Raw genomic sequence first — 55,855 nt, forward strand, 5'->3', positions numbered from 1 at the left:
CAGAGCAAAGCGCGTGGGGGATGGTGGGAGGGGGCGAATCGGCGTCACGGTCAGTGATGACCGAAAGGGAGGCGGCACGGGGAGCACGTCGGGTGGCGGGCTCCGGCGACGGCGGGGTCCCAGCGCGAAGGCCGGACGCCTGCCGTTTCGCGTCGTCGGGCAGGCCCGTTCGGGTAGCCGATTCTGCCGTTACGATCTTGTATCCGCACTGGTCAACGCCGGTTCACATCCGACAGACTCGCGTACATCCAGCGGGGGTGGGTCGAGGAGGGTGTCGGTTGCGGGTGCTCCTGGTGGAAGACGATCTGCGCGTGTCGGCGGGGCTCGCCTCGGCGCTGCGACGGCGGGGGCACGAGGTGGTGCAGGCGGTCACGGCCGCCGAGGCGGTCGAGGCCGAGCCAGTCGACCTCATTCTGCTCGACATGAACCTGCCCGACCGCGACGGCCTGGAGGTGTGCCGGCGGATCCGCCAGCACAACGAGGTGGTCGCCATCATCGCGGTGACCGCCCGCGCCGAGGAACACGACCGGGTGGCGGGGTTGCGGGCCGGCGCCGACGACTACGTGGTGAAGCCGTTCTCGATGGTGGAGTTGCAGGCACGCATCGAGGCGGTGATGCGGCGGACCACCCGTACCGTCCGGACCGTGACCGCCCTGCAGGTCGGCCCGCTGCGCATCGACGTGGACGCCCGGCGGGTCTGGGTCGCCGACCGGGAGGTCGCCCTGTCCCGTAAGGAGTTCGACCTGCTGGTGGCGCTGGCCCGGCAGGCGGGCACGGTGGTGCCCCGGGACCGCCTTCAGCTGGAGGTGTGGCAGACCACCTGGGCGACCCGACACAACCTGGACGTACACGTCGCGGCGCTGCGCGGCAAGCTGGACGACGCCGGACTGGTGGAAACCGTACGCGGTGTCGGTTATCGGTTGCGAGCCGCCTGAGCCGGCGACCGCGCAGCGGCCCGCGAACCTCAGATGATCCTCAAGATTCCCAGCTCGCAGCCCCGTGACCGGCGCGATCCGGGTGTGCTGGTCGATACCCAGCCATCCCTCCTGTTTGGAGATCCCCCTTGAGATACAGACGGACAACGGCCGGTGTCTTCTCCAGTCTGCTCGCCGCCATCCTCGCGGCTACCGCGTTGCCCGCCCAGGCCCACGGCCAGTTGGCGGGAACCGCCCTGCAGATGCAGGCGGAGCCGAACCAGGTGCAGGGCCTGACGGTCGTCCAGAGCGACGGGTACGCGACGCTGGCCTGGACCCACGTCGACGGGGCCACCGACTACCAGATCGAGCGCACCCCGGTCGCCGCCGACGACACCACCACCGGCAACTCCGTGATCGTCGGAGTCTGGCGCCCGAACCGTCAGATCAATAACTCCGAGCCCACCTTCGCCGACGCCGGCTTCGCCCCCGGCAACCGGTTCCAGTGGCGCGTCCGGGCCCGCTTCGGCACCACCGCGCAGCCGTACTCGGCTCCGGTCACCGGCACCACCAAGGCGCACTGGGGCGACCTGAACACCCCCGGGCAGAACCTGCGTACGCAGTGGGAGACCACGCTGGGCGCGCAGTACACCAGCGACGTCAACGAGTACGCGTACACCGCGGCGATCGACGAGCTGAGCGACCGGGTCCGCGTGGTGGAGCTCGGCCGGACCATCAACAACCGGCCGATCAACATGTTCGTGATCGGCTACCCCACCCCGCCGGCGACCCCGGACGCGGTGGCCGCGACGAACCCGCTGCTGGTCAACTGCAACGTGCACGGCAACGAGCCGGGTGACCGCGAGGCGTGCTTCATCATGGCCCGGCAGCTGGCCTTCACCGAGGACCCCACCACCCTCGACCTGCTGTCGAAGACCACCATGCTGATCCTGCCGACCATCAACGGTGACGGCCGGGCGGCCAACAGCCGGGGCAACTCCACCGGTCAGGACCTGAACCGGGACTACTCGCTGATCCGTCAGCCGGAGACCCAGACCTTCGTCGAGATGGTCCGCGACTACCGGCCGATCGCCAGCTACGACGGGCACGAGTACGGCAACACCAACACCGGTGACCTGCCGATGCTGCCGCCGCGCCACCAGAACGTGGCCCAGGGGATCTTTGACGAGTCGCAGAACATGATCGAAGGCCACATGTACACCGAGGGCGCCAAGGACGGCTGGTGGGCCTGCCCGTACGGCTGCACCGGGGCCAGCGTCGGCCTGGGCGAGGAGACCATCCTGCGCAACACCCTCGGCCTGAAGAACGTGGTCAACTCGCTGCTGGAGCTGCGCAGCTCCGGTGGACCGACCCGGCCGGACGAGAGCAACACCGCCAACAACCGCCGGCGTAAGACCTACTCGGCGCTGTGGACGTTCAACCAGTTCCTGGCGTACCACGGGGCGAACGTCGGCAACATCACCGCGGCCCGGGCCGAGGCGATCAAGTTCCAGTCGGCGAACGACGGCCGGATCGTCTTCCGGGGTTCCCGCCCGATCGAGGCGTACCCGGCCCCGCACCCGGGCGACACCCCGCCGCCGGTGGACGCGCCGCGTGAGGACCAGATCCTGGAGCAGGTGCCGTGTGCCTACAAGCTCACCGAGGAGCAGTACAACGGGGCGCGTACCGACGGCCCGAGCGGCCGGCAGACCACGGTGGCGCAGCGCCTCGCCGCCCACGGCTGGAAGGTGATCAAGGTTGCCGACGGCTACCTGGTCCCGCTGTCGCAGCCGGAGCGGGGTCTGGTGCCGCTGCTGCTCGACGAGCGGGCCGCTGAGGGCCTGGTCGTCGGTGAGCGGATCGCCCCGACCCTGACCGGTACGCACAACGGTCCGCTGACCGTCTCCGGGGTGGCCTGCCTGGACGGCGCCACCGTTCGGGGCCCGGTCCGGGTCCAGCCGGGTGCCACGCTGATCGTCAACGGCGGCTCGATCAACGGGCCGGTGGACGCCAGCGGTGCGGCCGGGTTCGTCCTGACCGACAGCACGGTCAACGGCCCGGTGAACGTCACCGGCACCCGGGGCCCGGTGGTCCTGGTCGGCAACAAGGTGAGCGGCCCGGTCAACGTGGTCAACAGCACCGGCAGCGCACCGCTGGTCGCCGGTAACACCGTCAACGGCCCCCTCGGCTGCACCGGCAACAGCCCGGCGCCGGCCAACCTGGAGGTCGCCAACTCGGTCAGCGGTCCGAAGTTCAACCAGTGCGCCAGCCTGTGACACCTTCGTACCGATGACCGTCGTACCGGCAGGCCGGTTCCGCGCCCGGCCTGCCGGTACCCCTCACCAGCCACAGTGGAGAGATCGTGACCGACACCTTTGCTCGGCTCGCGCGGCCGGGCGCCCGCCGCGCGCGGGTGACGCTCGCCGGTACGGCCGTAGCCCTGCTCGTCGCGGCGGCCGGATGCACCAGCGGATCCGACCCGACGCCGGCCAGCCCGCCGATCGCGGTCGCGGTGACCGGTTCGCTGTGCGACCAGTTGCCGGCCGGTGACGAGCCGGGCAATCCCAACTCCCTGGTCGGCCAGCCCGCAGACCAGGCCCTGCAATGGATTCCGGTGCTCACCACGTTCGAGGCGGCCGTCCGGGCCACCGGCCTGGCCAGCGAGCTGACCGGATCGCCGGGGGTGACCATCCTCGCCCCGACCGACGACGCGTTCACCGCCAAGTTCTCCCGGACCAACCTGGACGAGTTGCTCCTGCAGGACACCGACAAGCTGCGCGAACTGCTGCGCGACCACGTGGTCACCGGGCCGATGCCGGTGGCCGAACTGGTCGACGCCGGCAGCGCGACCACCCTCGCCGGTACCCGATTGACCGTCACCGGCCAGGACCAGGGCGCCCGCATCGCCGACCGGGCCGACACGGTGTGCGCGGACTACCAGGCGGCCAACGCCCGGATCCACGTGATCAACCAGGTGCTCGGCTCGCTGCCCACCACGGCGGGCACCGAAGACGACCACGACCACACGATTCACTGACCGCCGCGGGGCACAAACCCCCTCCCCGCGGACCACGACGGCCGCCGACCCCCGATCCAGGGGCGGCGGCCGTCGTCGTGTCGCGGCAGGGGCGAGATGTTAAGAAGGGCACCTTCCTCTACCGGAGGCGTTAGGAAGGTGCCCTTCCTTACCGGTCAGCGCTTTTCGAGCGGGAGGTAGTCGCGTTCGGCGGCGCCGGTGTAGATCTGCCGCGGGCGGCCGATCTTGGTCTCCGGGTCGTTGATCATCTCGCGCCACTGGGCGATCCAGCCGGGCAGTCGACCGAGCGCGAACAGCACGGTGAACATCTTCGTCGGGAAGCCCATGGCCTTGTAGATCAGGCCGGTGTAGAAGTCCACGTTCGGGTAGAGCCGCCGGGAGACGAAGAAGTCGTCGGCGAGGGCGATCTCCTCCAGCTCCATGGCGATGTCGAGCAGCGGGTCGGGCGTGGCCATCCGGCCGAGCACGTCCTGGGCCGCCTTCTTCACGATCGCGGCACGCGGGTCGTAGTTCTTGTAGACCCGGTGGCCGAAGCCCATCAGCTTGACGCCGTCCTGCTTGTCCTTCACCTTGCGGACGAAGGACTGCACGTCACCGCCGTCGGCCTGGATCCGCTCCAGCATCTCCAGCACCGCCTGGTTGGCGCCGCCGTGCAGCGGGCCGAACAGCGCGTTCACGCCGGCGGAGACCGAGGCGAACAGGTTGGCGTTGCTGGAGCCCACCAGGCGCACGGTCGAGGTGGAGCAGTTCTGCTCGTGGTCGGCGTGCAACACGAACAGCATGTCCAGCACCCGGGCCACCACCGGGTCGACCTCGTACGGCTCCGCCGGCACGCCGAACGTCATCCGCAGGAAGTTCTCCACGTAGCCCAGCGAGTTGTCCGGGTAGAGCAGCGGCTGCCCGATGGACTTCTTGTAGGCGTACGAGGCGATGGTCGGGACCTTCGCCATCAGCCGGACCGTGGACATCTCCACGTGCTGGGCGTCGAACGGGTCCAGGCTGTCCTGGTAGAACGTGGAGATGGCGCTGACCGCCGAGGAGAGCACCGCCATCGGGTGCGCGTCCCGGGGGAAGCCGTCGAAGAACCGGCGCATCTCCTCGTGCAGCAGCGAGTGCCGGCGGATCCGCTCGCTGAACTCGGTCAGCTGCTCGCTGGTCGGCAGCTCACCGTAGATCAGCAGGTAGGAGACCTCCAGGAAGGAGCTCTTCTCGGCCAGCTGCTCGATCGGGTAACCCCGGTAACGCAGGATGCCCGCGTCCCCGTCGATGTAGGTGATCGCGGACGAGCAGGCGGCGGTGTTGACGAAACCCGGGTCGTACGTCGTCAGCCCGGTTTCCTTCAGCAGCTTGCCCACACCGACACCGGCGGGGCCCTCGACCGCGGAATGTACCGGCATCGACAGCTGCCCGCCGGGGTGGTCGAGCTTGACTTCCGTCATGTGTTTCCTCGCTTCGCCGGCAGATCTACGTTGAATTGCCTTCGCTTCTACCGTAATTGCGGTTGCGGCGACACCGCCCGCCGTGGTTCGGCGGTGAGGTATGCGTCACCCGATTCCCGACCACGGGGCTGGGAAACCCCGACGAGCAGGACGGACAGGAACGGAGAGCGCACGGAGCGTGGAAGCACGCGAGCGAAACGGAACTGTGCGACGGGTCAGTCAGGCCGGCGCCCGCCGCCGCCGCCGCGACTCAGGAAATGGTGAGGTGTCGGAGGGTGCCCGCCGGCTCGACCAGGTACAGGTCGAGCCGGTTCGCGCCGGCCCGGAAGACCCGGTCGTCGGCGACCAACGCGGCGAACCGCCGGCCCCCCGGGTCCGGGGCGACCACCGGCACCACCGAGGCGATGGTGCCGTTCACGGCCACCGCCAGCAGCGTGCCGTCGGGGACCTGGTCGGGCAGGGTGCCCCAGATCAGCGCCGGTAGTTGGCCGCTGTCCGGGTCGACGGCGCGCAGGCCGTCCTGGCCGCCGACGCGGACGGTCCCGCCGGGCGGCGCGTCCCCCACGGCGGTACCGACGAGCGGATGCGGGGCCGGCGGTGGCAGCGGGGCCGGCACGCCGCCGCTGATCGGCGTCGGTTCGGCCGGGCGGTCGTAGAACACCTTCCCCGGCTCGGTACGCGGGGTCTGGCGGGCGGACCGGCCGTCGACCGGCCAGGGCAGCCGGATGGCGGCCTCGTCGGCGATGGTGGGCAGCAGGTCGACGTGTTCCCAGTTACGGTCGTCGACCCGGCCGGCGCGCTGTCCCGGCGTCCTGACGAACATCGGCACCCAGGCCACCTCGTCGGCGGCGGCCCGGATGGCGTCCATCCCGCGCCCCTGCGCCCCCTTGGTGAAACTGACCCCGTGGTCGGCGGTGACCACCACCAACGCCTGGTCCCACAGCCCGGTCTCGCGCAGCTTGCGCAGCGTCTCGCCGATCAGGCGGTCGGTGTAGCCGAGCTGCGCCAGGTGGCGGGCGCGGGCCAGGTCCACCCACCCGTCGCCCTCGTTGGGGAACTCCTCCGGCGCCTCGTAGCGGGCACCGGAGGGCAGGTACGCCCACGGCGAGTGCGGCATCAGCAGGTGCAGGAAGTGCAGCGTGGGGCGGGGCGACGGGGTCAGGCCGTTGAGGAAGCTGGTGAACCGCGCCGGCTGGTTGACGTTCAAGCTGTCCCAGCGGAACTTCGGGTCGTCCGGTACCGGCTCGGCGGCGTCGATGCCCGCCTCCTCGGCGGTGCGTTCCCGGTAGGAGTTCTCCGGGTCGATCCGGCTGTCCTGCGGCGCGGTCACCTGGCGCAGCAGCCGGCCGGTCTCGCGGACCAGCACGCCGAGCCCCTGTTCCGGCATGACCGGCTGCTCGCAGCGGCTGGGTGGGCAGAGGCGGGTGATGCTCTCCTCGGCGCGGATGTCGTACAGCCCGCCGAAGGCGGTGAAGAGGTTGTCCGGGTAGTGCGAGTAGTGCGGGGCGTACGGCTGGGCCGGGTAGCGGCCGGTCAACATCGCCGGCAGCGCGTACGGTGTCCAGCCACTCACGCCGGTGGCGTTGCGGTACCAGGTGGAGCCGGCGGCCAGTTCGGCGAAGTTCGGGAACCGTTGCGCGTCGATGCCGCCGTCCGGGCCGAGCAGGGAGACCAGCGGCAGTTCGTCGAGGACCAGCATGACCACCGGCGGGTGCAGGCTGCCGGTGGCGGTGCCGGCCGCACCGCCGTCGCCGCGCGGCAGCACCACCGGCGCGGTCGACGAGGCGAACAGGAACAGCCCGACGAAGATCAGCGGCCCCAGGCTGGCCACCCGCAGCATCCGGCCCGGGGCCCGCCACCGCCGGTGGGCGAGCGCCCCGGCGGCACCGGCCACGACGGCCGCCAGCAGCAGCGGTACGCCCCGCAGCGGGGTGAGGTGCCGGCCGACCTGCACCGCCAACGCGGCGACCAGCAGGCCCACCAGCAGGGCATGGGTGCCCGCGCGGACGGCCGGCCCGAGCAGTCCGCAGATCAGGCCGAGCAGCCCGATCGCCGCCGTCGGCAGCACCGCGATCAGGGCCACCAGCAGCAGGATCTCCCGGCGGTCGGCCCGGTGGAACAGGAAGAAGTCCGGGCTGCGGCCGAGCACGTCCAGCAGCGGTTGGGTGATCACCAGGCCGAGCAGTGCCGCGACCTCCAGCAGCCGGCCGACCTCGGCCCGCCAGCCGCCCCACCCCCACTGCCAGCGGCGCACCCGCCGCCCGGTGGTGGGCTGGTCAGCCACCCAGCGCCACCTGGTACAGGGTCCGGCTGCCCGATGGCAGCTCCAGCCGTTGCTCGACCGTGCCGTGCGCGGCGAGCAGCGCCTCGAAGGCGTCCCGCCGGTAGTCGGGGAAGATCCCGTCGGGTTTGTTGGCCAGCAGCCGGCGGGCCATCGGGTCCTCGGGGTGGACGAACTCCACCACCAGCCGGCCGCCGGGGGCGGCCAGGGCGGTGAGGCAGGAGATCACCTCGGGCAGTGGCACGTTACGACCGATCGCCAGGTGATGCACCAGGGCCAGGGCGAGCACGGTGTCCGCGCCGGTGCGGGCGGCGAAGGAGGCCCGTTCCCTCCCGCGCCAACCGCCGCCGGGCGACGGGTCGGCGAGATCCATGACCAGCGGCAGGATCCGCCGCTCACCCTCGCCCCGCAGGGTGCGGTAGAGCCGGTCGACCACCGCCGGATCCTGTTCCACGGCGACGACGTAGCCGGCGTGTCGGGCGGCGAGCCGGGCGTACCGGCCGTCGTTGGCGCCGAGGTCGAGCACGAGGCGCCGTCGCGGGGCGCTGGCCAGGGCGGCGGTGACGAACCGTTCCTTGGTCGCCCGGTCGTCCTCCGAGTAGCCACAGGTGCGCTGGTAGTCCACCCAGTGGCTCTCCGGCGGCTGGTGGTCCAGCCGGCGGACCAGCTTTTCCATCCCGCGTACGGTGGCCAGCGCCAGCTCACGGCTGTAGCCGGCGTCGCGCAACTGCTCGCGTACGACGGCGGTGCTCCGGCCGGCGTTGCGGCGTTGCACGCTGCCGTGCAGGTGAACGTGGGTCAGCACGCCGGGCAGCAGGCGGCGGGTGCCCCGGAAGAGGCGGCCCATCTGGTCCGGTTCGATGCCGTCGATCCGGGCCCGCAGCCACGGCTGGAAGTCCACCCCGATATGTGCGTTGAGCAGCAGCGGGTAGAGCAACGTCTGGCAGAACTGCCGGTAGCCGGCCCAGGGTTCGCCCTCGCGCAGCGGGGCGAACGAACCCACGTCGATGAAGATCGGGTCGGTGCCCCGCCACTGCAGGTTGTACGCCGAGCCGTCCTTGGTGGTGAAGCCCGCCGGCAGGGCCGCCCGGAGGATCTCCAGGTGCAGCAGCGCGGCGTCGCGCAGCATCGCGAAGGACCACTCGTACGGGTGGGAGACGAAGGGGATGCGCTCGTGGCGCAGCATCGCCGCCCACCGCTCGGGCGCCGTGCCCGGCGGCAGTTCCTCGGTGCCGCAGACCTTGCCGGTGGCCAGCAGGGGCGGGAAGAAGTCACTGCCGGCCAGGGCCCGCCAGTGCGCCGCCGCCGTCTCGTCGAGGGCGCGCAGCACGTCCTGGCCGGCGTGGAAGACCTGGTTGGCCGGGTCGCGGAACGAGCCGGGTTCGGGCCGCAGGTCGGTGCCCGTCGGTACGGGCTGCGCGGCGTCGCGCAGGTGCGGGATCGCCATGCCGGCCCCGGTCAGCTCTGGTCGGTGGGCTGGCGGCGGAACCGGCTGACCAGTCTGCGCCAGTAGAGCTTGGCGGCCACCGCGACGCCGGCGATCCCGCCGACCACCGCCTGCACGATCAGGCTGCCGGAACCCGCGTCCAGGTACGCCAAGTGCTTCACCGACCGCTCCTTCCCCTCGCCGTGTCGACCTCCGGCCGCGCCGACAAACATTCGCATTTCGGATTTAGGCGATCTAGCCGGACTTCTGCCACCGTACGTGCTCGTCGGCGTCCTGTCGGGCACAACGCCCACTTCCCCGGTCCGTTTCGTTCAAGACGGTGGCCGCCGGCCGGGCGTAGCCTGCGGCCATGACCCCAGAACTCGACCTCGTCGGCATGGTCACCACGGACATGGCCCGGAGCGTGGCCTTCTACCGCCGGCTCGGGATCGACATCCCGCCCGGCGCGGAACGCGAACCACACGTGGAGGTGCGGCTGCCCAGCGGACTGCGCCTCGCCTGGGACGACGTCGACACCATCCGCTCCTTCGATCCCGACTGGGCCCCACCGGTCGGGAGCGCCCGGACCGCGCTGGCCTTCCGCTGCGCCAGCCCGGCCGAGGTGGACCACTGGTACGCCGAACTCACCGCCGCCGGTGGTCACGGCCACCGGACGCCCTGGGACGCCTTCTGGGGACAGCGTTACGCGGTCGTGCACGACCCGGACGGCAACGCAATCGACCTGTTCGCCCCGCTGCCGACCGTCGACTCGTGAGCCCGGCGGCCGGTCGCGGCACGCAGGGTTCGCCGGTCGCTGCCCATCGGAAAGATCTTGGTACGAATGTGCCCTTTGGGGGGCGTATTCGTACCAAGATCTCGGGTGCTGTGGCGCGTGGCGGCGCCGGACAGCCGAGCACGGCCCTCCGCCGTCCACGATGGCTCGGATTCGCTTGGAGCCCAGCGTCAACTCCAGCACGCTGTTGGACTGCGACCCGCCGATGTACGGCCGGGGCGGCGGCCCTTGGGTCGGCTATGCGTCCGCTGTGGGATTCGGCAGCCGGACGGTGAACACGGTGTGGCCGGGCCGGCTGTCGAGGGCGACGCTGCCGTGGTGGGCCGCCACCACGGCGGCGACGATGGCCAGGCCGAGTCCGGTGCTGCCGTGGGCGCGGGACCGGGAACTGTCGCCCCGGGCGAACCGTTCGAAGACCTCGGCCCGCAGTTCGGGCGGTACGCCGGGGCCGTCGTCGGTGACGCTGAGTTCGGCGGCGTCGGCGGCCAGTCGCAGGCTGGTGGTGACGGTGCTCCCTGGCGGGGTGTGCACCCGCGCGTTGGCCAGCAGGTTCGCCAACACCTGGTGCAGCCGGGCCGGATCGCCGGGTACGCGGACGACCTGTTCGGGCAGGTCGAGCTGCCAGTGGTGCTCCGGGCCGGCGGCGTGCGCGTCGCTGACCGCGTCCACCACCAGCGCGGTGAGGTCGACCGGCTCGACCGCGAGGGGCCGACCGGAGTCCAGCCGGGCCAGCAGCAGCAGGTCGTCGACGAGGCTGGTCATCCGGGTGCTCTCCGACTCGACCCGGCGCAGCGCGTGCGCCACGTCGTCCGGCACCCGGTCACGGCCCCGGCGAGCCACCTCGGCATAGCCACGGATCGCGGCCAGCGGCGTACGCAGTTCGTGGCTGGCGTCGGCGACAAACTGGCGTACCCGGGTCTCGCTGGCCTGGCGGGCGGCGAGCGCGGCGGCGACGTGTCCGAGCATCCGGTTGAGCGCGGCGCCGACCTGGCCGACCTCGGTACGCGGGTCGGTGTCGGCGGCCGGGACCCGTTCGGAGAGCGCCACCTCGCCCCGGTCCAGCCGCAGTTCGCTGACCCGGCCGGCGGTGGCGGCGACCCGGCGCAGCGGGCGCAGGGTGGCCCGGACGATCACCGTGGCGGCGGTGCCGGCGACCAGCAGCCCGGCGGCGGTGACGCCGGCCTGGGCGAGCACCATCCACCCGACGGTCTCCTGCACCCCGGACAGCGGCACTCCGAGCACCCGGATCGTTCCCCCGGTCGACTGCCGGGCGACCAGCCGGTAGCTGCCCCGGTCGCCGAGGTCGCGGCTGTGCGCGTGGCCGTCGGTGGGCACGGTGGCCAGCGCGGGGACCTCGTCGACCGGTACCGCCCGCTCCTGCCGGTCGATAAGCGTCCACGCCTCGATGACCTGCCCGTCGACGATCCGGGCGTTGATCGTGCCGGGTGGGAAGCCGCGGGGCACCCGCACGTCGTTCCAGGGCGGCGCTCCCGGGCCCGGCTCCCAGGGCGCCCCGGTACGGGTCTCGACCATCGGGAGCAGTTGCTCGTCCAGCCGGGAGACCAGGAAGTGCCGCAGCGCCGCCGTGGTGATACCGCCGATGGCCAGGCTGACCACGGCCAGCAGGGCGACCAGGGTGACCACCAGGCGGGTGCGCAGCGACCAGCCCGCCAGCCACCGACCCGGCACGCTCACTCCGCCGGCTTGAGCAGATACCCGGCGCCCCGCAGCGTGTGGATCATCGGCTGCCGGCCGGCGTCGATCTTCTTGCGCAGGTACGAGATGTACAGCTCGACCACGTTGGCCTGGCCGCCGAAGTCGTAGTTCCACACCCGGTCGAGGATCTGCGCCTTGCTCAACACCCGGCGGGGGTTGCGCATCAGGTACCGCAACAGTTCGAACTCGGTGGCGGTCAGGGTGACCAACTGCCCGTCCCGGCGCACCTCGTGGCTGTCCTCGTCCATCGTCAGGTCACCGACGGTCAACACCGCTTCCTGACGGGCGGTGACGGCGAAGCCGGAGCGGCGCAGCAGCGCCCGCAGCCGGGCGATCACCTCCTCCAGGCTGAACGGTTTGGTCACGTAGTCGTCGCCGCCCACGGTCAGCCCGGCGATCCGCTCCTCCACCGCGTCCCGGGCGGTCAGGAAGAGCACCGGTACGCCCTCGCTGTCCTCGCGCAGTCTGCGCAGCACCTGGAAGCCGTCGAGGTCGGGCAGCATCACGTCGAGCACCACGGCGTCCGGCTGGAACTGACGGGCGACGCGGATGGCGGCCATCCCATCGCCGGCCGTACGCACCTGCCAGCCCTCGTAGCGCAGGGCCATCGACAGCAGGTCGGTCAGGGTGGGTTCGTCGTCGACCACCAGCACCCGGACCGGTTCACCATCGGGTCGGCGCAGCTCGACCCGGCCCGGCCCGACCTCACCCTCGGTCATCATGAACCCCATCGTGGTCCGGCACGCTGGGGGTGACTTGTGCGGCCCCTGTGAGCCGGCTGTGCGCGCGGACGGTCTCTCACTCGGTCACGCCGACCGGGTCGGTACGGACGAAACGCATCGTCCAGACCGTCCCGTCGGGCCGTTGGCGGGCGTAGAGATGGTCGGCGGCCGGCGTGGGTGCCGACTCGGGCCGCCGCAGCACCCACAACCGTGGCGGAGCACCGTCCGGGCCGGCCGGTAGCTCCCGGACCAGGTCGTGGGCCGGGCCACCGACAAAGCGTACGGTCACCTCACTCATCACCCGTTCCCCTCCAGACTCCCTGGTATCACCGCTCCCCCGGCTCGCACGCTAACGCACCGGCCGCCGCCCGAGGCCGGTTTGCCCTGATCGGAGGTGGGGTACGGGTGCCGAAGCCACGGGCGAGGCAGGCCCGGCGGGCGCGGCACGAGGGCAAGGGGCGGTCGATGAGAACGCTGGACGGGCGGTACCGGCTCGAACAGCGCATCGGCGTCGGTGGGATGTCCGAGGTCTGGCGGGCCCACGACGCGGTGCTGGACCGGCCGGTGGCGGTGAAGCTGGTCTCCCCCGAGCAGCCGGACGGGGTGGCGTCGGTGGAACGCATCCGGGCCGAGGCCCGCTCCGCCGCCCGGCTGGTGCATCCCAACGTCGCCAACGTGCACGACTTCGGTACCTGCGCCACGGTCACCGGCCGGGAGACGCCGTACATCGTGATGGAGCTGGTGCCGGGCGAGACGCTCGCCGCCCACCTGCGCGGTGGCCCGCTGGACTGGCGGATCGCGGTGCGGGTGTGCGCGGAGGTGAGCGCCGCCCTGGCCGCCGCGCACGCGCACGGCATCGTGCACCGTGACGTCAAGCCGGCCAACGTGATGCTGACGCCGTCCGGGGTGAAGGTGCTCGACTTCGGCATCGCCCTCGCGGCCGGCAGCGCCGACACCACCCCCAAGGGCATGGTCGTCGGTACGCCGGCCTATCTGGCCCCGGAGCAACTGCGGCGGGCGCCCACCACCCCGGCGGCCGACATGTACGCCCTCGGCGTGTTGCTCTACTGCTGCCTGACCGGGCGGCTGCCGTACCCGGCCGACAGCGTCACCCAACTACTCGGCCCGGACCGACGGCAGCCGCCACAGCCGCTGCCCGAGGTTCCCGGGCTCCCCGCCGAGGTGGCCGAGGTGTGTCGGCGCTGTCTCGCCGAGGAGCCGACCCAACGGCCGGGCAGCCTCGTCGCGGCGCTGCTGCTGGCCGAGGTGGTGGACGCGCGGGTGTACGTGCCGATGCACCAACCCCTGCTGCCACGGCAGCGGCCGGCGTCGGTGAGCCCGTGGACGGAGCGGGCGGCCGCCGAGGTCACCGAGGCGGCGGCCGCGATCCAGTGGAGCCGGCACGGCGGCTGAGTTCCGGTTTCACCGGACCGGGCTCGGGTAGCCGGGCGGTGAGTGACGGGAGGAACGCGATGCCGAGTTCCTGGCTGAACGAGGTCGCCGCCGCGACCGCCGAAGGCGGCCACATCCACACCGACGACGAGGTGTTGTCCACCGCCCTCGCCTCGCCGCTGGCGCCGCACTGCACCGGCCTGACTCCCTCGCAGCTGCTCGCCGCCGCCTTCGCGTCCTGCCTGCACCACGCCGCCGTGGAGGCGGCCGGTGGGATCACCGACGAGGCGCACACCGTGCAGGTCCGCGCGGAGGCGAAGCTGGGCCGCGACGACGACGGGCGGTACCGGGCCGACGTGCACGCCTCGATCTCCTCGGTCGGCCTGACCCGGCAGCAGCTCGCCGAGTTGGTGGAGCACGCCGACCGGCTGTGGCCGTTCTCGAGCGGGGACGGCAGCCGCCACCGGCTCACCGTCACCCCCGCCGAGAACGGACGGCCCTGAGCCGAGCACCCCATCCGGTCGCGCTGTGGGACCGAGGCCGGGGTCGGCCGTTCGGTGGAGGCAGGCCGAGGCAACCATTGACTGCCGCAAGATCGGCATTTCCTGCCATTTTGCCACGGCATTCCGGATATAAGCGAAATAGCGGATAGATTTGATTGGCCCCACTATTGGCGCGGCTAGGGAAATTCACCCGGCCGATAGCGGCAAATTGTGACTCATGCCACCAACCGGCCCGATGGCAACGGGCCGAGAGCTTTCTAGCCTCGGCGGGTGCATCCCGACGACCAGATCGACCAGAAGCTGACCCCCCAGCGATCGGCGAGCCGCTCGGCCGAAGGAGCATCATCCGAACGGATGATAGGCCGGCACCGCGCTGCGGCGCCGGCGCGGCGGGGCATCCGCGCCCTGCTGGCCGCCACCCCGATCCGGGTGGCACTGGCCACCGGCGTGACCTGCTGCCTCGGCGCGAGCGCGGTGGCGCTGGCCGCGACCCGGGAGACCGACGAGGGCCCCCTGCCCCAGGTCGCCGAGGCGGTAGCCGACCGCGCGCTGGCCGCCGAGGACGGCGCCGCCTCCCGTTCCCTGGAGCGCAGCCCTTCCCCCACCCCGGCCAGTCCCAGCCCGTCCGCCTCCCCGACCGCCACGCCGTCCGCCACCCCGAAACCGAAGAAGTCGCCGACCAAACCGGCCAAACCAGCCAAACCCAAGCCGGTCGCCGGGCTCAGCCAGGCACAGATGGACAACGCCAAGGTGATCGTGGACGTCGGCGTCGACATGAAGATCCCGCGCCAGGGTCTGGTCGTCGCCGTCGCCACGGCGATGCAGGAGAGCACCCTGCTCAACTACGCCAGCGGCGTGCTGCCCGAGTCGCAGAACTACCCGCACCAGGCCATCGGCTGGGACCACGACTCGGTCGGGTTGTTCCAGCAACGCCCGAGCAGCGGTTGGGGCACCGTACCCGACCTGATGCGTCCCGCGTACGCCGCCCGCGCGTTCTACGAGGCCCTGATCGAGGTGCCCGGCTGGCAGGAGATGAGCCTGACCATGGCGGCCCAGGCCGTACAGATCTCCGCCTTCCCCTACGCGTACGCCCAGCACGAGGAGCGGGCCGGCACCATCGTCGCCGCGCTGGTCTGAACGGTCAGGGGCGCTGCTTGGGCAGCACGACCACCCGGCCGAAGAACTCGTCGATGCGGTGTACCACGTCGTTGAAGTCGTCCAGGTCGATCGGCTTGGTGACGTACGCGTTGGCCTGCAACGTGTAGCTGCTGATGATGTCGGTGTCCGCGTTCGAGGTGGTCAGCACGACGATCGGGATGGTGCGCAGGTCCTCGTCGCCCTTCACCTCACCCAGCACCTGGCGCCCGTCCATCCGGGGCATGTTGAGGTCGAGCAGGATCACGTCCGGTCGGTGGGCGCCGGTGTGCCGGCCCTCACGGCGCAGGAACTCCATCGCCTCCTGGCCGTCGCCGACCACGTCGATGACCTTGTCGACGTCCGAGGTGGCCAGGGCCTCCTCGATCATGAGCACGTCGCCCGGATCGTCGTCGACGACGAGGATGCGAACCGGGTCAAGGGCACGAGCGGCCATCAATACCTGCCTCAGGTCGGCGAGGATGGGATCTCACGATCCCACGCTGGCGGCGAATCTAGCCCATTCCGGCCCGGCCGCCCGGCCCCGGGTCGGCGGTGTCGGCACCGTACCCCAGCACCTCAGCCAGGCCGGTCACCTTGAGCACCCGCTCCACCCGACCGGTCGCGCCGGTGACCCGCAGCCAACCGCCCTCGGCGGCGGCGCGGTTGTCGCCGCGTACGAAGACCGCGATCCCCGTCGAGTCACAGAACGTGAGGTCGGTCAGGTCGACCAGCAGCCGCCGCTGCCCGGCCGCGGCCAACCGATCGATCGCCTCGTTCAGCTCGGGGGCGCTGCTCATGTCGAGCTCACCGGCAAGACGGAGGCGGGCCGGCCCGCCGCCGTCGCGTTCGGCGTACGTGACGGTGAACGTCACGGTATTCCCCTCTCGCCGCCCAGGGACGAATGCTTGCAGTGAGGCAAGTATAGAGCGAGCCACACGGCGGGCCGCAGTTTACGCTCCCGCCGGAGAGGTCCGCCGCCCCGACGCGGGCAACGACGCGTAACCGTTGGCAAGGTAGACCGCAGCGCGCGGGAAGTCATGCAACGCGCCCGAGTAGTGACGCAGCGTGGCACCCACCGCGGCGGCCGGCACGCCCCGACTGACCAGGATGGTCACCAGCCAGTCGACGAACTCGGTGAACAGCGTGCCGTCGTCGACGTAGAGCGCGGCGGCCAGGAAATCCAGCAGGAACCCGAGGTCACTGACCGTCGAGTCCAGTTGCGCCGGGGTGTAGTCGCGGACGGCCGGCATCCGCTGCGTCAGGTCGGCCAGGGCGCTGTCGATCAGCTCGCCGCGGCGGCCGACCAGGCTGGCGTACTCGTCGTCGGCCAGATGGGCCAGCTCGGTCGGGCCGGCGCCGCGCAACGCACGCTCGTCGGCGAGCAGGTCGGCGGCGGCCGGTCCGTCGGGCGCCCAGGCCACCCCGAGCCGCCGCGCCCACCGGCCATCCGTGCCGAAGCCCCGGCCGCCCACCACCACCGGAACGTCCGAACGCCGGCACGCCTCGATCATCCGGTGCGCGTGCGGCAACCGCATCGGCAGCGCGCAGGCCAACGCGACCGCGTACGCGTCGTGCCGGTGCAGGTACGACACCAGGTGCGCGGCGGGCACGCTGGCACCGAGGAAGGTCACCTGCCAGCCCCGCAGCCGCAGCACCTCGGCCACCAGCCGGGCCGGCAGGGCGTGCCACTCGCCGTCCATACAGGCCACCACGATCCGGCCCCGGTCCGGCCGGGCATCGGCGTACGCGGCGATCGCCGCCACCACCCGCTCGCTGACGTGCGTGGCCGCGTGTTCCTGGGCCACACTCCACTCGTTGCGGGCCCAGCGCTCCCCCACCTCGGCCTGTGCGGGTGCCACCAGGTCCAGCAGCACCCGGTCGGCGGGCACGCCGGCGTCGAGCAACTCCCGGGCCACCGCGATGGCGGCCGGCTCGTCGGCCTCGGCGAGGCAGTGCAGGTATTGCGGGTAGACAGCGGCGGGCCCGACACCCGTGGTCGCCGTGGTCACGGTGTCGCCGCCGCTTCCCGAACCATGCCGGCGGGGGTGGGCACCGCGTGCAGGTGCCGGGGTGGCCGACCGCCCGCGCCGGTGGCGCGCAGCGCGAGCACCGCGATGTCGTCGTGGTCGCGCTGGGCCAGCCAGTCGCAGGTGACCTGCTCGATCCGTTCGGCGAGGGCGGGCGCCGGCATCCGCTGGCAGCCGCTCACGGCCTGCACCAGCCGGTCGGTGCCGAGCTGCTCGACACCGCGCCGGCCGCCCCGCGCCTCGGTCACACCGTCGCTGTAGAGCAGACAGGTCTCGCCGGGGGCGAGTCGGGTGGAAACCTGACCGACCCGTGGGTCCGGCACCACGCCGATGAGCATCCCGCTGAGCGGCAACTGCTCCACCTCACCGGAGGAACGCACCACCAGCGGCGGCAGGTGACCACCGCCGGCCAGCGTCAACGCCAGGCCGCCGTCGCGGTGCGGACGGACCACGCCCAGCACGATCGTGGCGAACCGGCCCTGCCCGTGCGCCAGGGTGGTCTCCAGCAGGGCGTCGTTGAGCAGGCGCAGCAACCGGGCCGGCTGCGCCTCGATCCGGTGCAGCGCGTGCAGGCACTGGCGCAGCTGGCCGGTGAAGACGGCGGCCTCGACCCCCTTGCCGGACACGTCGCCGAGGAAGAACACCGAGCCGCCGTCGGGCAGTCGGTGTGAACCGTAGAAGTCCCCGCCGATCCGCAGGCCGGCCTGCGCCGGCCGGTACGCCGTACCCCACTGCACGCCGGGCGCCTCCGCCGGCTCCACCGGCAGCAGGCTGGCCTGTAGCGTGTCGGCCACCTCGGCCTGGCTGCGATAGAGCAGGGCGGTGGTCAACGCGGCGCCGGCTCGGGCGGCGAAGGCCCGCAGCAGGTCGAGGTCCTCCGCGCCGTACCAGTCGTCGGCCGACCGGGCCACCAACAACACCCCCGCAGGAGCGTCCCGGCCGGGTAGCGCGACCAGCCGGGCGCAGACGTCGGCGGCGGTCAGCCCGGGCAGCCAGCCGGCTTCGACGGCCTGCTCGGCGAGCCACTCGACGACGTGCGACTGCCTCCCGTGCAGGCTGTCGGAGACGGCTGGGGGAAGCTCCGTCGCGGCCAGCACTCCCCGGTCCACAGTGGGCGTGTCGTCGTCGCTGCGGCGTGCCCGCCACCAGCGGGCCCGTCCGGAGCGCGGGGCCAGAATCAGCACCGCCGCCTCGGCCAGCACGGGCACGGCGAGCCGCACCACCGCGGCGGCGGCCCGGTCGGGATGCAGCGGGTTGCCGAGCTTCTCCCCCACCACGGCCAGGAAGGCCGACCGGGCCCGTTCAGCGGCGAGCGCGTCGGCCGGCCCGCCGTGTTCGCTGACGTCCTCGACGTACCAGCAGGTGCGGCCGGCGGACAACGGCACCCGCCGGACACGCAGTCGGCGGCCATGTCGGGTGATCTCCGCAACCGGGCCGTCCCACTCGAAGCCGGCGAAGGTGCCACCCACGACGAGCTCCGGCAGCAGTCGCTCGGCCACCGGGCTCACCTGCCACACCACGTCGTCCGGACCGCACAGCACCAGGCCCTCACGCAGGTGCTCGATGACCTCCGGCCAGTCGGCGACGGCCGGCGACGGCTCGATGGCGGGCAGTCCGGCGATGGGCGTGGTGGGGTGCCACGCCGGGGCCCGCGAGGCACTCGGCGTGGAAAACCGTCCGTCGCCGGGGTCGATGTCCCTGACGTCGGCACCAGTCACCAGCTGAGCCCCACTCCTTCTCGATGCCGCACCCGCGTTCGCGCGGTGTGCCTGGTCGCGTCCCGTCCCCAGGGTACGCCGGTGTGGCCGCGCCGCCACCCGGCGGCGGTCCAACCGCCCTGGTCGGCCGCCCGTCAGGCGGAACAGCGCGGCGGTTGTTACGATCCGGGACGCCCCTGACCGCCCGCCACCCGCGGAAGGCGTGATCGTTGCTGTCCCACGGTCGAAGACCCGAGACGACGCCGCTGAGCGTTTCCGTCGACCGGTCCGATCCCGACATGCCGGTGATCCGGGTGGGTGGGGATCTCGCCTACACCACGGCGAGTCCGCTGCGTACCGAGGTCGACCGGGAGCTGCGCGCCGGCCCGGCGGTCCTCGTGCTCGACTTCGCCGACCTGCAGTTCATCGACAGCACCGGGCTCAGCGTCATCGTGCACGCCTGGCGCGCGGGGCAGCAGGAGGGCGTCACGCTGCGACTGTGCGCGGTGCCCCGGTTCCTGGAGACCATCCTCGACATGACCGGCGTGACCGGCCTGCTCGCCCGCCCGGTCAGCGGCGACGGGCCGGTCACCACCGGGCCGGACGGGCAGCCCACGGCCACCGCCTGAGCGGCTCGGTCATCCCGACCCGAGATGCCGCCGCCCGCCGGCTCAAGTTTTTGGCGTCGGCAGCGAATCGCCGACCCCGCGACTTGCGTCCCCGCCCCGGGCTGGGACCATGGGGGCATGTCCTCCCAGCTGTTGACAATCGAGGTCAGCCGGTTCGAGGTCGGACGTGCGGAGCTGCGGCTCACCGGTGACCTGGATTTCGACAGCGCTCCGGAGCTGATCGCCGCCGTCGAGGAGTTGCGCCGTGATGGCTACCAGCAGCTCGTCATCGACCTGGCCGGGGTGGGCCTGTGTGATTCTTCGGGCCTGAGCGCCTTCGTGGTGGCTCACCGGGGCAGCTCGGCCCCGATCCGGTTGACCGGCGTCAACCCGACCCTGCGCCAACTGCTGGACCGCACCGGCCTGGCCGAGCTGCTGGAAGTGCCGGCGGCCACCGACGACGACGTGCAGGCGGTGGGCTGAGCGGGTCGTCGGCCACGGGTCGGGGGGATGGTCCCCGACCCTGGGACCAGGGGTCGGGGACCGGAGGATGGCTCAGGGTGCCGGAGCGGCGAGGCCGGCCCGGCGGTGCCCGGGCATCGGCTCCGCGTCGTCGGGCGGTCCGGAATCGGGCGTCTTAAACAGGTAGCGGACAAACTCCGCGTCCGTCCCGTCGTCGGCTCCGGGCCACTGTCCGGCGCAGTCGACCCCGATCACCTCACGTCCGGTGCCGTCGGCCTCCTCCAGCAGCGCCCACAGGCTCACCGGATAGCAGCGGGTGTTCTCGGCGGCCAGGCGCCAGCGGGCGTACCAGCCGGGCCGGGCGGGGACGATCTCGACAATCCGCTTCATCACGACCTGCCCTTCCGCCTCGAAAGATTCTCCGGTCCACTGCGATCGTCGGTGCCAGTCGGGTGAGCGGCCCTCACCCCGCCCGGATGAAGCGGCATCGACGGCCCCGCCCGGGGTCCGGACCCGTCGTTTCGTGCCCCGTAGCGGCGGGAAGGCGACCGACGAGGCCAGGGAACACCAGCGGAAGCGAGGTGTCACCATGCGCAAGCAGATGGAGGGCGACAACCAGCGTCGACGTACGTTGGCCCGGCAGGCCCGCGAGCGTGGCCGGCAGGCCGCCGACGAGGGCGCCAGCCTGAGTGCGTCGAAGCAGCTCACCCACCTCGAACAGGGCAAACGCGCCGGCCCACCGCCAGCCGGGAAACGTCACAAACCGGGTGCCACCCGAGGTGGTCCCGCGCCGCGGCCGGCTGGTGCCCCGGCGACCCCCCGCTCTCGCCCCGAGCAGGGCGGGCCGGAGCCGGGGATCATCACAGTGGGCTACCAGGATCTCGTCGAGGACGTCAGCCGACGCGCGGGCGTCGACTTCCGTACCGCGAAGGTGGGCGTGGAGTCGACGGTGCTCGTGCTGGCCTGGGCCCTCGGCACGGCCGAGCGCAGGCGCCTGCTGGAGGCCGTGCCGACCTCGCTGCACGACGTCGTGCCGGTCGACGGCATCGAACGGCACCAGGACCTGCCCGGCTTCCTGTCCGAGGTGGGGCGGATCAGCGGTCGCAGCCCCGAGCAGGCCCGCTACCAGGCCGAGGCGACCCTGGCGGCGCTCGCCGAACGCGATGGCGACCTGATCGAGTCGCTGCACGTGCCGGGCGAACTCCGGGAACTGCTGAACCCACCGCCCGCCGGCCCCGCATCCGCCGGGCCGACCTGACCACGGCCGCGCCGAGGGTCGGTGGGCACCCGCCCGCCGACCCGCACCCATCCGCCGCCGGGTCGCGTCGTCAGCGTGCCCGGGCCGGGATCTCCGGCGAGGTGCTCTCCAGCGGCACCGCGTTGGCCGGGATGAGGCCCAGTTGCGCCGCCGGCCGGGGCAGCGCCGCGTCGAGGACCCAGTCGGCGCTCACCCGGGCCCGGTTGCCGGGCATCGCCAGCAGGTGGTAGCCCCGGGTGACCGCCTTCGCCGGCAGGCCGGACAGCGGCACCTTGAGCGGGTTCGCGGCGGCCTGCTTGCCGCCCAGGTCGACCACCCAGCCCAGGTCGTGGTGCTTGTACGGGCGGCGACGGCCCTGGCCGTACGAGGCGGCGATGTTGTGCGCGGCGAGCTTGCCCTGCCGCTGCGCGTGCTGGGCGGTCATGGTGCAGATCTCGCCGGGCCGGGTCAGGTCGGGTACGGCGGCGGCATCGCCGCAGGCGTACACCTCGGGGAATCCGGGGACGTTGAGGTACTCGTCGACGACCAGCCGACCCTTCTCGGTACGAAGGCCCAACTGCGCCACGAACGGGTCGGGGCGTACGCCGACACACCAGATCAGCGAGCAGGTGGGCACGTACTCCCCGTCGGTGAGCTTGACCCCGTCGGCGGTGGCCACCGCCACGGAGGTGCCCATCCGCACATCCACCCCGCGGCGGCGCAGCACCCGGTCAGCGGTCTTCGACATCCGCTGGTCCAACTCGGGCAGCACCCGTGGCGCGACGTCCAGCAACATCCACTTGGGCCGGATCTTCAGCCGGGGACGCTGGGCGGCCAGCGCGTCGGTGAAGAGCTGGCCGTGCGCGGCCACCTCGGTTCCGGTGTAACCGGCACCGACCACCACGAACGTGGCCCGGGCCTGCTGCTCGGCCGGGTCCGTCGCCTGCTCGGCCAGTTCGACCTGCCGAACCACGTGGTCGTGCAGGTACAACGCCTCGGGCAGGCCTCGGAAGCCGTGCGCGTACTCGGTCACCCCCGGGATGGGGAGCAGCTTGTTGACGCTGCCGACGGCGAGGACCAGTCGGTCGTACGCCAGCCGGTTGTGCTCCCCCTCGGGTTGGGTGAAGCCCACCCAGCGGTTCTGTAGGTCGACATGGTCGGCCTCACCGATGACCACGCGGACGCCGTCCAGCGTGCCGGTCAACGGCACGGCGATCCGGCCGGGTTCCACCACGCCCGCCGCCACCTCCGGCAGCAGTGGCAGGTAGAGGAAGTAGTCGGTCGAGTTCAGCAGGACGATCTCGGCCCGGTCCCGGGCCAGCCGACTCAGCGTCTTCGCCGCGTGGTAACCGGCGAACCCGGCCCCCACGATCACCACACGAGGTTTCGTCATTCCGGCCCGGTTCCCGCCGCTGGCCGGGACAAACGTCGACCCGGCCCGGTTACCCCCCGACCGACGGTGGCATCGGCAACTCCAGGTAGGTGGTCCCGCCCAGGTCCAGCCACGCCCGGTCCGGGGCGCGGACCAGTCGCAACATCACCTCGGCACAGGTCGGGCAGCGCGCCACCAGTCCGGGCGCGTGCGAGTAGACCCGCAGCCCGGCCACCGGACCGGTGGTGCCGCAGTGGGCGCACCGACCGATGGCCGTGCTCAGGTCCACCGCGAACACCTCCCCCAGCGGGCCGTCGAGCATGTTGCCGTCCACGTACGGCAGCGCGGTCATCCGCGGCTCCTCTCAGCCGGTCGGGCCGAAACGTTCGGTACGCACCCGTCGGGCCGGATGTCCCAGCCCGACGAGCAGGTCGGCGACGGTCTCCACGAAGCCGGTGGGGCCGCAGACGTACACCAGGGGTTCCAGTTCCGGCGGCCAGCCGTGGGTGTTCACGTCGGCCAGGCCGATCCGGTGCGGCTCGCCGCGCCAGTCCGGCGGTGCCTCGCGGGTGTAGACGTACGCCACGTCGAGGCCGGCGTCGTCGCGGACCCGGTGGCGCAGTTCCTCGGTGTAGAACACGTCGCCGGGGGTGCGGACGGAGTAGATCAACCGGAACGGCACCCGGCTACCCGTCGCCCGGCGGGCCCGGACCATGGCCATCAGTGGCACCACACCCGACCCGCCGGCCACCAGCAGCACCGGGTCGGTCTGCTGCGGTCGCCAGATGAACCAGCCGCCGAGCGGTCCGCGCACCTCGACCGGGTCACCCACCTGGTAGTTGTCCACCAGGAACGGCGACACCTCGCCGTCGGGCACCCGCTGCACGGTCACCTCGATCCGGTCGCCGTCGGCGGGCCCGGCCAACGAGTACGACCGGGCGGCCTGGTAGCCGTCGGGTGCGGTGAGCCGGAGGTCGACGTGCTGGCCGGGCAGGTGGGCGGGCCAGCCCGGCACCTCGAGCACCAGGGTCTGCGCGGTCGGTGTCTCGACCCGGCGGCTCACCAGCCGGGCCGGCTGCCAGCGCATCCGCCCGCTCAATCGCCCTGGTACCGCTGCTCGCGCCACGGGTCACCGTAGTCGTGGTAGCCGGCGGTCTCCCAGAAGCCGGGAGTGTCCTCGATGCCCAGGTGGATGCCGCGCACCCACTTGGCGGACTTCCAGAAGTAGAGGTGCGGCACCAGCAGCCGCGCCGGACCACCGTGTTCGGCGGGGAGTTCGGCACCGTCGTAGGTGTGCACCAGCCAGGCCTGCCCGTCGCGCAGGTCGTCCAGGGGCAGGTTGGTGGTGTAGCCGCCGTAGGAGTGCGCCAGCGCGTAGTCCGCCGCCGTGTCCACCCCGTCGAGCAGGGTGTCCAGGGACACCCCCTGCCAGTTGGTGCCGAGCTTCGACCATCGGGTGACACAGTGGATGTCGACGGTCGGGGTCTCCTGGGGCAGTCCCATCATCTCGTCCCAGCTCCACCGGTATTCCGTGCCGGTCTCGCTGGTGATGACGAACTCCCAGGTGTCCCGCGACACCTTCGGCGTCGGGCCGGCGGAGAGGACCGGAAAGTCCGGAGTCAGGTACTGCCCGGGCGGCAGGTCCGGCGCTCCGGAGCGCGGCCGGCCCGAGAAGCCCGGCGTGATGATTGCCACCGCTAAGTCGTACCACGTCCGGCGCGGTGCCGGACACGTTCGCCGGCCCGCCGCTGACGGCGGGCCGGCGTCCTCGTCACCGTCGTTCGGTGACGACCTCCTTCGAACCGGGCACGACGTTGCGGGTGGCCCGCAGGCTGGTGATGGTGACGATGGTCAGCACGGCGATGATGACCAGGAGGGAGATCTCGGTGGGGATCACCGGGACGCCCGCCCAGATGCCGTGCGCCCAGTGCAGGCCGAGCTTGACACCGATGAAGGCCAGGATGATCGCCAGGCCGTAGGTGAGGTGCACCAGCCGGCTCAGCGCCGCGTGCAGCACGAAGTACAGCGCCCGCAGGCCGAGCAGCGCGAAGGCGTTGGTGGCGAAGACGAGGTACGGGTCCTCGGTGATGCCGTAGACGGCCGGTACCGAGTCCACGGCGAAGACCACGTCGGTGGCGAGGACCGCCACCACCACCAGGGCGAGCGGGGTCAGCGCCCGCCGGCCGTCGACCCGGACGGTCATCTTGGTGCCGTGGTACTCGTTGACCACCGGCATGAACCGGCGCAGCAGGCGTACCGAGCGCATGTTGGCGATGTCGACGGTCTGCTCGTGGCCGGTGAAGGCGTCGCGCAGGAGTTTGGCCGCGGTGAACAGCAGGATCAGCGCGAAGATCAGGAAGGCGAAGTCGAGGGTCTGCAACGCCGCCGCACCGAGGGCGATGAAGATGCCGCGCAGCACCAGCGCGCCGGTGATGCCGAACAGCAACACCCGCTGGGCCAGCACGCTCGGCACCGCGAAGGCGGCCAGCAGCAGCATGAAGACGAAAAGGTTGTCGACCGACAGCGACTTCTCCACCAGGTAACCGGCGAGGTAGTCGATGCCCTCCTGGCGCCCGTACCGGGACCAGACCCAGGCGCCGAAGGCCAGCGGCAACGCTATGTAGAACGCCGACCAGCCGAGTGCCTCCTTCAGCGAGACCTCGTGCGGGCGCCGGGTGACCACGAAGTCGAGCACCAGCAGCGCAAGCACCCCGACGATGGTGATCGCCCAGAGCGACGGGGTGCCAATGGTTTGGAAACCGGCAGCTACGTACGACAAATCGGACATGGAGCCTCCTCGAACACCGTGGCATGTTCGAGGTCTCCTTCACCCACATTTCGTGGGCAACCACCCGAGGCGCACCCGGGGCACGCCGTACTGACCGGTATGGTTCGTGGGAAGTACTCCCCTCGTGCCGACAAGATTAGGCCAGCCCGTACCGGCACGCCAGGCGGGGCACGCCAGTCGACTCTTACCGTCACGGACGCGAACACCTATCGTGGCCGAGATGACCGCAGAGCAGGCGACCGGCCCATTGACCGGCGTACGCGTGGTCGAGCTGGCCGGCATCGGTCCCGGCCCGTTCGCCGCGATGATGCTCGCCGATCTCGGTGCCGACGTGATCAGGGTGGACCGGGTCGGCGCGGTGGACCCGACCTGCTTCGGCACCCCGCATCCGGATCTGCTCAACCGGGGTCGCCGGTCGATCGCGGTGGACCTCAAGTCGGCCGACGGTCGGGAGGTGGCACTGGCCCTGGTCGGCGACGCCGACGCGCTGATCGAGGGCTTCCGGCCCGGGGTGACCGAGCGGCTCGGCCTCGGCCCGGCCGACTGCCAGACGGTCAACCCACGGCTGGTCTACGGCCGGATGACCGGATGGGGGCAGGACGGCCCGCACGCGCCGTACGCCGGGCACGACATCGACTACCTGGCGCTGACCGGCGCCCTGCACGGCATCGGACGGGCCGGACAAGCACCCGTGCCCCCGCTCAACCTGCTGGGTGACTTCGGTGGCGGCGCGATGATGCTGGCCCTGGGGGTCGTCTCCGCGCTGTACGCGGTGCGTGGCGGCGCCGCCGGCCAGGTGGTCGACGCGGCCATCGTGGACGGGGTCGCGGTGCTCAGCACCCAGATCCACGCGCTACGGCAGCTCGGCCGGTGGCAGGACGCGCGCGGGGTGAACCTGCTCGACGGTGGCGCCCCGTTCTACGACACGTACGAGTGCGCCGACGGCCGGTACGTCGCCGTCGGCGCGCTGGAGCCGAAGTTCTACGACGAGCTGGTCCGGCGTACCGGATTCCCGCTGCCGCCGGACGAGGCGCCCGACCGCACCGACCCGGCGAACTGGCCCGCGCTGCGCGCGGCCTGGGCGCGCCTGTTCCGCACCCGCACCCGGGACGAGTGGGCGGCCCTGCTCACCGCCTCCGACTCCTGCCTGGCACCGGTGCTGGACTGGCGGGAGGCACCGGAGCACCCGCAGTTGGCCGCGCGAGGGACCTTTGTGGATCGCGACGGCGTGGTGCAACCGGCACCGGCCCCCCGGTTCTCCGGCACCCCGACGTCGCTACGTCGACCACCGCCGTGGCCGGGCGAACACACCGACGAGGTGCTCACCGAGATCGGCTATCCGGCCGACCGGGTGGCGCGGCTGCGGGCCGCCGGCACCGTCGGCTGACGCCGCTCGACCCCGGCTCGACCTCGCCGCCGGGCTCGATGCGGCGCCGGCTCGACCCCGACACCGGGCTCGACCCCGACACCGGTGCTCGATCGCAACGCGGCGCCGCGCCCGGCTCAGCGGCGGCGAAGCGTGGCGCCGGGGGCCATCGCCGGCTCGACCATGTCGCGGTAGTCGCGGGGCAGTTGCACCACCAGCTCGTCGAACTCCCCGCCGGTCACCGCCTCGCGGATCGTGGTGAACACCGCGCCGACCACGTCCCGGGCCGCCGGCTCCTCGACTCCCGCCCGTACCGCCACCCGGGCGACGAACTCGGCGGCACCGAAGCGCTGTGCCGCCTCGGTGTCGGGTGTCGGTCGCAGCGGCAGGCGCAGTGGCTCGGGCAGTTGCAGGGCCAGATCCATCACCTCGCCGCCGGTCAACCGTTCGGCGAGCGTCCGCAACGTGGCGCGGATCAGTTCCACCGCCCGCTGCGAGGACGTGCCGGTGCGCTGGGCGACCTGGTCGACGAACGTGTCGTAGTTCATCGCGTACCCCCTCCTCCGGCGGTTACCCGCCGCGAGGGGCCGGAAACGACGGCCGGTTTTCCGGCCCCGGGCGCGTGACCGGCGCGCGGCTGGGTAACCGCGCCCGGTCGTGGCGGATCGAAGCCGGGAGGAGCCGACAGCATGGCGAGTTACGCCGAGGTACTGCACTACCTGTCCAGCCTGGACTACCCCGCCGAGAAGGACGACGTGATCCGCGAGGCCGAACGGGAGGGAGCCCCGCCGGACGTGCTGCGCGCCCTGCGGGCGCTGCCGCCGGTCGACTACGCCAACGGCGCGGAGGTGGCCCGGTCGGCCGGCATCGAGGCGGCCCCCGAGGTCGATGACGCGCAGCGGGGCGCCGCTGGCCGGGACAAGCGTCACCAGCGGGTGTCCCAGCACCTGCGCAGCATCTGAACCGACGACCGGGACGAGGCACGCGGCGTCCCGGTCGTCGCTGCCAGGTGCCGACGGACCGGTGGGCCGAGGGCTGGATAAGGAGGCGGGCCGCCGCGCGGCCCAGGAGGGCGCCCCAGCCGCGAACCGCGACCGGAGGCGCCCCTGGGTAACCACCTGCCCTGCGGTGCCCACCCGGAACGGGTGGAACCACAGGCGGCCCACAGCCGCCCGAACCGGGCGACCGCTGTTACCGCGATCAGCATACTGCACGGCATCAGCCGAACGGCCAGTGGGTGGTCGACAAACATCTCAACCTGCGAGTTCGGCGTACCGGCGCTCAAGATCGATGCGGGCGAGCGCCCCGACCAACCAGGCCAGACGTTCCGACTCGCCACCGCCGGCCAACCCGGCAAGGTCCGCGGCGGAACGGCCCAGTCCCAGCCGGCGGGCCGCCGCGAGCGCCCGCCGGTCGGCCACCGGGGCCACCTCGCCCCACAGCGCCTGCACCTCGCGCAGGAACAGGTCGGCGACCTGTGCGTCCACGCCGGGCAGCGCGGTGAGCAGCGCCCGCTCGCGGGCCGGGTCGTAGCCGGCGGTGGACCGCAGCCGCCGCAGGTCGCCCCGGTACCGCTCGACCACGGTACGGGCCAGGTCGCCGAGCAGGTCGGCGAGCGCCTCGACGTCACCCCGTTGCCCGCTGTCGCGTAGCACCCGGGCCCGGTCGCCGTGCAGTGCGCGAGCCAACCGGCCGGCGCTGTCCCAGCCGGCGTCCGGCAGCGCGTGCGCGCTGTCCAGGGCCCGCCGGAAGTCTCCCCGGCGGGCCAGCAGGACCGCGAGACAGAGCAGCTGGAACAGGCTGGACGGATTGTTGGTGACCCGGAAGCCGTACTGCTCGGCGAACCCTCGGCCGCTGCCGGCCAGCCGGCGCGCCAGACGCTTCTTGTCCTCGATGGTGGAAGTCACCGTTGCCATGCCGGCTACTACCCGCGCCCGAGCCGGTCACGCCTTCGGTCACGCCCACGCACCACCTGCCACCCGGCACGCGGCGCCCGGCACGCGGCGCGGGACGGCGCACCGGGCGCCGCGCTCAGTCCCGCCAGCCGCCGGCCCGGTCCCGGGCCTTGAGCCGGACCGTCGGCAGGGCCGGCGCGGGCAACGGCGGATCGGGATCGGCGGCGACGGTGCCGAACCGCCGCCCCGCCATCCAGTCCTCGCGGGCGGCCACGATCTCCTCGTGGTGGCGACCGACGAAGTTCCACCACATCACCAGCGGCTCCTCGAAGGCGGTGCCGCCGAGCAGCATCAGCCGACTGCCCGGCTCGCCCCGCGCGGTGAACTCGGTGCGTCCGGCGCCGAGCCAGAGCAGGGCCCCCGGCGCCACCCGTACGCCGTCGACCTCGGCGCTGCCGTCGAGCGCCAGCAGCGCGTACTCGAAGTCGGACCGCAGCGGCAGTCCGACCGGTCCGGCGCCGGCCAGCTCCAACTGCGCGCCGACCAGCGGGGTGTACACCCGGGCGGGCGAGCGCTCGCCGCCGAGTTCCCCGACGAGCAGGGTCACCGTCAGCTCCCCGTCCTGCCAGCGGGGCAGTCGCGGGTGGTGGACGAAGTCGGCCGGGCCGGACCGGGCCGCGTCCGGCAGCGCCACCCACAGCTGCACCCCGTGCATCAACGGTGGATGGTCGGCCGGTGATCGCTCGGAGTGTGCGATGCCGTGGCCGGAGGTCATCACGTTCAGCTGGCCGGGACGGATCGGCTGGACGTTGCCGAGGCTGTCCCGGTGCAGGATCTCGCCGTCGAGCAGCCAGGTCACGGTCTGCAGCCCGGTGTGCGGATGCGGCGGCACCTCCATGCCCGGACGCTGCGCGACGTCGTCGGGACCGAAGTGGTCGACGAAACACCAGGCCCCGACCAACCGCCGGCTCCGCTGCGGCAGCAGCCGCCGGACCGTGGTGTAACGGCCCAGCGGCACGTCGTGGCCCGGCAGCAGGACACTGCCGGGATCGGTGGTCGCCACCCCGGGCGGCCGGGTCTGCGCGGGCATCGACTCGGTACGCTCCACGAGCCGACTCTACGCCCGGGACCGATCCGTCATCGGTGGCTGGCGTCACCCCCGACGTACGGTGACCAGGTGTGCCCCGGCGACGAGGTCGAGGAAGACCCGGTCGGCCGAGTGACCCCAGCCCGGTGATTCGACCACCGTCGCGGCGGGCATCCCGCCGTGTCGTTCGTCGTACACCTGCACCGCCCCGGCCCCCGCGTTGGCCCGCACCCGGACCGGGGCACCACCGACAACCGTGACGTCGAGGAGGTTCACCCCACCGGTCACCCGCACCACGAGCCCTCCGGTGGGCCGGGGCAGCCGCAGCTCGGTACGGGTGGCGCCACCGGCGAACTCCAGGTCGGACAGCCGGCCGGCGGTGAGATCGAGCCGGCGGTCGGTGGCACCGCCGGTGATCCGCAGCCCCCAGGTGACCCGGGAGTTGAGCAGCACCTCGACCTCACCCGGCCCGTCCCCGTCGCGCGGTAGCCGCAGCCGCAGCCGGTCGCCGGCCAATTCCGGGCGGGGTCGCGCGTCGGATTCGGCCGGGCTGGTGATCCGGTACAACTCCTCCCCCAGGTCCGCCAGCCGCAGGTCGAACCGGGTCACCCCGTCGACCAGCTCGAAGGTGGCGCGTTGTCGGCCGTCCCGCGGCGCGGTCCGCACCTCCTCCGGGCGCTCCGCCGCCGCCCGGGCCGCACCGCCCAGCCCGCTGGTGCCCTCGGGCTCGGCGGTGACCGGCGGCGGTGGACCGTCCCCGGTGAAGACCAGGCCGAGCCGGTGCGGGTCGGACAGGATCACCACCACGGCGGTCGCACCGAGCCCCAGCACCACGACTGCGGCGGCGGCCAGCAGCCGCGCCCCGACCGACCAGGTCGGCCCGGCGGAGCCGTCGTCGGATGCGGCCGGCGGCGTCGGGTCCGGCCCCGTCGACTCCGGCTCGGGGGTTGTCGGACAGTTCGCGTTCTCCTGCGACTCGACCATGCCACGTCCCCTTCCACGGTCCCCTACCAGCAGACACGCACCGAAGGGCGGGATGGATCAGTCAGCGTGGCGCCGAATGCGAGCGGTCACCGGATCGGCCGTCTCCGCACGGCGGTGAACCGGACGGCGGTGACGGCCCGTATTCGGGGGCACCGTCGCCGCGGCGACGGCGAGAGGTGGCAACGACGCCACACCTCGAAACCGGAAGGGACGTGTCGGTGATGCCGGAGACGGTCGAGTCGCTGTACGCCAGTGTGGTCACCCGCAATCCGGGGGAACCCGAGTTCCACCAGGCCGTACGGGAGGTGCTGGAGAGCATCGGTCCGGCCCTGGCCCGGCACCCCGAGTACGCCGACGCCCGGATCATCGAGCGGATCTGCGAACCGGAGCGGCAGATCATCTTCCGGGTGCCCTGGGAGGACGACCGCGGCCGGATCCGGGTGAACCGGGGATTCCGGGTGGAGTTCAACAGCGCCCTCGGCCCGTTCAAGGGCGGACTGCGCTTCCACCCGTCGGTCTACCTCGGCATCGTGAAGTTCCTCGGGTTCGAGCAGATCTTCAAGAACGCGCTGACCGGACTGCCGATCGGTGCCGGCAAGGGCGGTGCCGACTTCGACCCGAAGGGACGGTCGGACCGTGAGGTGATGCGGTTCTGCCAGAGCTTCATGACCGAGCTGTACCGGCATATCGGTGCGGAGACCGACGTGCCGGCCGGCGACATCGGGGTGGGCAGCCGGGAGATCGGCTATCTGTTCGGGCAGTACAAGCGGATCACCAACCGGTACGAGTCGGGGGTGCTCACCGGCAAGGGCCTGTCGTACGGGGGTGCCCAGGCGCGCACCGAGGCGACCGGCTACGGGGCGGTGTTCTTCGCCGAGGAGATGCTCCACCAGACCGGGGACAGCCTTCAGGGCAAGCGGGTGGTGGTCTCCGGCTCCGGCAACGTGGCCAGTTACGCGATCGAGAAGGTGCACCAGCTCGGCGGCACCGTGGTCGCCTGCTCGGACTCCGCCGGCTACCTGCTCGACGAGAAGGGCATCGACCTCGACGTGCTGCGCGAGGTGAAGGAGCACCGCCGCAGCCGGCTGGACGACTACGTACGCGAGGTGCCGCACGCGGTCGTCGTCGCGGACCGTACGCCCTGGGAGGTGCCGTGCGATCTGGCCCTGCCGTGTGCGACGCAGAACGAGATCGGCGGGGCCGAGGCCGCGCAACTGGTCGCCGGCGGATGTGTCGCGGTGGTGGAGGGGGCGAACATGCCGACCACCCCGGAGGCGGTACGCATCCTCGGCCGGGCCGGGGTACGGTTCGCGCCCGGCAAGGCGGCGAACGCCGGTGGGGTCGCGGTGAGTGCCCTGGAGATGCAGCAGAACGCCAGCCGGGAGTCGTGGACGTTCGCGCAGTCCGAGCAACGGTTGCGCGAGACGATGCGCGACATCCACGCCCGGTGCTGGGCCACCGCCGAGGAGTACGGCCTGCCCGGTGACTACGTGGCCGGGGCGAACATCAACGGCTTCCGCCGGGTGGCCGAGGCGATGTTGGCGCACGGGCTGGTCTGATCGGGGCCGGGCGACGGCCGGTGCCCGCCGGACGAATCCGACGGGCACCGGCCGTGGTACGGGCGTTACCGGAGTGCTGGATCAGCGTGCGCTGCCCGTTCCGAACCGGTTACGCCGTCGCCAGAGCATCGTGCCGAGCAGCATCGCGCCACCCGCCGCGACGAGGCCGCCACCGATCTTCATCGGGGTGCCGAGGCTGCTACCGGTGACCGGCAGGTGCGGCTTCTTCTTGGGCAGCACCCGCAGTTCGGTCGAGGCGCTGCGGCCCGACGCCCGCCCGGTGGCGGTGAAGGTGAGCAGGCCCGTCACCGACGGCGTGTACCGGCGGGTGAAGACGCCGTTGCCGTTCGTCCGAGCGGTGAAGCTGCTGGGTGCCGCGGCCTGGAAGGCCACCGGCACCATGGCGACCGTGCTGCCGTCGCTGAGGCGGGCGGTGCCGAAGGCGGGCGCGGCGAGCGGCTGCACCGAAACCGTGATGTCGACCGTCTCGTTCGGCCCGAAGGTGCGGCCGGTGAGCACGACCGTCTCGCCCAGGAAGATGGTCGGGCGGTTCACCGTCAGCGAGGCGAGTACCGGCGGGTACGGCGGTGGTTGGGGCGGATCGGTCACTCCGGGCGACGGCGGCGGCTGTGGCGCCGCCCCCGCCACCGCCGGCACGGCCACTACGGCCAGTCCGACCGTGAGCGCCATGATGATGCGGGAAATCCGCATGTCTCGTTCCCTCCTACTGAGAACAGCTAGGTGCGGTGACAACTTGGGTGGTCCATGGGGTGGCGGTCGGGGTCAGCCACAGTTGGGCATCACCACTGCCCGTCTTGCCGGTGAGCAGGGAGACCTCCAGGGTCTTGCGTGCACCCGGGCCGACCTCGACGTTCACGGTCGCCACCTGCCGACGCCGTTCGGTGCCGGTGGCGACCGCGGTTTCGGCCCCGTCGAGGCGGCTGTCGAGCACCGCCCCGCCGGCCGGCCCGTACACCGAGACCAGGGTCCGGACGCTGTACGGGTCTCCTGACCTGGCCAGGCCGAGGACCGACCTGCTGAGCCCGGACGCAGGTGCGGTCGACCGCAACGTCACCCGCAGGCTCAGTTCGCGCCGGCCGTCCGCGTGGCAGTCGCCGACCGTCAGGTCCGCGCTCTGCCGCAGGTAGTAGCCGAGCTTCGCGCCGCTGCCGTCGTTGAGGAAAACGCCGACGGTCGGCACGGCGTCCTGTTCCGGAAGGATTCCGGTCATCCGGCTGTCGCCGAAGGTTCGTTGTTCTTCCGGACGGGCACTCCAGAACAATATCCGACGTTCCTGCACAGAACGGTCAAAAGCGGCAAGTAGCCCATTAGTGGCTATCTTGCGGGCAAAAAGGGCGTCGAACACGGCGGCGGAGGCGGCGGCGAAGAAGGTGTCCTGGTCGGCCGGGTCCATCCGTTGATAGGTGTCGCTGAGCAGCACCTTCACCGCGTTGTCGGCGGTCAGCTCGACCCCGGAGGGAACCCGGACCGGGCCGGTCGCCCGCAACAGGTACGACAGCGCCACCGGGTCCACGGCGAGCACCCCGTCGACGGTGTCTGCGGTGCTGCGCCGGTACATCTCGCGGTACAGCGCGGCAGCCGTCGGGAAATGTGGCGTGAGGTTCACGTCGGCGGGATAGATGCCGGGCAGATCGCCCCAGAGGGCACGCACCTCCGCCGGCACCTTCAGCGGTTTGGTGAAGGCGTCGAAACTCGCCGAGCTGGCCTGCGCCCCCATCTTGAGTCGGCCCTTGTTCGCCTCGATCACCGCGTACGCACCGAACATGCCGCCGGTGGCCCGCAACTCGGCGGGATTCTGCGACACCAGCAGGTACCGGCGCGGGCCGTCGGCGCCGAGCAGTGGCGGCAACAGCCGGCTGGCCCGGTCCGCTGCCGAGGTCAGCTCCGCCAGCCGGTCGATCTCGCCACGCAACCGGACCACCGCCTGCCGGACCTGGCCGACCAGCCGGTCGTCGGGAATGGCGGCCAACTCCGACCTGGTCCGCCGCACCGTCGCGTCCACCTCGCCCAACTGGGCGGTGACGGCGTGCAGTTCGGACACGTCCAACCGGCCCTCGCTGGGCACCAGGCCACCGAGGTCGACCTGCAACAGCGCCGGAAACGCCTGCCGGGCCAGGTCGTCGATGGCGATGGCGATCTGCCGTACGGCCGAGAGGTTGCTGCCGGCGTACGGCACCTGCCGGCCCAGCCACCAACCGGGGTCACCGGTGGCACGGCGGGCCGCGCCCGACTGTTCCTGCAGGGCGGCGAGCGTACGCTGCGCGCGGGCGGTGTCCCCGCCCACCAGGTGTCCACTCAGCTCACCGGCCAACCCGGCGGCATTGACCAGGTGGGCGCGGGCCTGCCAGCCCCGAAAGCCCACCCAACCGGCGACACCGAGCAGCAACGAGCCGACCACCAGTGAGCTGAGCAGGACGCGACGCAGTCGGGCACGCCGGCGTCGGCGGGACCGACTCCGCCGAGGCGAGCTGTCACTCTCCGTCACGCCATACCTCATTTCCCGCGATTTGGACAGACGGTCACATAGTTCTAACAGTTGACGACTGGTTTGGGTGCGTTAATGCCCTACTCAGCCGTTATGAGGCTGTCGTTCGCTCTGACCGTTTTGCCGCAGGCCACCGGTCGCCGCCTCCCGCAGCAACTGCTCGATCCGGTCCACGCCCCCCGGCAACGACATGTCCCGCAGGTACGCCTCCCGGCCGCGGCGGCCCATCTCGGCCCGAGCGGGCGGGGGTATCGTCGCGGCGAGCCAGAACCGGTCCGCCAGGCTGGCCCAGTCCTCCGGCGGACAGGACAGTCCCGCCCGGGCCCGTTCCACCAGGGCGGCGGTGTCGCCGCCGGCGGAGGCCACCACCGGCACACCGCAGGACAGCGCCGCCTGGAGCTTGCCCGGCACGGTGCTGCGCAGCGCGGGCAGGTCCCGCAGCATGATCAGTTGATAGTCGGCGGCGGCGTACAGCTCCGGCATGTCCAGTGGGGAACGTCGGTCGACGAACCGGACGTTGTCGGCGCGCAACTCGGCGGCGAGCCCCCGCACCCGCCGCTCGTCCGCGCCCGAACCCACCAGGACCAGATCCATGGTGTTCTCCAGCGCCACCGCCGCCCGTACCGCTGTCTCCAGGCCCTGCCGCACCCCGATGGTGCCGGCGTGCATCACCACGCACCGCTCGTCACGGCGGACCAGCCCGCGCGCGGCGGAACCGGCCGGCGCCGGCCGGAAGATCCGCTCGTCGGTCCAGTTGAGCACCACCCGGACCCGGGACGGGTCGGCGCCGACCGCGACCACCGCGTCACGCAGCGACGGCGCGCTCACCGCGATCGCGCTGGCGGCCCGGTAGGTCCTGGTCATCGCGGCGCGGACCCGGGCCGCCCACCTGCCGTCGTCGCTGTCCTCCGGCGCCTGCTCCGTCCACACGTCCGGCACGTGCAGGACGGCCGGCACCCGACCGAGCAGCCGCAGCAGCGTCGCCGAGGCGAACGCCGTCGCCGGTGGCTGGTGCACGTAGAGAACGTCCACATCGGCGAGATACCGTCGCCCGACGAGCGCGGCGCTGCCGGCGAAGGAGAGCCAGGAGGCCATCCTCGGCCGTACGCCCCCGTCACCGGTGCTGTACCGGGGCACCCGCCGCACCGTCAGTCCCCGGCTGCGGGTCTCGTGCCGCCAGCGCTGCCGCCAGCCCGGATAGACGTGCCCACCGGGATAGTCGGGAAAGCCGGTCAGCACCCGCACCTCGTGGCCGCGCGCGGCCAACTCCTCGGCCAGGCTGCCCGGGATGAACGCGGGTTCGGGCGGAAAGTGATACGTCAGGATGCCGATCCGCATCGGGACACCCCCGCCCCCGCCCGGCCCGGCGCGGCGTACGTGACGGTGGGCGTCACGTACGATGCCGGCAACCCCTCCCCCGCTGCGGCGCCACCATGCGCGACCGCCTCGTCGAGAGGGTTTCCGATGGTCAACGGAGTCTTGTTCGTCTGCCACGCCAACCTGTGCCGGTCGCCGATGGCCGAGTACACGGCGCGCCGGATGCTGGCCGGACGGCCGGTGACGGTCGCCAGCGCTGGCACGGACGCGGTGGCGGACCGGCCCATGCATCCGTACGCGGCGGAGATCGTCGCCGAGACCGGTGCCGAGCCGGCGGACTTCCGGACCCGGCAGTTGGCCCCGGAGCACCTGACCGACGCGGTGCTGGTGCTGACCGCGACCCGGCGCCAACGCTCGATCTGTACCGCGCTGGCGCCGGCGGCGCTGCACCGGACGTTCACCCTGCGCCAGTTCGGCCGGCTCGCCGCGGCCGTCGAACCGCCGCTGACCGAACAGGACGATCCGTTGACCGCGGCGGTGGCCGCCGCCACCCTGGCCCGGGGACGGCTGCAACCCGCGCCCGGGGACGCCGACGACCTGCCCGACCCGGTCGCCGGCACGGCCGAGGACTTCCGGCGCTGCGCGGAGGAGATCGAGCGGTCCCTGCGACCGTTGGCGGTGCTCATCGAGACAGCCGGGTGAGTTCCTGGGTGTGGTCGACCGGCTGACCGGCGCTGCCACGCTCGGCGTGCCGGCCGGCCGAGGACCGCCCCTTCGGCACCGATGACGTGCCCGCCATCACCCGGTACGCCTCGTACTGGTAGGCCTCGGTCTTGGGCACTCGCGCCATGTTCAGCACACAGCCGAGCAGCCGTACGGAGACCGAGTGCAGGGCCCGGGCCGCCGTGGCCACCTGCGCCCGCGAGGTGCGTCCCTGCTGGCTGACGAGCAGGGCACCGTCGGCCTGCACGGCGACCACCACACCGTCGGTGACCGCGAGCAGCGGGGCGGTGTCGATGATCACGATGTCGGCCGACTCGCGCAACGCCAGCAGCAGGTCCGACATGGCCTTGGAGCCGAGCAGTTCACTCGGGTTGGGCGGCGCCGAACCGCTGGGCAGCACGAGCAGCGACTTGTCGCCCCACCGCTGGACCACGTCGCCGACATGCACGTCGCCGACCAGCACGTCGGTCAGCCCGACCCCGGAGTCGATGCCCAGGTAGTGGCCGACCTTGGGCCGACGCAGATCGGCGTCGACCAGCAGGACCCGCCAGCCCGCCTCGGCCAGGGCGATCGCCAGGTTGCACGACAGGGTGGTCTTGCCCTCCCCCTGCAGGGCGCTGGTGACGGCGATGACCCGCGCCGGCTCGTGCACGTCGACGAAGCGCAGGTTGGTCCGTAGCTTCCGGATCGCCTCGGCACGGGCCGAGGTCGCGGCGTCCCCGACGATCAGAGGTGCCACCCGGGCGTTGCCGTCGATCGGGATCTCGCCGAGCAGCGGGCTGCCGGTGACCCGGCGCAGCGCGGCGGCGTCGCGCAGCCGGACGTCGGCCATGCCGCGCAGAACCGCCAGGCCGACGCCGGCCAGCAGGCCGAGCAGGACGCCGATGGCGGTGTTGCGGATCGGCTGCGGGGAGACCGGGCTGGGGGTCACCCGGGGCCCGCTGACCACCTCGATCTTGATCGGCCCGGCGCTGCCATCCGGTTTGGTCTCCACCTTCTGGACGAGTTCGACGAAGTTCGCCGCGAGCGCCTCGGTGATCCGCAGCGCCCGGGTCTGGTCGGTGTCGGTCACCGAGGCCCGCAGCAGGACGGTGCCGTTCTCGGTGGAGGTGCTCACCCGACGCTGGATCTCCTCAGCGGTCAGGCCGAGCTGACGATCGGCCGCCGCGCTCTGCGCCAGCCGGTCGCTGGTCAGCAGTTCGGCGTACGACTTCACGCGTTGCTGGAGAAAGAGGCCACCCTGGTAGGCGTCGGCGACGCCCTGGCTCGGGGTGGTCACGAAGAAGGTGACCGAGGCGACGTAGCGGGGCTGCGCCCGGACCGTGATCAGAGCGGTCACGCCGAGGGCCACCATGACGGTGACCAGGACGATCCACCAGTGCTGTCGCACAAGACGCAGCTGGCGCAACAGGTCCATCAGGCATGCCTCCGGATCGGGGCGGTAACGCCAAAGAACTTCACGAAAACCCCCAAGGTCGACTTAATCTCGTGAAACCATTAAAGCGGCTTATATGACTTGTGTCCGGAGTTAGGGGTTTTCCTCGCAGAGGACGCACTCCCCTATGCCCAACCGGACCGGGCGTCCGTCGGAATCGCCCTCCGGCCGGAAATATGCAGTTTCTCGGCCACCGAATCCCCGGTGGCGACGATGTCGGCCGGCTCCCGTTCGCCGCCCTCGCGCCCGGGGCCGGCAGGGGATAAGGTCATGGCCGGTGTGCCGGGAAGACTGGTCGGCGATGAAGCTGCAACTCGTCAACCGACAGGTGGAACCACCGCATGACCTCGCACAACCCACCCCCTGAGCGCCGCGGCGTCCGCCGCCTCTTCGCGCGTACCTCCTGGCCGGAGGCCCGGTTCCTGGCCGACGTCCTCCGGATGGAGACGGTCGGCGGCGCGCTCCTGTTGTTCGGTGCGGTGATCGCGCTCGGCTGGGCCAACTCGCCGTGGGGCGACGCCTACGCCGAGCTGGGCCGATGGGTGCCCTGGTCCGGTGGCTCCGCGTTGCACCTGGACCTCGACCTCGCCACCTGGGCCGCCGACGGACTGCTGGCCATCTTCTTCTTCGTGGTCGGGCTGGAACTGAAACGGGAGTTCGTCGCCGGCGAACTGCGCGACCCGCGCCGGGCCGCGTTGCCGGTCGTGGCGGCGGTCGGCGGCATGACGCTGCCCGCGCTGATCTACGTCGGAGTCAACCTCGGCGCCGGCGGCGAGGGACTACGCGGATGGGCCATCCCCACCGCCACCGACATCGCCTTCGCGCTGGCCGTGCTGGCGGTGATCGGCGCCTACCTGCCGCAGGGGCTGCGCGCCTTCCTGCTCACCCTGGCCGTGGTCGACGACCTGCTCGCGATCACCATCATCGCGATCTTCTACACCGACGACTTCCGGGTGCTCCCGCTGCTCGGCGCCCTGGTGCCCATCGCGCTGTTCGGCCTGCTGGTGCAGCGGCGGCGCACCTGGTGGTGGGCGCTCGTCCCGCTCGCACTCGTCGCCTGGACCCTGGTGCACTCCTCCGGAGTGCACGCCACGGTGGCCGGCGTCCTGCTCGGCTTCACCGTGCCGGTACTCGCCCGCCAGGGGCGCGACGGCCGTCCCGCGCCGGGCCTCGCGGAGCGCCTGGAACACAAGTGGCGGCCGATCTCGGCGGGCTTCGCCGTACCGGTCTTCGCGTTCTTCGCCGCCGGGGTCTCGCTGCGCGGCGCCGACCTGGGTGCGGTGTTCACCGACCCGATCGTCATCGGCGTCGTACTCGGTCTGGTGGTCGGCAAGGTCGTCGGCATCCTCGGCTCCACGTTCCTGCTGGCCCGGTTCACCCGGGCCCGACTGGACGAGGACATCACCTGGTCGGACCTGCTCGGCGTGTCGTTCCTGGCCGGTATCGGCTTCACCGTGTCGCTGCTGATCGGCGAGCTGGCCTTCGGCTCCGACGGCATGGCGGGTGACAACGTCAAGGCGGCCGTGCTGACCGGCTCGCTGATCTCGGCGCTGCTCGCCAGCGTCGTACTGGTCCGCCGCAACCGGGCGTACCGGATGATCGCCCTCAAGGAACAGGTCGACCTCAACCAGGACGGCGTGCCCGACGTCTACCAGAAGCCCGGCGGCTGACCCGGACGGTCAACAGCCCGACGTCCGGCCGGCCCGCTCGGCCGGACGTCGGCGACCGGCCGAGCGCCACCGTCGCTGGTCCGCGAGGCGCCACCGTCGCTGGTCCGCGAGCAGCGCGCCACGCAGCACACTGCGCAACACCACGATCGCGGCCACCGCGGCCAGGCTCGACCCGGACTGCTCGCCGACCAACCGCAGCAGGCCGGCGGCGATCAGCATGTCCAGCAGCACCCCGAGGGCCGTCGACACCGAACGGGTGGTGACCAGCGCCACCCCGGCGGTGAGCGCACCGAGCGCGGTGACCACGGCCGCGAGGGTCCCGGTCACTTCGCCCCACCCGGCCGCTCGACCTGCCGTTGTTCCTGCTCGATCTCCCGCCCCAGCACATGGTTCAGTCCGGTCCGGATCGCCGCGATGGCGGCGAGCTGACCGATCTGCGCGAACGTCGGCGACAACGCGGTACGCAGGATGTCCGCCGCCAGTTGGAACTCCAGGCCCAGGACGAGGAACCGGCCCAGGGTCAGTCGGATCCGGGTGAACACCGCGGCGTCGCGGTACCGCAACCCGTCGACCACGAACCGCAGCGCCGCCCAGGCCACCCCGGCGACGATCACCACCACACCGACGACCTCCACCGCGGTCACCACGACGTGATGACCGCGGTGGAGGATTGCCTCGACGTCCACCCCGGCGCCTTACCCGGCCGACACCGGGGTAGTCGGCGCCGGGCCGGCACTCAGAGCGGTTCGGCGCGCCGGCACTCAGGGCAGCGGGGAGTGCCGGGCCGGCACTCAGAGCAGTTCGGCGACCGCTTCGATGATCAGCCAGATGCCGCTGAGGGCGAACAGCGCGGCGGCGCCGTACTTGATGGTCCGTTCCGGCAGCTTCCGGCCGAGCAGCCGGCCGACGATGATGGCGAGCGCGTCGGCGGCGACCATGCCGATGGTCGAACCGATCCAGGTGCCGAACCATCCGTACTGGGTGGCCAGCGTGATCGTGGCGAGCATCGTCTTGTCGCCGAGTTCGGCGAGGAAGAACGCGACACCCACGGTGAGCACGGCGGACTTGCCGCTCTTGGCGGCCTTGCGCTTGTCCTCCTCGGTGAGCGTGTCACCCCGCAGGGTCCACAGCCCGAAGCCGATGAAGGCCACACCCGCCAGCAGCGAGATCCAGCCGGTCGGCAGGGCGGCGCCGAGGCTGTACCCGATGGCCACCGAGGCCAGGTGCACCACGGCGGTGGCGACGGTGATGCCGATCAGAATCGGCATGGTGCGATATCTGGTGGCGAATGCCAACGCCATGAGCTGGGATTTGTCTCCCAACTCGGCGACGAAGATCACGCCGAAGCTGACTGCCAGCGCGACGAGGAAGCCTTCCATGACGTCCTTCCGGATCAGGCCGGGAGGAGGTACGGGGATGCCCTCGACCCGGCTGGTTACCGCCTGGGTCGAAGGTCTCGCCCGCCTCGTCTCGTGAGGCCCCGTGGCCGGATGCGGAACGCACCAGTATGTCGACCACGGTGTTGCGGGCTACTCCCCTTCGCTGCGCCCAGCCTAGCCGATCAGCGGCCGGGCCGGGGGCGCCGGGGTCAGCACCGCCCGGCCGGGGTCAGCACCACCCGGCCGGCACCGCCCGGCCGGGGTCAGTCGGCGCGGGCGAGGGTGACTCCGAACAGCCCGGCCGGGTCGGTCCAGAACCGTTCGGCGGGCAACCCCGCCACGGCCAGTTCGGCGGCGATCCCCTCGGGCCGGAACTTGGCCGACACCTCGGTACGCAGTTCCTCCCCGGCGGCGAAGCCGACCTCCAGATCCAGCACCCGCACCCGCATCGGCCGCTCGGCCCGCAGCCGCATCTCGATCCACTCCCGCTGCGGATCCCAGAGCGCGACGTGGGCGAAGGCGTCCGGCTCGAAGTCGGCGCCGAGTTCCCGGTTGAGCACCCGCAGCACGTTGCGGTTGAACTCGGCGGTCACTCCCGCCGCGTCGTCGTACGCGGGCACGATCACCGACGGGTCCTTCACCAGGTCGGTACCGACCAGGAACCAGTCACCCACCTCCAGGGCGGCCCGCATCCGGGTCAGGAACTCGGCCCGCTCGGCCGGCAGCAGGTTACCGATGGTGCCGCCGAGGAAGATCACCAGTCGTCGCCCACCCGCCGGCAGCCGGTGCAGGTCACGGGTGAAGTCGCCGACGATGCCGCGTACCCGCAATCCGGGGTAGTCGGCGGCGAGGGTCTCGGTGGATCCCCGCAGCGCGCTGACCGACACGTCCAGCGGGACGAACGTGCCCAGGCCACCCCGGCGGGTGAAGGCGTCCAACAGCAACCGGGTCTTCTCCGACGACCCGGATCCGAGCTCGATCAGCGTCTTCGCACCGGTCACCTCGGCGATCTCGGCCGCGTGCTGGGCCAGCACAGCGCGCTCGGCCCGGGTGGGGTAGTACTCCGGCAGTCGGGTGATCTCGTCGAACAGTTCGCTGCCCCGGGCGTCGTAGAACCACTTCGGGGGCAGCCACTTCGCCCCGGCGCTCAGCCCCACGCGTACGTCCCGGCGCAGGCTCTCGGCGATGTCCTGATCGTCGAGGTAGATCTCAAGCGGTTCAGAACTCATCTGCTTCCCCCTTCGGTAGAGCTGATCGGGTACGACCAAGCGGCTCAGGACTCGACCAGCGGCCACTGGCGCACCACGGTCGCGGTGGCCTGCACCAGGTGGCCGTCCGGCACCTCCCGCCAGCCCGGATCGTCGTCGTGTGGTTCGGAGGCCAGCAGCACCGAGGTGCCGGTGGCGCGCAGCGACAGGGCGTGCCCGGTGGTGCTGGCGACCGCCGTCCGCCCGTCGGTGAGCAGCAGGTTCAGCCGCGACCCGGGGGCGGCGGCGGCGACCGAGGTGACCGTCTCGGCGACCGCCCGCGCCGCCGCGACGCCCGCCCGCAGCCGGTGGCGCACCAGCGCCCAGAGCAGCGCCGAGTCGGTCGCCGCGTCGAGCGTGAGCAGGTCACGTACGGGCAGCTCGGCGGCGAGCGGGACCATCGAGTCCGGCCAGCCGCGCACCACCCCGTTGTGGCTGAACAGCCACCGGCCCTCGGCGAACGGCGCGGCGGCGCCGTCGACGACCGCCATGCCGACCGTGGCGGAGCGCACGGCGGCCAGCACCGCCGTGGCCGAGGTGACCGCCGCGAGTTCGGCGATGGTCGGGTCGCTCCAGATCGGTTGGGCCCGTCGGTACCGCACCGGTGGGCCGCCGTCGGGATACCACCCGACACCGAAGCCGTCGGCGTTGATCGTTCCGCCGCCGCGCATGTCACGCGGCGCCCAGGACTGGCGCAGCAGCGAGTACGGCGGATCGAAGAGCAACTCGCGCAGGGTCGCCGGCGGTCCCAGGTAGACCAGGTGGCGGCACATCAGTCGACCGTCACCGGTGGGCCTGTTCGGCGGTGGCGTCCCGGGCGCAGCGGAACCCGCTGAAGATCTGCCGGCGGATCGGATAGTCCCAGTTGCGGAAGGTGCCCCGGCAGGCGGACCGGTCGGTGCCGAAGGAACCGCCCCGCAGTACCTGGTACTGGTCGCCGAAGAAGACCTCCGAATACTCGCGGTACGGGAAGGCGGCGAAGCCCGGGTATCCCCGGAAGCCGGTCGCGGTCCATTCCCACACGTCGCCGATGAGCTGGTGCACGCCCAGCGGCGAGGCGCCGGCGGGATAGGCACCGACGGGCGCCGGCCACAGGTGCCGCTGCCCCAGGTTGGCGTGGGCCGAGGTCGGCTCGTCGTCGCCCCACGGGTAGCGGCGGGACCGGCCGGTGCCCGGATCCCAGCGGGCCGCCTTCTCCCACTCCGCCTCGGTGGGCAGTCGTTTGCCCGCCCACCTGGCGTACGCCTGCGCCTCGTGGAAGCAGACGTGCACCACCGGTTCGTCGTCGCGGACCGCAGCCCACCGGCCGAAGCGTCGGTACGCCCAGCCGTCGCCGTCGCGCCGCCAGTGCAACGGCGCGCTCAGTCCGGCCTGCTGACGGTGTCGCCAGCCCGGCTCGCTCCACCAGCGCGGCTCGTCGTACCCGCCGTCGGCGATGAACTCGCGGTACGCCCCGTTGGTCACCGGTGCCGCGTCGATGACGTACGCGGGCAACTCCACCCGGTGGGCGGGGCGTTCGTTGTCCAGCGCCCACGGGTCCGCGTCGGTGCCCATGACGAACGGGCCGGCGGGCACCAGCACTTCCTCGGCCAGCCGAACGGCCGGCTCGGGCGGCGGCGGCGCCTGCAGCACCGCCGGCCCGGAGCGCAGTTGGTGGGTGGCGAGCATGGTCTCGTCGTGCTGCTGCTCGTGCTGCACGATCATGCCGAAGGCGAAACCGTCGGCGACCAGCGGGCCGCTGTCGAAGGCGACCCGGTCGAGCAGGTCGAACACCTTGTCGCGGACCGTCGCCAGGTAGGCCCGCGCCTCGCCGGGCGGCAGCAGCGGCAGCGACGGGCGGTCCCCGCGGGGCTGCTTGAAGGCGTCGTACAGGTCGTCGATGTCGCGGCGGACCGGCTCCCGGCCACCGACGTCGCGCACCAGCCAGAGTTCCTCCTGGTTGCCCACATGGGCCAGGTCCCACACCAGCGGGGACATCAGCGGCGAATGTTGGCGCATCAGGTCGCCGTCGTCCACCACCTCGGTCAGCAGGGCGGTCCGGGCGCGGGTGCGCTCCAGTTCCGTCGCGATCCGGCCCCGCAGGCCCTCCGCGTCTGCCCGTTCGGTCACGGTGTCGGTCACCGTTGCCTCCTCTGTGCGACGGCCCGCCGGCGGCGTAGCCCTCGTTCGATGTCGTGCGCCAACTCCGCCGGCAGGTCGAGCCGGGGCAGTTCCGCCAGGGCCAGGTCGAACAGCGCGGCGGCGGCCGAGGCCAGGGCCGGGTCACGCAGGCCGTGCCGCGCGGCGACATGCCAGTTGCCGGCCACCGGGGTGGCCACCGTGAGCGCCGAGTCGACCGTGTCGGCGCCGGCGAGCAGGGCGGCGAGCACCGCCAGCGGCAGCCGCCACTCCCGGCCGGGCTGCGCGTCCAGATAGCGCAGTTCGAGGTAGCCACGCGGCCGGACCGGCGGAAAGAGGGTGCTCACGTGGTATTCAAGATCGTCGGTGGTGGGTGGCCGGGGCAGCGCCCCGTCGAGCCAGTCGGCGAAGGTCACGTCCGGCGGTGCGGTCCAGTCGTCGTCACCGTCGCGGACGCAGAGCAGCGGCGCGGCCAACACGTACGCCGTCCACGCGGCGACCGGATCCAGGTCGGGCCGACCGGGTTCCCAGACCGGGGCGGTGCGGCCCGGGTCGATGCGCAACCAGGCGCCCATCCGCGCCGAGGCCCAGCCGGTGTCCCGGCCCGCCAGCCGGCCGGAGGTGGCGAAGGCGGCCAGCAGCGGCGGGCCGACCGCGTGGGCCAGCGCCCATCGGGCCGCCAACTGCCCGGGCTCTCCCGCGTCGAGGCAGACCTGCAGGCCGGCGGTGCCGTACATCATCGTCCGCCCGGCCGGGCCACGTCGGTCGAAGACGCGGCGCATGGCGCGGTAGCGGGGTGTGTCGATCACGGCCCTGGGCTGGCGGTACGGATCGAGTCCCGCGCGGCCCAGGCGCAGCCCGGCGACGTCCAGCAGGCGGGCGACCTGGTCGATGTCGGACTGGGTGGCCTCGATCAGGGCAGCCAGGCGGGCGCGCGGCGGGGTGGAGATCTCCACCTGGCCACCGGGCTCGACGGTCACCGCGCCGCCGTGCAGCAGTCGCAGGGCGGGGCTGTCCGGATCCAGCGTGGTGGGGCTGTACGGCCCCAGCGCCGCACGTAACCGCGCGGCCTCGATGGGGCGGGTCGGGTCGACGGCGTCGTGGACCGTCCATTCCAACTCGACACCGGTGTAGGTCGGTGGGCCGGTCTTGAAGCAGATCCGGGCGAGATGCCGGGCGGCTGCGGCGCGGTCCCGCAGTTGCCGGACCCGGTCCAATTCCGGCGACATCACCATGCAACGGCTCCCTTCCCGGTGCCGGCTCAGCTCTGTCACGGTAACCCGTACCGGTGACATCGGCGGGCCGCCGAGGGCCACGCCAAGTTCTGTCTAGCAGGCGTCGACCGAACGTCGAGCGGAATTCACCTTCATCCCGACCGACGGGCGTTGCCCGGGCCATCCGCCCCGCACCCACCCGTGCGGCGCCGGACCGCCGGCAAGGTCGGACAGCACCGTCACCCGGAGGCGGAGGCGACCAGGTCGGGGCGCGTCGCCGCGCGGGCGGGCGGCGGGTCAGGAGTCCGTGGTCGAGGCCACCTGGCCGTCGGCGGACTCCGGCGCGGTGCTGGGGCCGTGCTTGGCCAGCCACTGCGGGTCGGTCTCGGCCAACACCCCCTGGCAGTACGCCATCACGTTCTCGGCGCCACCGGCCGCGACCACCAGTTCGTTGAAGGCGGGAGTGCGCAGGGCCTTCTCCCGCTGGCGCTCGGACTTCTGCAGGTATGCCTTGCAGAGGCCGGACCGGTCGGCGGTGTTGTCGGAGTTACCCGGGCCGGCCTGCACGGTCGCGTCCACCACTGGAGCACTCGACTCGGGTGCGGGCGGCGTCGGGGCGAGCCCGTCGGTCGGCCCGACGCCAGCGCCGGGGGTGACGACGGACGGGGCTTCCGACTCGCCTCGGGACGGGCTCGCGCCATCCCGATCGGGCTGCCCACCCGTCGCGCGGGGCGACGGCGCGACCGGGCCGGTGATCGGGGCCGGCGGCGGGGCGGGTCGCTCGTCCGGCTGGTCGAGTCGTACCGCTGCCAGGGCGGCGCCCGCGGTGGCGGTGGCGGCCACACCGGCGATCCAGACCACCACTCCGGCGGTGAACCGCCGACGGCGGGGCCGGGGTGCCGCAGCGGGCGCGCCGGCCTGCCGGGCGGCCCGGAACGCGGCGAGCGCCTCCTGCTCACCGGCGAGTTCCCGCTCCCGGGGCGGGGCCGCGGCGGCCCGCAGCAGCCCGACGAGCGGGTCCGACGGACCGGACGACGTTGCGGGGCGTGCCTCACGGGCGGCATCGAGCAACTGCTCGGGGTCGGTCGGGGCTCCCGAGCCGCCCAACCGCCGCAGGAACATGCGTAATCCCCTCACGTCAACCGTCCACCGGCTCGGCGTGCGGCGCCTGCGGCCCGGTACGCGGACGCGGCGGCGGGGCCGGCGTCGCGGCGGTCGCGGCCTCCTCCTCGGCCCGTTCACCGAGCAGCAGCGCCAAGCGTCGCAGGCCACGGTGCGCGGCGGTGCGCACCGCCCCCGCCCGGCGGCCGAGCACCCGACCGGCGGTCTCGGCGTCGAGCCCGACGACGGCACGCAGCAGGACCGCTTCGGCCTCCCGGGGCGGCAGGCTGGCGATCATCGCGAGGGCGGCTTCGGTGCCGATGCTCTCGCCGGCCCGTTCGGCCGTGTCCGCGTCCCCGGCCAACTCGCTGAGTTCCTGCACCGGCACCGGCAGCGCGGGCCGGCGGCGTTGCCGCCGCAGATGGTCCATGGCCCGGTTCCGGGCGATGGTGACGGCCCAGGCACGGAACTCCCCACCGCTGAAGTTGGGCAGGTCGCGGGCGACCTGCAACCACGTCTCCGACGCGACGTCCTCGGCGTCGGCACCGACCAGGGCGGTCAGGTAGCGCAGCAGCCCGGGCTGGAGGCTGCGGTAGAGGAAGCGGAACGCTTCCTCGTCGCCGGCCTGGGCCGCTTCGACGGCCTGACTCAGTTCACTGGTCATGGCCTTGCCGTTTCCGTCTTACCGGTCCTTCCGTGGATCGCCCGCACAGCAGGCGCACCAGGTGCGGGTCGGCTGTCCGGGCTGGACCTGTTCCCCGCACCCCGCCCCCGTCAACCTGCTCGTTCCCGGACCGTTGTGGCCCGGATGCGGATTGTTCCCGACAGCACCGCCGACCACAACCACCGGTACCGAAACATCCGAGCCGCCACGCCGGCACCGCGAGGTACCGTCAACAGGCCAAGTGGGGCCGACCCGGGTCAGCAAGTGACAAATGTCTAGCGCGTGAACGGCGATTTGCCGTAACGTGCGGCGCCCGGTGGACGCCACCACCGGCCCCCGGCCTGGTCACGATCATCGCCCGACCCGACGGCGGACGCCCTGCGCAGCAGCGCTGTCACCCTTGGTGATCACCGGACGATGCCGGCTCACCGCCCCCGGTCACGAGGTGTTCCGGGCGCGGACAGCCGGCGCGCCGATCGTGCCCACGATGGGTACGGTGGTGCCGTGTTGTCTTCGGAGGTCGTACTCAGCGGTCGGTACCGCCTGGACGAACGCGTCGCCACCGGCGGCATGGGAGACGTCTGGCGTGGGACCGACCTGATCCTCGGCCGACAGGTCGCGATCAAGGTGCTGCTGCCCTCGCTGGTGTCCGACCCCGACTTCATCGCCCGGTTCCGCGCCGAGGCCCGGATGATGGCGGCGCTGCGCCATCCGGGCATCGTGCAGGTCTTCGACTGCGGCGAGGACGAGTTGGCCAACGGGGGCCGGGCCGACTACCTGGTGATGGAGTTCGTCACCGGCCAGCCACTGTCGAGGCGGATCGAGGCCGAGAGCCGCCTGGACATCGCCGAGACCATGTCCGTGGTGGCGCAGGCGGCGCAGGCGCTGCACGCCGCGCACCTCAGCGGGATCGTGCACCGCGACGTCAAGCCGAGCAACCTGCTGGTGCAGGAGGACGGGACGGTCGTCCTGGTCGACTTCGGCGTCGCCAGGTCGACCAATGTGACCAGCATCACCAGCACGAACGCGGTGCCCGGCACCGCCCTCTACATGGCCCCGGAGCAGGCCGCGGGACGACCCGTCTCCGGAGCGACCGACCTTTACGCGCTCGGCGCGGTCGCCTACTGCTGCCTCACCGGCAGCCCGCCGTTCACCGGCGACAACCCGCTCCAGGTCGCCGTCCGACACCTCGACGACCCGCCGCCGGAGCTACCGCACGAGATCCCGGAAGCGGTGCGGGCCCTGGTCGAGCGGGCCCTGGCCAAGGACCCGGCCGACCGGTTCAGCAGCGGTGCGGCGATGGCGGAGGCGGCCCGCAGCGCCGTGTCGGACAGTTCCCTGCCGACGGCGATGGTCCCGGCCTCCGCGGCGGTGCGCGACCCCGGGCCGGACACCCGGGCGGACAGCACGGTGCCGCACGGCGCACCGGTGGGCGCGCGGCGAGGGCGCGGCCCTCTGGTCGGTGCGCTCACCGCCGTGCTGGTGGGCATGGTCGCACTCGGCGCGGCGCTCAGCGCGGCCAGCGACGCCGACACCCCGGCGGTGCATCTGCCGAGCAGCCCGCCGCCCGCCGAGTCGATCGTCGACGACAAGACGTCGCCGAGCGAGACCGAAACCCGGCCGACGCGCGTCCCGCCGTACCGCCCGGCCGGTTCCACGGCCAAGCCGACCGAGTCGACCTCGCCCTCGCCGAGCACCGGCGAGCCCACCGAGTCGAGCGAACCCGAGTCACCGGATCCGGAGCCGAGCCCGACCAGCCCGAGCCCTGGCACCACGCCGAGCACGGAGCCGCCCGCCCCACCCACCACGCCACCGCCGACGACCCCGACCGGCGACGCGCCCCCCGGCGACGGCGAAGTCACCGGCTAGGTTCGGTCTCGCGGATCTTGTCGGTCAGGGACGGCGGAAAGTCCGATCGACGTTCGTCCGCAGCGCAGTCCAACATCGCTGGTCGGCCTCCCGGTCCCAGCCGCGGATCTTGGTACGGAACGGCCCCCGTAAGGGCCGTTCCGTACCAAGATCCGCGAGACAAGCACCTAGCACCCAGCGCCACAGCGTCCTCGTTCGTCCCGGGGGCACCGGAATCCCCAAAACGGACACCTGGCCCCATAAGTCGCTCTAGGCTCCTGCCAGCAGCTGCTGCCTAATGTTCGGGAGCCCGGATGAGCGTGGAGAAGCTGGTCGTCGTCGGCCAGGGTTACGTCGGCCTGCCGCTCGCCATGCGAGCCGTCGAGGCCGGCCTGGACGTCGTCGGCCTCGACGTCGACACCGATCGGGTGAAGCGGCTCGCGTCGGGTGAGTCGTTCGTCGGGGACATCCCCGCCGACCGGCTCGGCCGGGCGTTGGCCAGTGGCCGCTACCACCCGAGCAGCGAGTACGCCGACGCCGAGGACTTCGACTACTGCGTGATCACCGTGCCCACGCCACTGCGCGACGGCACCCCCGACCTGAGCTTCGTGGAGCAGGCCGGTACGGCGATCGCGCCCTACCTGCGGCCGGACTGCACGGTCATCCTCGAGTCGACCACCTACCCGGGCACCACCGAGGAACTGCTGCGACCGTTGCTGGAATCGGCCAGCGGGCTGAGCAGCCCGGGGGACTTCCACCTCGGCTACAGCCCCGAGCGGATCGACCCGGGTAACCGGACCTGGCGGCTGGAGAACACCCCCAAGGTGGTCTCCGGAATGGACCCCGCCGCGCTGGCCCGGGTCGACAGCTTCTACCAGCGGCTGGTGGAGCGTACGGTGCCGGTGGACTCCACCCGGGTCGCCGAGCTGACGAAACTGATCGAGAACACCTTCCGTCAGGTGAACATCGCCCTGGTCAACGAGCTGACGATGCTCTCGCACCAGCTGGACATCGACGTCTGGCAGGCGATCGAGGCGGCGGAGACCAAGCCCTTCGGCTTCATGCCGTTCCGGCCCGGCCCGGGCGTCGGCGGGCACTGCCTGCCGATCGACCCGTGCTACCTGTCCTGGCAGGTCAAACGCCGCCTCGGGCGGCAGTTCCGGTTCATCGAGCTGGCCAACGACATCAACCACGAGATGCCCGAACACGTGGCGCAGCGGGTGATGGCCGGGCTCAACCGCTCCGGTAAGGCGGTCAGCGGAGCCCGGCTGCTGGTGCTCGGGTTGGCGTACAAACCCAACACCGGCGACATGCGCGACTCGCCGGCGGTCGACGTGACCCGGCGGTTGCGCGAGCTGGGCGCCGAGGTCCGCGCGGTGGAGCCGTACGCCGCCGCGAACCACCTCCCCGACGGGGTGCTGACCGTGGAGCTGACCGAACGTGAGGTGCGTGCGGCCGACTGCGTGGTCGTGATCACCGACCACGACCTGTTCGACTACGCCCTGGTCGAGCGGCACGCCCGGTACATCTTCGACGCCCGCAACCGCTGCACCGGCCCGAACGTGGAACGAATCTAGCCCCGGGCGAGCCGCCGCACCTGCTGTCCCGCGCGCACCACGGGTGCGGTTTTGTCCCTCCGTTCCCGGGTACCTCGTCGGCACCTGCGACGTGACCAGGAAGGGATGCGGAGATGACGCGCACCGAGTACCACGTGGTGCCCGACGGTGGTGGCTGGAAGGTGGAGCAGGGCAGCACCGTGGTCGGCACGTACGACACGAAGCAGCGCGCGGTCGAGGCCGGGCGCGAGGCGGCGCACGGTAACGAGCCCAGCCAGCTCGTGGTGCACACCGCCGACGGACGGATCGAGACCGAGTTCACCTACCGCGACGACCCGTACCCGCCCGCCGGCTGACCGTCGGCCGGCCGGCGCCACCAGCCCCGGTGCCGCCGGCCGGCCGGCACTGACCGTGCCGCCGTCACCTCGGCCGACACCGGTGCCGGCCAGGCCCGCCATGCGTGCGAGGATGGCCGTCCGTGACCAGCACCGGGGACGCCCCGACACCACCCGGCCGCCGCCGACCGCATCCGCTGGACGTGGTGGCCGTCGGGCTCGCGCTGGGCGGCGCCGGCTGTGTCGCGACCGGGCTGCTGCCCCGCGCCGATGCCGTCGACACCCTCGCCCGGATCCTGCCCCTGCTGCTCTTCCTCGGCACGGTGGTGGTCCTCGCCGAGCTGACCGCCGCCGCCGGCGTCTTCGACGTGCTCGCCACCCGACTGGCGGTCGTCGCCCGGGGCCGCTGGCTCGCGCTGTTCGGGCTCTGCGTGGGCTTCGCCGCGCTGACCACCGTCGTACTCAACCTGGACACCACGGCGGTGCTGCTCACGCCGGTGATGCTCGCGCTGGCGGTGTCGCTGCGCACCGCCGTGGCACCGCTGGCGGTGACCACGGTCTGGCTGGCGAACACGGCGAGTCTGCTGCTGCCGGTGTCCAACCTGACGAACCTGCTGGCCAGCGAGCGGATCGGGCTCGACCCGCTGGCGTTCCTGGGCGTCATGTGGCTGCCCCAACTGGCCTCGCTCGCGGTCACCACCGTCCTGCTCTGGTTTCTCTGGTGGCGCCGGGACCGGCCCGCCGGGGGCCGCTTCGCGCCGCCGCCGGTGCACCGGCCCGCCGACCCGGCGCTGTACCGTACGGCGCTCGTCGCCTGCCTGCTGTTCGTCGCCATGATCCTGGCCGGGGCGCCGGTCGGGCTCGCCTCGACGGTCGCGACCGGCCTGCTGCTGCTCGGCTTCGCGATCCGCTCCCCCGGCTCGCTGCGCCCCGCCCTGCTGCCCTGGCGTCTGCTGGTCTTCGTCACCGGGCTGTTCCTGGTGATCCAGACGATCGGCGAGCACGGGCTCAACGACCTGGTCGCCTGGCTCGCCGGTGACGAGGGCGGCGTGCCGGGCGCGCTCCGCGCCGGTGGCACCGGGGCGCTGCTGGCCAACCTGGTGAACAACCTGCCCGCCTACCTGGCCGGCGAGGCGGTGCTGCCGGCCGGTGACCGGCAACGCCTGCTCGCGCTGCTGGTCGGCACCAACGTGGGCCCGTTGGCCCTGCCCTGGGCCTCACTGGCCACGCTGCTGTGGTTGGAGCGTTGCCGGGCCGCGCGGGTGCGGGTGCCGCTGGCGAGGTTCCTGGTCACCAGCACCGCACTCGCGGTGCTCGGCACCCTCGCGGCGGTCGGCGCCCTGCTGCTCACCGGCTGAACCGGCAGCGGGCTTGTCCCGACCCTCGGCGGGCCATAGACTTTGCATCGCAAAGTTCTCGCCAAGGCAGAGCCGAAGCGGTGTTCCGTCAACACGCAGAGTTTGGAGTGACGCATGGTCCAGGGCAGTGCCGACGAGGCGGCCGAAACCCTCGCCGCGCTCAAGCAACTCCGCGAGCGGGCGCACCGGCGGGCCCACGGCGGGGCATGGCTGCCCGCCCTCGGCTTCGCCGTCCTGCTGCTGGCCAGCGCCGCCCTCTACCGTCACCCACTGGCCCAGCCCACCTCCGTCGACGCCACCCACCCGTTCTGGGCGGGACTGCCCGACGAGCAGGTCAGCCCGCTGGCGTCCTACCTGTTCTGGTTCGTCGGCACCCCGCTGCTGTTCGCCGTCGTCGCACTCTGGTACGCGTGGCGGGCCCGCCGGCACGGCGTACGGGTGGCGTGGCCGCTGGTCGCCGCCACCGGGCTCGGCGTACTGGTGCTGCTGGCCGTACTCGCGGCGGTGCCGGTCGGCCCGGTTCCGGAGGAACTCGTCTTCGCCACCGGCCCGCACTGGGCCGGCCTGTCGACCCCGCTGCTCCCGCTGGCCGCCGCCGTGATCGTGCTGGGTCGCGCCGAACACAGCCGTGGACTGCTCGCCGCAGGAATCTGGATCGCCGCCCTCACCGTCTGGCTGTGCACCAGCTTCCCGCTCGGACATCTGCCCGGCTGGACCAGCGTGCTCGTCGGCGGCAGCGGGCTCGGTGGTCAACTGTCGCTGCGGCCGGCCCACTATCTTGTCCTGATGGCTCTCCCGCTGCTGGTCGTCGCCGCCGTGAACCTGGCGACCGGCCGGCGCCCCAGGTGACCGAGGCAGGGTCCGGCGCCCCGGGCGCCGGGCCGTCGCCGCACCCGGCGACGGTCCTCGACGACGTGGTGCACCAGCGGGTGCGCCTGGGCATCCTCACCGTGCTCAGCGAGGCGACCGAGTGCCGGTTCGCCGCCCTGCGCGACGAGTTGGGGCTGACCGACGGCAACCTCAACCGCCACCTCCGGATCCTGGAGCAGGCCGGACTGCTCCAGACCACCAAGGGCTACGAGGGACGACGCCCGGTCACCTGGTTGCGGCTGACCCGCGCGGGCCGCGCGGCGCTGCGAGCCGAGGTGACCGCGCTGGAGCAGTTGGTCAGCCGGATCCGGACCGCCACCGCGGCCGACGAGGAGAGCTGACGGCCCCCGCCGGCCTTCCTCCGCACCGGCCGCGCCGCCGAGGCCCCCGGACACCGTCAACCGGGCAGTGGCGCCCCGTCGCCCCGGTGGCGACGCGGGGACACCAGCCGACGCACCATCGGGGCGGCGTTCCACCGCGCCGCGCCGACCAGGTCGCGGGCGTGTTCCAGCACGGTGTAGTCCCGCCGGGCCCGGCCCGCGGCGATCGCCGCGTCCAGGTCGTTGTCGCAACTCATCAGCACACTGTCGAAGTCACGGCGGACCGGCTCCAGCAGGTGGTAGCCGAACGAGCGGTGCAGCCGGGCGAAGAGCGGCTTGTACAGCCGGGTCCGCTCGTGCAACCCCGACGAGTACGACATCGGGTTCTTCGGCCGCCGCCGGATGTAGTCGGGCAGCAGGTCGGCGAAGGCCCGCCGGACGATCCACTTCTCCTGCCCCTCGCGCCGCTTCAACTCGATCGGCAGCCGCATCGCCAACTCGACCAACGCCAGGTCGAGGAAGGGCACCCGGGCCTCCACCCCGAAGCCCATGCTGGTCCGGTCGACCCGCTGCAACTCCGTACGGCAGAGGTTGCGGATCTTGTGCAGGAACAGTCGCCGTGCCGACTCCGGCCCGACCTCGTGGTACATCGGGTAGCCGCCGAACAGCTCGTCCGAGCCGTCGCCGGTGAGCACGACCTTGATCCCCAACTCGCCGAGTCGCCGGAAGATCGGCACCGAGACCACCGCGTTGATGATGTCGCCGTACTCGGTCAACTCGGAGATCCGGATCGCCTCCCGCACGTCGGCCAGCCGGATGTCACGCGGCCGCAGCTCGACCACCTCGTGCCGGACACCGAGTTCCCTGGCCAGCCGCCGGGCGTACGCCACGTCGGGGCTCTCCGGCACCCCGACGGTGATCGCCACGCAGTCCGGGTGCCGCTGCGCGGCGTGCAGCAGCACCAGCGAGCTGTCCACGCCGCCGGAGAGCACCACGCCCACCGTGAGGTCGGTGTCCAGCCGCACCCGGATGCTGTCGGTGAGCGTGGTACGGACGAGCAGGGCGGCCTCGTCCGGATCCGTCACCACCGGCTGACCGGCGCCGAGGGAGAGCAGGTCCACGTACGGCCGCAGGTGGACCTGCCGGTCCGCGTCGGCCCAGCCGTGATAGCCGGGCGGCACCTCGACCACCGGGGCGCCCGCCCGGACCAGCGCCTTGACCTCGCTGGCGATGTGCAGACACCCCGGCATCCGCGACCAGTACAGCGGCTTGACCCCGAGCGGATCCCGCACCAGGTACGCCCGGCCGGTGGACCGTTCCACGATGGCGATGGCGTACTCGCCACGCAGCCGGTGCACCATCTGCTCGCCCCACTGCGCGAAGGCGGCGAGCACCACCTCGGTGTCGCTGGCGGTGCGGAACCGGTGGCCCAGGCCGCTCAGCTCCGCACGCAGTTCGTGGTGGTTGAAGACCTCGCCGTTGTAGCAGAGCAGCCAGCGCTCGTCGGCGGAGAGCCACGGCTGCACCGCCCGGTCCCGGTCCACCACCCGCAGTCGACGGGTACCGGCGAGCAGGCCGGTCTCGTACCGGGTCTCGGTGACCTCACCTCGACTGGCGAGCGCGCCGAGCATCCGGCGGAAGACGACCGAGTCGGCCTCCGGGCCGATGCTGAGTACGATCCCGCACATCGCTCAGATCCCCATCTCTGCTTCGTACGCCCGGCGCAGTCGCGCGGTCGCGCTCGGGGCGAGG

Annotated in this window: 56 protein-coding genes and 1 pseudogene (1 of these 57 cut by a window edge); 21 read left to right on the top strand and 36 right to left on the bottom strand. The window is 72.3% G+C overall.

The annotated features are described in order from the left end of the window. Nucleotides 1-278 precede the first annotated feature (278 nt). From E0H26_RS21785 to E0H26_RS21795, 3 genes are all read left to right on the top strand, one after another. On the top strand, nt 279-935 hold the full coding sequence (locus E0H26_RS21785; protein ID WP_131306656.1) for a response regulator transcription factor: 657 nt from the start codon (nt 279-281) through the stop codon (nt 933-935). Between the two features lie 128 nt (nt 936-1,063). Beyond that, nucleotides 1,064-3,190 (top strand): M14 family zinc carboxypeptidase, encoded by a 2,127-nt coding sequence (locus E0H26_RS21790; protein ID WP_240742306.1) that lies wholly within the window; start codon nt 1,064-1,066, stop codon nt 3,188-3,190. Between the two features lie 86 nt (nt 3,191-3,276). Continuing rightward, complete coding sequence (locus E0H26_RS21795) at nt 3,277-3,951, top strand: fasciclin domain-containing protein (RefSeq protein WP_165521951.1); 675 nt, start codon at nt 3,277-3,279, stop codon at nt 3,949-3,951. Between the two features lie 155 nt (nt 3,952-4,106). On the opposite strand, the gene E0H26_RS21800 is transcribed toward E0H26_RS21795, so the two are convergent. The 4 genes from E0H26_RS21800 to E0H26_RS29410 form a co-directional block, all read right to left on the bottom strand. Next, entirely contained in the window at nt 4,107-5,390 is a 1,284-nt protein-coding gene (locus tag E0H26_RS21800; protein WP_131306659.1) for a citrate synthase, read from the bottom strand. A gap of 250 nt (nt 5,391-5,640) precedes the next feature. After that, nucleotides 5,641-7,674, bottom strand: a complete 2,034-nt coding sequence (locus E0H26_RS21805; protein ID WP_131306661.1) for a sulfatase-like hydrolase/transferase — start codon at nt 7,672-7,674, stop codon at nt 5,641-5,643. Next, nucleotides 7,667-9,118 carry a class I SAM-dependent methyltransferase gene (locus E0H26_RS21810; RefSeq protein WP_131306663.1) on the bottom strand — a complete coding sequence of 484 codons (1,452 nt, stop codon included), beginning with the start codon at nt 9,116-9,118 and terminating at the stop codon, nt 7,667-7,669. The genes E0H26_RS21805 and E0H26_RS21810 overlap by 8 nt, the downstream gene beginning before the upstream one ends. 11 nt (nt 9,119-9,129) lie before the next feature. Then, nucleotides 9,130-9,279, bottom strand: coding sequence for a hypothetical protein (locus tag E0H26_RS29410; protein WP_165521952.1), 150 nt, complete (start codon nt 9,277-9,279; stop codon nt 9,130-9,132). A 188-nt stretch (nt 9,280-9,467) separates the two neighbouring features. On the opposite strand from E0H26_RS29410, the gene E0H26_RS21815 reads away from it, so the two are divergent. Next, the gene (locus E0H26_RS21815) at nt 9,468-9,872 is read left to right on the top strand and encodes a VOC family protein (protein WP_131306665.1); all 405 of its coding nucleotides are present in this window, start codon (nt 9,468-9,470) and stop codon (nt 9,870-9,872) included. A 255-nt stretch (nt 9,873-10,127) separates the two neighbouring features. Here the strand turns inward: E0H26_RS21815 and E0H26_RS21820 are convergent, their stop codons facing one another. The 3 genes from E0H26_RS21820 to E0H26_RS21830 all read right to left on the bottom strand — a co-directional run bounded on the left by E0H26_RS21820 (nt 10,128) and on the right by E0H26_RS21830 (nt 12,626). Next, a complete protein-coding gene (locus E0H26_RS21820; RefSeq protein ID WP_131306780.1) occupies nt 10,128-11,564 on the bottom strand; it encodes a sensor histidine kinase in 1,437 nt (478 codons plus the stop codon). A gap of 17 nt (nt 11,565-11,581) precedes the next feature. Next, on the bottom strand, nt 11,582-12,328 hold the full coding sequence (locus E0H26_RS21825) for a response regulator transcription factor (protein ID WP_131306667.1): 747 nt from the start codon (nt 12,326-12,328) through the stop codon (nt 11,582-11,584). A 76-nt stretch (nt 12,329-12,404) separates the two neighbouring features. Next, a complete protein-coding gene (locus E0H26_RS21830; RefSeq protein WP_131306668.1) occupies nt 12,405-12,626 on the bottom strand; it encodes a hypothetical protein in 222 nt (73 codons plus the stop codon). A gap of 167 nt (nt 12,627-12,793) precedes the next feature. On the opposite strand from E0H26_RS21830, the gene E0H26_RS21835 reads away from it, so the two are divergent. From E0H26_RS21835 to E0H26_RS21845, 3 genes are all read left to right on the top strand, one after another. Then, nucleotides 12,794-13,741 (top strand): serine/threonine-protein kinase, encoded by a 948-nt coding sequence (locus tag E0H26_RS21835; RefSeq protein WP_131306670.1) that lies wholly within the window; start codon nt 12,794-12,796, stop codon nt 13,739-13,741. 59 nt (nt 13,742-13,800) lie between these two features. Continuing rightward, nucleotides 13,801-14,223, top strand: coding sequence for an OsmC family protein (locus tag E0H26_RS21840; RefSeq protein WP_131306672.1), 423 nt, complete (start codon nt 13,801-13,803; stop codon nt 14,221-14,223). Nucleotides 14,224-14,493: 270 nt separating this feature from the next. Beyond that, nucleotides 14,494-15,360, top strand: a complete 867-nt coding sequence (locus E0H26_RS21845; protein WP_131306674.1) for a hypothetical protein — start codon at nt 14,494-14,496, stop codon at nt 15,358-15,360. 4 nt (nt 15,361-15,364) lie between these two features. Here E0H26_RS21845 and E0H26_RS21850 read toward each other — a convergent pair whose 3' ends face one another. From E0H26_RS21850 to E0H26_RS21865, 4 genes are all read right to left on the bottom strand, one after another. Continuing rightward, nucleotides 15,365-15,814 (bottom strand): response regulator, encoded by a 450-nt coding sequence (locus tag E0H26_RS21850; protein WP_131306676.1) that lies wholly within the window; start codon nt 15,812-15,814, stop codon nt 15,365-15,367. A 58-nt stretch (nt 15,815-15,872) separates the two neighbouring features. Then, nucleotides 15,873-16,232, bottom strand: coding sequence for an STAS domain-containing protein (locus E0H26_RS21855; protein WP_131306678.1), 360 nt, complete (start codon nt 16,230-16,232; stop codon nt 15,873-15,875). A 78-nt stretch (nt 16,233-16,310) separates the two neighbouring features. Further along, the gene (locus tag E0H26_RS21860; protein WP_131306679.1) at nt 16,311-17,369 is read right to left on the bottom strand and encodes a cobalamin B12-binding domain-containing protein; all 1,059 of its coding nucleotides are present in this window, start codon (nt 17,367-17,369) and stop codon (nt 16,311-16,313) included. Beyond that, the gene (locus E0H26_RS21865) at nt 17,366-19,105 is read right to left on the bottom strand and encodes a PP2C family protein-serine/threonine phosphatase (protein ID WP_131306681.1); all 1,740 of its coding nucleotides are present in this window, start codon (nt 19,103-19,105) and stop codon (nt 17,366-17,368) included. Before E0H26_RS21865 ends, E0H26_RS21860 begins: the two co-directional genes overlap by 4 nt. A gap of 278 nt (nt 19,106-19,383) precedes the next feature. On the opposite strand from E0H26_RS21865, the gene E0H26_RS21870 reads away from it, so the two are divergent. Together E0H26_RS21870 and E0H26_RS21875 are read left to right on the top strand one after the other, a co-directional pair. Next, the gene (locus tag E0H26_RS21870) at nt 19,384-19,713 is read left to right on the top strand and encodes an STAS domain-containing protein (RefSeq protein WP_131306683.1); all 330 of its coding nucleotides are present in this window, start codon (nt 19,384-19,386) and stop codon (nt 19,711-19,713) included. Between the two features lie 117 nt (nt 19,714-19,830). Beyond that, nucleotides 19,831-20,175: an STAS domain-containing protein gene (locus tag E0H26_RS21875; RefSeq protein WP_131306685.1), complete on the top strand. Its 345-nt coding sequence runs from the start codon at nt 19,831-19,833 to the stop codon at nt 20,173-20,175. A 72-nt stretch (nt 20,176-20,247) separates the two neighbouring features. On the opposite strand, the gene E0H26_RS21880 is transcribed toward E0H26_RS21875, so the two are convergent. Then, nucleotides 20,248-20,544: a hypothetical protein gene (locus E0H26_RS21880; RefSeq protein ID WP_131306687.1), complete on the bottom strand. Its 297-nt coding sequence runs from the start codon at nt 20,542-20,544 to the stop codon at nt 20,248-20,250. A 199-nt stretch (nt 20,545-20,743) separates the two neighbouring features. On the opposite strand from E0H26_RS21880, the pseudogene E0H26_RS21885 reads away from it, so the two are divergent. After that, nucleotides 20,744-21,409: pseudogene (locus E0H26_RS21885) on the top strand (DUF2267 domain-containing protein); the annotation flags it as partial. A 73-nt stretch (nt 21,410-21,482) separates the two neighbouring features. Here the strand turns inward: E0H26_RS21885 and E0H26_RS21890 are convergent. From E0H26_RS21890 to E0H26_RS21910, 5 genes are all read right to left on the bottom strand, one after another. Next, nucleotides 21,483-22,784: an NAD(P)/FAD-dependent oxidoreductase gene (locus E0H26_RS21890; protein WP_131306691.1), complete on the bottom strand. Its 1,302-nt coding sequence runs from the start codon at nt 22,782-22,784 to the stop codon at nt 21,483-21,485. Between the two features lie 49 nt (nt 22,785-22,833). Next, complete coding sequence (locus E0H26_RS21895; RefSeq protein ID WP_131306693.1) at nt 22,834-23,115, bottom strand: DUF6510 family protein; 282 nt, start codon at nt 23,113-23,115, stop codon at nt 22,834-22,836. A 12-nt stretch (nt 23,116-23,127) separates the two neighbouring features. Continuing rightward, on the bottom strand, nt 23,128-23,850 hold the full coding sequence (locus E0H26_RS21900; protein WP_131306695.1) for a ferredoxin reductase: 723 nt from the start codon (nt 23,848-23,850) through the stop codon (nt 23,128-23,130). 8 nt (nt 23,851-23,858) lie between these two features. Next, nucleotides 23,859-24,449: a sulfite oxidase-like oxidoreductase gene (locus tag E0H26_RS21905; RefSeq protein WP_206025295.1), complete on the bottom strand. Its 591-nt coding sequence runs from the start codon at nt 24,447-24,449 to the stop codon at nt 23,859-23,861. An 85-nt stretch (nt 24,450-24,534) separates the two neighbouring features. Beyond that, nucleotides 24,535-25,551: a TerC/Alx family metal homeostasis membrane protein gene (locus E0H26_RS21910; protein ID WP_131306699.1), complete on the bottom strand. Its 1,017-nt coding sequence runs from the start codon at nt 25,549-25,551 to the stop codon at nt 24,535-24,537. Nucleotides 25,552-25,771: 220 nt separating this feature from the next. On the opposite strand from E0H26_RS21910, the gene E0H26_RS21915 reads away from it, so the two are divergent. Next, the gene (locus E0H26_RS21915; protein ID WP_131306701.1) at nt 25,772-26,938 is read left to right on the top strand and encodes a CaiB/BaiF CoA transferase family protein; all 1,167 of its coding nucleotides are present in this window, start codon (nt 25,772-25,774) and stop codon (nt 26,936-26,938) included. A 116-nt stretch (nt 26,939-27,054) separates the two neighbouring features. On the opposite strand, the gene E0H26_RS21920 is transcribed toward E0H26_RS21915, so the two are convergent. Further along, a complete protein-coding gene (locus E0H26_RS21920; protein ID WP_131306703.1) occupies nt 27,055-27,465 on the bottom strand; it encodes a DUF2267 domain-containing protein in 411 nt (136 codons plus the stop codon). Nucleotides 27,466-27,606: 141 nt separating this feature from the next. On the opposite strand from E0H26_RS21920, the gene E0H26_RS21925 reads away from it, so the two are divergent. Then, nucleotides 27,607-27,879, top strand: coding sequence for a DUF2795 domain-containing protein (locus E0H26_RS21925; RefSeq protein ID WP_131306705.1), 273 nt, complete (start codon nt 27,607-27,609; stop codon nt 27,877-27,879). Between the two features lie 291 nt (nt 27,880-28,170). Here the strand turns inward: E0H26_RS21925 and E0H26_RS21930 are convergent, their stop codons facing one another. The 3 genes from E0H26_RS21930 to E0H26_RS21940 form a co-directional block, all read right to left on the bottom strand. Beyond that, the gene (locus E0H26_RS21930; protein WP_131306707.1) at nt 28,171-28,833 is read right to left on the bottom strand and encodes a hypothetical protein; all 663 of its coding nucleotides are present in this window, start codon (nt 28,831-28,833) and stop codon (nt 28,171-28,173) included. A 115-nt stretch (nt 28,834-28,948) separates the two neighbouring features. After that, entirely contained in the window at nt 28,949-29,920 is a 972-nt protein-coding gene (locus E0H26_RS21935; protein ID WP_131306709.1) for a pirin family protein, read from the bottom strand. A 45-nt stretch (nt 29,921-29,965) separates the two neighbouring features. After that, nucleotides 29,966-30,883, bottom strand: coding sequence for a hypothetical protein (locus tag E0H26_RS21940; protein ID WP_206025289.1), 918 nt, complete (start codon nt 30,881-30,883; stop codon nt 29,966-29,968). A 221-nt stretch (nt 30,884-31,104) separates the two neighbouring features. Between E0H26_RS21940 and gdhA the strand changes: the two genes are divergently transcribed. Then, complete coding sequence (gdhA, locus tag E0H26_RS21945; RefSeq protein ID WP_131306711.1) at nt 31,105-32,442, top strand: NADP-specific glutamate dehydrogenase; 1,338 nt, start codon at nt 31,105-31,107, stop codon at nt 32,440-32,442. An 81-nt stretch (nt 32,443-32,523) separates the two neighbouring features. On the opposite strand, the gene E0H26_RS21950 is transcribed toward gdhA, so the two are convergent. The 3 genes from E0H26_RS21950 to E0H26_RS21960 form a co-directional block, all read right to left on the bottom strand. Next, a complete protein-coding gene (locus tag E0H26_RS21950) occupies nt 32,524-33,153 on the bottom strand; it encodes a hypothetical protein (protein ID WP_131306713.1) in 630 nt (209 codons plus the stop codon). Nucleotides 33,154-33,166: 13 nt separating this feature from the next. After that, on the bottom strand, nt 33,167-34,948 hold the full coding sequence (locus E0H26_RS21955) for a DUF4012 domain-containing protein (protein ID WP_131306715.1): 1,782 nt from the start codon (nt 34,946-34,948) through the stop codon (nt 33,167-33,169). A gap of 84 nt (nt 34,949-35,032) precedes the next feature. Further along, nucleotides 35,033-36,286: a glycosyltransferase family 4 protein gene (locus E0H26_RS21960; RefSeq protein WP_131306717.1), complete on the bottom strand. Its 1,254-nt coding sequence runs from the start codon at nt 36,284-36,286 to the stop codon at nt 35,033-35,035. A gap of 126 nt (nt 36,287-36,412) precedes the next feature. On the opposite strand from E0H26_RS21960, the gene E0H26_RS21965 reads away from it, so the two are divergent. Further along, complete coding sequence (locus E0H26_RS21965; protein WP_131306719.1) at nt 36,413-36,967, top strand: arsenate reductase/protein-tyrosine-phosphatase family protein; 555 nt, start codon at nt 36,413-36,415, stop codon at nt 36,965-36,967. Here the strand turns inward: E0H26_RS21965 and E0H26_RS21970 are convergent. Continuing rightward, nucleotides 36,948-38,405, bottom strand: a complete 1,458-nt coding sequence (locus tag E0H26_RS21970) for a tyrosine-protein kinase domain-containing protein (protein WP_131306721.1) — start codon at nt 38,403-38,405, stop codon at nt 36,948-36,950. The genes E0H26_RS21965 and E0H26_RS21970 overlap by 20 nt on opposite strands. Nucleotides 38,406-38,764: 359 nt before the next feature. Here E0H26_RS21970 and nhaA point away from each other — a divergent pair, with 359 nt between their 5' ends. Continuing rightward, nucleotides 38,765-40,093, top strand: coding sequence for a Na+/H+ antiporter NhaA (gene nhaA / locus E0H26_RS21975; RefSeq protein ID WP_131306723.1), 1,329 nt, complete (start codon nt 38,765-38,767; stop codon nt 40,091-40,093). Nucleotides 40,094-40,102: 9 nt separating this feature from the next. On the opposite strand, the gene E0H26_RS29630 is transcribed toward nhaA, so the two are convergent. The 9 genes from E0H26_RS29630 to E0H26_RS22020 all read right to left on the bottom strand — a co-directional run bounded on the left by E0H26_RS29630 (nt 40,103) and on the right by E0H26_RS22020 (nt 47,816). Continuing rightward, nucleotides 40,103-40,420 (bottom strand): hypothetical protein, encoded by a 318-nt coding sequence (locus tag E0H26_RS29630; protein ID WP_206025291.1) that lies wholly within the window; start codon nt 40,418-40,420, stop codon nt 40,103-40,105. Further along, the gene (locus E0H26_RS21985; protein WP_131306725.1) at nt 40,417-40,779 is read right to left on the bottom strand and encodes a DUF1622 domain-containing protein; all 363 of its coding nucleotides are present in this window, start codon (nt 40,777-40,779) and stop codon (nt 40,417-40,419) included. The genes E0H26_RS29630 and E0H26_RS21985 overlap by 4 nt, the downstream gene beginning before the upstream one ends. A gap of 105 nt (nt 40,780-40,884) precedes the next feature. Continuing rightward, nucleotides 40,885-41,472, bottom strand: coding sequence for a TMEM165/GDT1 family protein (locus E0H26_RS21990; RefSeq protein WP_131306727.1), 588 nt, complete (start codon nt 41,470-41,472; stop codon nt 40,885-40,887). A 263-nt stretch (nt 41,473-41,735) separates the two neighbouring features. Then, entirely contained in the window at nt 41,736-42,701 is a 966-nt protein-coding gene (gene egtD, locus E0H26_RS21995; protein WP_131306729.1) for an L-histidine N(alpha)-methyltransferase, read from the bottom strand. A gap of 44 nt (nt 42,702-42,745) precedes the next feature. Continuing rightward, nucleotides 42,746-43,492 carry an ergothioneine biosynthesis protein EgtC gene (egtC, locus tag E0H26_RS22000; protein ID WP_131306731.1) on the bottom strand — a complete coding sequence of 249 codons (747 nt, stop codon included), beginning with the start codon at nt 43,490-43,492 and terminating at the stop codon, nt 42,746-42,748. A gap of 10 nt (nt 43,493-43,502) precedes the next feature. Continuing rightward, on the bottom strand, nt 43,503-44,840 hold the full coding sequence (gene egtB, locus E0H26_RS22005) for an ergothioneine biosynthesis protein EgtB (RefSeq protein ID WP_131306733.1): 1,338 nt from the start codon (nt 44,838-44,840) through the stop codon (nt 43,503-43,505). Continuing rightward, nucleotides 44,837-46,072, bottom strand: a complete 1,236-nt coding sequence (egtA, locus tag E0H26_RS22010) for an ergothioneine biosynthesis glutamate--cysteine ligase EgtA (RefSeq protein WP_131306735.1) — start codon at nt 46,070-46,072, stop codon at nt 44,837-44,839. The genes egtB and egtA overlap by 4 nt, the downstream gene beginning before the upstream one ends. A 276-nt stretch (nt 46,073-46,348) precedes the next feature. Next, nucleotides 46,349-47,173 carry a hypothetical protein gene (locus E0H26_RS22015; protein ID WP_131306737.1) on the bottom strand — a complete coding sequence of 275 codons (825 nt, stop codon included), beginning with the start codon at nt 47,171-47,173 and terminating at the stop codon, nt 46,349-46,351. Between the two features lie 16 nt (nt 47,174-47,189). After that, a complete protein-coding gene (locus E0H26_RS22020; RefSeq protein WP_131306739.1) occupies nt 47,190-47,816 on the bottom strand; it encodes an RNA polymerase sigma factor in 627 nt (208 codons plus the stop codon). 504 nt (nt 47,817-48,320) lie between these two features. On the opposite strand from E0H26_RS22020, the gene E0H26_RS22025 reads away from it, so the two are divergent. The 6 genes from E0H26_RS22025 to E0H26_RS22050 all read left to right on the top strand — a co-directional run bounded on the left by E0H26_RS22025 (nt 48,321) and on the right by E0H26_RS22050 (nt 54,124). Then, on the top strand, nt 48,321-49,685 hold the full coding sequence (locus tag E0H26_RS22025) for a serine/threonine-protein kinase (RefSeq protein ID WP_131306741.1): 1,365 nt from the start codon (nt 48,321-48,323) through the stop codon (nt 49,683-49,685). Nucleotides 49,686-49,978: 293 nt separating this feature from the next. Then, the gene (locus E0H26_RS22030; protein ID WP_131306743.1) at nt 49,979-51,241 is read left to right on the top strand and encodes a nucleotide sugar dehydrogenase; all 1,263 of its coding nucleotides are present in this window, start codon (nt 49,979-49,981) and stop codon (nt 51,239-51,241) included. 113 nt (nt 51,242-51,354) lie between these two features. Next, a complete protein-coding gene (locus E0H26_RS22035) occupies nt 51,355-51,576 on the top strand; it encodes a DUF2188 domain-containing protein (protein ID WP_131306745.1) in 222 nt (73 codons plus the stop codon). A 122-nt stretch (nt 51,577-51,698) separates the two neighbouring features. Continuing rightward, nucleotides 51,699-52,913, top strand: a complete 1,215-nt coding sequence (locus E0H26_RS22040) for an ArsB/NhaD family transporter (RefSeq protein WP_131306747.1) — start codon at nt 51,699-51,701, stop codon at nt 52,911-52,913. A gap of 114 nt (nt 52,914-53,027) precedes the next feature. Then, on the top strand, nt 53,028-53,762 hold the full coding sequence (locus E0H26_RS22045) for a hypothetical protein (RefSeq protein ID WP_131306749.1): 735 nt from the start codon (nt 53,028-53,030) through the stop codon (nt 53,760-53,762). Beyond that, nucleotides 53,759-54,124 (top strand): winged helix-turn-helix domain-containing protein, encoded by a 366-nt coding sequence (locus E0H26_RS22050; RefSeq protein WP_131306751.1) that lies wholly within the window; start codon nt 53,759-53,761, stop codon nt 54,122-54,124. Before E0H26_RS22045 ends, E0H26_RS22050 begins: the two co-directional genes overlap by 4 nt. A 56-nt stretch (nt 54,125-54,180) precedes the next feature. On the opposite strand, the gene E0H26_RS22055 is transcribed toward E0H26_RS22050, so the two are convergent. Then, entirely contained in the window at nt 54,181-55,791 is a 1,611-nt protein-coding gene (locus tag E0H26_RS22055; protein ID WP_131306753.1) for an asparagine synthetase B family protein, read from the bottom strand. A gap of 3 nt (nt 55,792-55,794) precedes the next feature. Continuing rightward, on the bottom strand, nt 55,795-55,855 hold the 3' end of the coding sequence (locus E0H26_RS22060) for a DUF5715 family protein (protein WP_131306755.1). It continues 896 nt past the right edge of the window; the window shows 61 of its 957 coding nt (coding positions 897-957); its start codon lies beyond the right edge, outside the window — the gene reads right to left on this strand; it ends in the stop codon at nt 55,795-55,797.

This window comes from Micromonospora zingiberis, assembly GCF_004331455.1.
In the GTDB taxonomy this organism is placed as follows: Bacteria; Actinomycetota; Actinomycetes; order Mycobacteriales; family Micromonosporaceae; genus Micromonospora; species Micromonospora zingiberis.

Coding starts and splice junctions, on each gene's coding strand:
- E0H26_RS21800 (WP_131306659.1), bottom strand. CDS start 5,390: ATGACGGAAGTCAAGCTCGACCACCCCGGCGGGCAGCTGTCGATGCCG.
- E0H26_RS21810 (WP_131306663.1), bottom strand. CDS start 9,118: ATGGCGATCCCGCACCTGCGCGACGCCGCGCAGCCCGTACCGACGGGC.
- E0H26_RS21815 (WP_131306665.1), top strand. CDS start 9,468: ATGACCCCAGAACTCGACCTCGTCGGCATGGTCACCACGGACATGGCC.
- E0H26_RS21825 (WP_131306667.1), bottom strand. CDS start 12,328: ATGATGACCGAGGGTGAGGTCGGGCCGGGCCGGGTCGAGCTGCGCCGA.
- E0H26_RS21830 (WP_131306668.1), bottom strand. CDS start 12,626: ATGAGTGAGGTGACCGTACGCTTTGTCGGTGGCCCGGCCCACGACCTG.
- E0H26_RS21835 (WP_131306670.1), top strand. CDS start 12,794: ATGAGAACGCTGGACGGGCGGTACCGGCTCGAACAGCGCATCGGCGTC.
- E0H26_RS21840 (WP_131306672.1), top strand. CDS start 13,801: ATGCCGAGTTCCTGGCTGAACGAGGTCGCCGCCGCGACCGCCGAAGGC.
- E0H26_RS21850 (WP_131306676.1), bottom strand. CDS start 15,814: ATGGCCGCTCGTGCCCTTGACCCGGTTCGCATCCTCGTCGTCGACGAC.
- E0H26_RS21870 (WP_131306683.1), top strand. CDS start 19,384: ATGCCGGTGATCCGGGTGGGTGGGGATCTCGCCTACACCACGGCGAGT.
- E0H26_RS21875 (WP_131306685.1), top strand. CDS start 19,831: ATGTCCTCCCAGCTGTTGACAATCGAGGTCAGCCGGTTCGAGGTCGGA.
- E0H26_RS21880 (WP_131306687.1), bottom strand. CDS start 20,544: ATGAAGCGGATTGTCGAGATCGTCCCCGCCCGGCCCGGCTGGTACGCC.
- E0H26_RS21890 (WP_131306691.1), bottom strand. CDS start 22,784: ATGACGAAACCTCGTGTGGTGATCGTGGGGGCCGGGTTCGCCGGTTAC.
- E0H26_RS21895 (WP_131306693.1), bottom strand. CDS start 23,115: ATGACCGCGCTGCCGTACGTGGACGGCAACATGCTCGACGGCCCGCTG.
- E0H26_RS21900 (WP_131306695.1), bottom strand. CDS start 23,850: ATGCGCTGGCAGCCGGCCCGGCTGGTGAGCCGCCGGGTCGAGACACCG.
- E0H26_RS21910 (WP_131306699.1), bottom strand. CDS start 25,551: ATGTCCGATTTGTCGTACGTAGCTGCCGGTTTCCAAACCATTGGCACC.
- E0H26_RS21915 (WP_131306701.1), top strand. CDS start 25,772: ATGACCGCAGAGCAGGCGACCGGCCCATTGACCGGCGTACGCGTGGTC.
- E0H26_RS21920 (WP_131306703.1), bottom strand. CDS start 27,465: ATGAACTACGACACGTTCGTCGACCAGGTCGCCCAGCGCACCGGCACG.
- E0H26_RS21925 (WP_131306705.1), top strand. CDS start 27,607: ATGGCGAGTTACGCCGAGGTACTGCACTACCTGTCCAGCCTGGACTAC.
- E0H26_RS21930 (WP_131306707.1), bottom strand. CDS start 28,833: ATGGCAACGGTGACTTCCACCATCGAGGACAAGAAGCGTCTGGCGCGC.
- E0H26_RS21940 (WP_206025289.1), bottom strand. CDS start 30,883: ATGGTCGAGTCGCAGGAGAACGCGAACTGTCCGACAACCCCCGAGCCG.
- gdhA (WP_131306711.1), top strand. CDS start 31,105: ATGCCGGAGACGGTCGAGTCGCTGTACGCCAGTGTGGTCACCCGCAAT.
- E0H26_RS21950 (WP_131306713.1), bottom strand. CDS start 33,153: ATGCGGATTTCCCGCATCATCATGGCGCTCACGGTCGGACTGGCCGTA.
- E0H26_RS21960 (WP_131306717.1), bottom strand. CDS start 36,286: ATGCGGATCGGCATCCTGACGTATCACTTTCCGCCCGAACCCGCGTTC.
- E0H26_RS21965 (WP_131306719.1), top strand. CDS start 36,413: ATGGTCAACGGAGTCTTGTTCGTCTGCCACGCCAACCTGTGCCGGTCG.
- E0H26_RS21970 (WP_131306721.1), bottom strand. CDS start 38,405: ATGGACCTGTTGCGCCAGCTGCGTCTTGTGCGACAGCACTGGTGGATC.
- nhaA (WP_131306723.1), top strand. CDS start 38,765: ATGACCTCGCACAACCCACCCCCTGAGCGCCGCGGCGTCCGCCGCCTC.
- E0H26_RS21990 (WP_131306727.1), bottom strand. CDS start 41,472: ATGGAAGGCTTCCTCGTCGCGCTGGCAGTCAGCTTCGGCGTGATCTTC.
- egtD (WP_131306729.1), bottom strand. CDS start 42,701: ATGAGTTCTGAACCGCTTGAGATCTACCTCGACGATCAGGACATCGCC.
- egtC (WP_131306731.1), bottom strand. CDS start 43,492: ATGTGCCGCCACCTGGTCTACCTGGGACCGCCGGCGACCCTGCGCGAG.
- egtA (WP_131306735.1), bottom strand. CDS start 46,072: ATGGTGATGTCGCCGGAATTGGACCGGGTCCGGCAACTGCGGGACCGC.
- E0H26_RS22015 (WP_131306737.1), bottom strand. CDS start 47,173: ATGTTCCTGCGGCGGTTGGGCGGCTCGGGAGCCCCGACCGACCCCGAG.
- E0H26_RS22020 (WP_131306739.1), bottom strand. CDS start 47,816: ATGACCAGTGAACTGAGTCAGGCCGTCGAAGCGGCCCAGGCCGGCGAC.
- E0H26_RS22030 (WP_131306743.1), top strand. CDS start 49,979: ATGAGCGTGGAGAAGCTGGTCGTCGTCGGCCAGGGTTACGTCGGCCTG.
- E0H26_RS22035 (WP_131306745.1), top strand. CDS start 51,355: ATGACGCGCACCGAGTACCACGTGGTGCCCGACGGTGGTGGCTGGAAG.
- E0H26_RS22045 (WP_131306749.1), top strand. CDS start 53,028: ATGGTCCAGGGCAGTGCCGACGAGGCGGCCGAAACCCTCGCCGCGCTC.
- E0H26_RS22055 (WP_131306753.1), bottom strand. CDS start 55,791: ATGTGCGGGATCGTACTCAGCATCGGCCCGGAGGCCGACTCGGTCGTC.